The following is a 54,781-nucleotide window of genomic DNA, read 5'->3' as shown; positions in this document are numbered from 1 at the left end:
GAGAGGCGTACTCCTGCCATGCCCACCGACAAGCGCACCCACGCGCGACCCGACACACCGTCCACGACCGGCCCCGACGCCGTCACCACACCGCCCTACGACCACACCGCGGTCGAGCGCGCGGCCCGCGAACTCTGGGAAACCCACGACATCCACCGGTACGACCCCGCCGCGACCGGCCCGGTGTTCAGCGTCGACACCCCGCCGCCGTACGTGTCGGCGTCCCACCTGCACGTCGGCCACGCCATGAGCTACTCGCAGCCCGACTTCGTCGTCCGGTACCGGCGGATGCGCGGCGACCGGATCTTCTACCCGATGGGCTTCGACGACAACGGCCTGCCCACCGAGCGGTACGTGGAGAAGAAGTACGGCATCCGGGCGGCCGACCTGCCGCGGGCCGAGTTCGTCGCCATGTGCCTGGCCGAGACCCGGGAGACCGCCGGCCGGTACGCCGACCTGTGGCGCCGCCTCGGCCTGTCCGTGGACTGGGCGCTGTCGTACTCCACGATCGACGAGCGCTGCCGGCGTACCGCACAGGGAGCCTTCACCGCCCTGTACGCCGCGGGTCACGTGCGGCGCGCCACCGACCCGATCCTGTGGTGCCCGGAATGCCGCACCTCGCTGGCCCAGGCCGACATCGACGACCTCACGCGTACCGGGAAGATCTACGACATCCGGTTCGCGCCCGGCGGCACCCCGCCGCCCACTCCCGCCACCCCCGACCTCACCATCGCGACGACGCGGCCGGAACTGCTGCCCGGCTGCGTGGCGCTGTACTGCCACCCGGCCGACGACCGGTACGCGACCCTCGTCGGCGGCACCGCCCGGGTGCCGCTGTTCGACCACGAGGTGCCGATCCTGGCCGACGAGGCGGTGGATCCCGATTTCGGCACCGGACTCATGATGGCTTGCACGTTCGGCGACGGCGAGGACGTGACCCGCTGGCGGCGGGACGGGCTCGACCTGCGGATGGTGCTCGGCCCGGACGGGCGGCTCACCGACACCGCCGGCGAGCTCGCGGGGCTGCCGGTCACCGCGGCCCGGACCGCGATCACCCGGCGGCTGGCCGAGCACGACGCGCTCGGTGCCACCCGGTCGTTGCGGCAGGTCGTGGGGGTGCACGAGCGGTGCGGCACGCCGGTGGAGTTCCAGATCCGACCGCAGTGGTTCGTGGCGGTGCGCGAGCGGCGGGACGCCCTGCTGGCCCGGGCCCGCGAACTGACCTGGGTGCCGCCGTTCATGCGCCGCCGGCTGGAGGACTGGATCACCGGCCTGAAGTGGGACTGGAACATCAGCCGGCAGCGGCACTACGGCGTGCCGTTCCCGGTGTGGTACTGCGCCGACTGCGACCGGGAGATCCTGGCCGAGCCGGCCGCGCTGCCGGTCGACCCGGTCAGCGACCCGCCGCCGGTGACCGCCTGCCCCGACTGCGGGGGTGGCGAGCTGCGACCCGAGACGGACGTGCTGGACACCTGGATGACCTCGTCACTCAGCCCGCAGATCAACGACGGCTGGGCGGCCCGCGGCTTCACCGGCGACGGGCCGGTGGCGACGATGAGCCTGCGGGTGCAGGGTTTCGAGATCATCCGTACCTGGCTGTTCTACACGCTCGTGCAGTCCCACCTGCTGGCCGACCGGCTGCCGTGGACCGCCGCGATGATCTCCGGTTGGGGCCTCAACGAGCAGGGTAAGAAGATCTCCAAGCGGGACCTCGACGCCTCCACCGCCGACGGCTTCAACCGGTACGTCCCCGACCAGGTGATCGAGCGCTACGGGGCGGACGCGTTGCGGCTCTGGGCGACTCGGGCCCGGGTCGGCAACGACCTGCGATACCACGAGAAGGATGTGCGGACCGGCCGCAAGCTGGCGGTCAAACTGTGGAACGTGGGCCGGTTCGTCGAGCTGCACGCGGGCACCGCCGACCCCGCCAACCCGCCGACGCTCGCCGACCGGACCGCCGTGGACCGGTGGGTGCTGTCCCACCTGGCCGACACGGTCCGCGACACCACGGCGGCCTTCGATGAGTACGACTACACGCAGGCGTACCGGTCCGTCTCGACGTTCTTCTGGTCGATCCTCTGCGACCGGTACATCGAGCTGGTCAAGACCCGGTTCACCAACCCGGCCGAACACACCGACGCCGAACGCGCGGCGGCCCGCGCCACGCTGCGCGAGGTCTACCGAACCGTGCTGGGACTGCTCGCCCCGTTCGCGCCGTTCGTCACCGAGGACCAGTACCAGCGGCTGTTCCGGACCGACGCCGACCCGGTCAGCCTGCACCTGACCCGGTGGCCGGACCGCCGGCCGGAATGGACGGCGGCGTCCCAGACGACGGACCGGGTCGGGGTGGACCGACTGGTGACCGTGCTCGACGCGGTGCGCGCGTTGCGTACCCGGCACCGGCTCGGTGGCGGGGCACCGATCGACGCCCTGGTGCTCGACGCCCGGACCCCGGACGCCGAGGCGCTGGCCGACGCCACCGCCGAGGCGCTGCGCGCGGCGGCTCGGGCCCGGTCCGTGCGCCGGGCACCGGCGGACACCGCCAGCGGGGTGGACGACCTGTACGTCGCCATCGTGCCGTAGAGCCAGAATCCGGGGGTGTGTGCCCCCGGGGTGTGTGCCCCCGGGGTGTGTGCCGGTTGCCGGTGTGGGGGACGTACCGCTGCCGGCGTACCGGATGGGCCAGTGCCGGTGAGGGTGCGCTCCTGGGATAGTGGGAGTAACGCTGTGCGTGCCGGTCAGCCCGCCCGGCGGTCTCCCGCTGGTCGACCCGTCCGACGACCGGCCGCTGGTCGGCCCGCCAGACGACCGACCCGACTCGACTGAGGTGCCATGGCCCGACTGGAACTGGACCGGGACGCCGCCGACCGGACGTTTCCGGCGACCCGGGGCGACGAGGTGGTGCTCGCCCTGCCCGAGACGCCCACCTCCGGCTACCGGTGGTCCCTTGACGCGTACGACCCTCAGGTGCTCAGCCTCGCTGGCGACGACTTCCAGCCGGCGGCCGGAGGCGCCATGGGGGGCGGGGGAGTCCGCACCTTCCGGTTCGTCGCCCGCGGCGCCGGCGCCACACGGATCCGCCTGGCGCGGCGGCGGCCGTGGGAGGCCACCGGCGGTGCCGAGCGGTTCGAGACCACGATCGACGTCGGTCCACGCTGACGCGAGGCGGTCAGCCGTCCAGGAACAGGCAGAAGGGGTGGCCGGCCGGGTCCAGGTAGACCCGCACGTCATCCTGGGGCTGGAAGGTTGCGAGGGTGGCCCCGGTTGCCTCCGCGTGGGCCCCCGCCGCGTCCAGGTCGTCCACCGCGATGTCCAGATGCGCCATCATCCCCGGGTCGCCCGGACCGGCCGGCCACACCGGCCGGACGTACGCCGGCTCGGTCTGGAAGGACAGGGCGGCGCCGCCGCCGGGTGCGCGCAGGGCCACCCAGTCAGGCTCGTCCTGCCGCCGCTCCCAGCCCAGCAGTCGCTGGTAGAAGGCCGCAAGCTCGCGAGCGTCGGGTGCGTCGAGCACGGTGGCGCGCAACGCCAGGCGTGGGTCGGGCATCGTCTCCTCCTCGGTCGGATCGGCCCACCATAGGCTGGCCCACCGACATCGGAGGCGGCCCGCCATAGGCTGGCCCACCGACATCGAGGGCGGCCCGCCAGAGTTTGGCCCACCGACATCGACGGCGTCCCGTCAGAATTTGGCCCACCGACATCGAGGGTGGCCGCGATAGGTCGGCACTCCGACATCGGCGGACGTCCCGGCGAGACATCGGCTTCGATACGCTCGACGGCTCAAGATCCGCGCGGCGGGTGCGGGTGTCGAGTCGACCGGGGGGCCCGTGAGCGAGCAGGTGCCGACGCAGCGCGCAGCGGCGGATCGGGGGCACGCGGCGCGGCCGGACGCGACGCCACCGGCTCCGGACTCTGCGGAGGCGACATCACCGGACCCGGACTCTACGGACACGACGCCACCGGCCCCGGACGCTACGAACGCCACGCCACCGGACTCGGACCGGCGGGACTCGGGGGCACCGAGAGCCGCCACGGAATCCACGCCGGGCCAACCTCGGACCCGGGTGGCCTCCTGGTGCGCCCGGATCGTGGAGTCCCGCCCGTTCGAGATCCTGATCGTCATCGTGATCGGCGCCAACGCCGTGGTCCTCGGCGTCGAGACATACCCCCACCTGGTGGCGGCGAAGCCGTGGCTACACGGGCTGGAGTACGTCTTCCGGGCCGTCTTCATCGTCGAGATCGCCATCCGGGTGGTGGCGCACGGCCGGCGTCCGCAGGACTTCTTCCGGCACGGCTGGAACGTCTTCGACTTCGCCGTGATCGCCGCCGTGTTCATCCCCGGCCTGCACGGTGACACGGCGGCGTTGCGGGTGGTCCGCATCGCCCGGGTGCTGAGGCTGGTGCGCTTCTCGCCGGGGCTGCGCACCATCGTCGCGGCGCTGCTGCGCAGCCTGCCCGGAGTCGGCGGCTTCCTCGCCCTGGCCATGGTCACCCTGTACGTCTACGGCATGGCCGGCTGGCTGATCTTCGCCGACGAGTACCCGGACAAGTACGGCACCATCGGCCGCGCCGTGCTGACCCTGTTCGTGCTGCTCTCCCTGGAGACGCTGCCGGACCTCGTGGCACAGGGCCTGGACGTGTCCCCGTGGACGTTGATCTACTACGTCAGCTACGTCATCATCACCGTCAACCTGCTGCTCAACATCCTGATTGCGGTCATCGTCAACTCGATGGAGGAGGCCCGCCGGCTGGAGATGACCGAGCGGATGGCTGCCGACTACGACGTCGACGGCGACGGCGTACCGGACGAGATCGACCGGATCGCGATCAGCCAGCGGCTGGACGACCTACGGGCGGTCCTGGCCGAACTGGAACGGGAACTACGCGTCGACCGGGACGACGCGCGACGCACCCACGACGGCGGCTGACCGCCGCCGCGGCGGTGGACCGAGGGGTCCTGCGTATGGTGGCGGGATGACGGCACCCACCGATGACCAGTGGTTCGACGCGGTGCGTGAGGTCCTCAACTGGTCGCACCAGTGGCGACCGGAGGACCTCGCGGGGGGCGTCGCGCGGGCGGCCGGGCGCCTCGGCATCGACACCCGGGTCTACCTCGTCGACCACGAGCAACGGTCACTGCGGGCACTCCCGCAGCCCGGCGCCGCCGACCGGGCTGAGCTGCCGGTGGACGAAACGGACGCCGGTCGGGCGTACACCACGGTCCGATCCGTGCCGGCACCGTCGGCCGAGGGGAACCGGTGCTGGGTGCCCATGGTGAACGGCACCGACCGCCTCGGCGTGATGGAGTTCGTGCTGCCCGCCGGGCTGGACGCGGAGGCGATGCCGGTCCGGCGCCGTTGCGAGACGGTGGCCGGGCTGGTCGGCCACCTGGTCACCACCACCCTGCCGCGCGGCGACGGGCTGCACCTGGCCCGCCGCACCGGACCCATGACGGTCGGGACCGAACTGCTCGGCGCCCTGGTGCCGCCGCTCACCGTGAGCTTCGACGAGATCGTGATCAGTGCCACCCTGGAGCCTCGGTACGACGTGGGCGGCGACGGCTTCGACTACGCCCTGGACGGTCGGCGACCCCGGTTCGCGATCCTGGACGCGGCCGGCCGGGGACTGCGGGCCGGTCTCGCCTGCGCGGTGGCGCTTGCCGCGATCCGGGCCACCCGGCGGTCCGGCGGAGACCTGCGACGACAGGCCGCCGCCGCGGACGACAACCTGCGGGAGCAGTTCCCGGACGCCCGGTTCGCCACCGCCGTACTGGCCGAACTGGATCTTGATACCGGGATGCTGCGGTATGTGAACGCCGGTCACCCGCCGCCGCTGCTGCTGCGCGCCGGGCGGGTGGTGCGCCGGCTCGACGGCGGCCGGCGGGTGCCGCTGGGCATCGGCGACGGCACACCGGTCGAGTACGGGGAGGAACGCCTCGAACCGGACGATCGGCTCCTGCTCTACACCGACGGGGTGACCGAGGCGCGCACCCCGGACGGGGACCAGTTCGGCGTGGACCGGCTGGTCGGCATGGCGGAGGACGGCCACCGGGCGGGTCTCGCCCCGCCCGAGACGCTGCGCCGGCTGTCCCGTGCGATCCTGGAACACCAGCAGTCCCCGCCGGCCGACGACGCCACCTTGATGCTTGTCGAGTGGTCTTCCCGCGCGGCGCGGCGTAGCGTGCCGACAGCGGTCGTCGAGTCGAAGGGATGAGCGGGCCGAGCATGATGGAACAGATCCTCGACGTGACCGTTCGACAGGTCTCCGCGGACACCCGGATACTGGAGGCGGCCGGCGAGATCGACCACGACAGTTGCGGCGACCTGCGCCAGGCGATCAGCCGGGCTCTTGCCGACGGCTGTCACCGGCTCGTGCTGGACCTGACCCAGGTCACCTTCTGCGACTCCGGCGGCCTGAGCACCTTCGTCGACGCTCACCGGCGCACCACCGCCGAGGGCGGCTGGTTCCGGCTCGCCGCTCCTCGCCGGCTGGTCCGCGACGTCCTGACCGCCACCAACCTCGACGGCTACCTGGTGGTGCGCGACACCGTCGACGACGCTCTCACCGCCGGGAGCTGACGACCGCCGAGACGACGCTCTCACCGCCGGGAGCTGGCGACCGCCGAGACGACGCTGGCGCCCGCGGGAGCTGACGACCGCCGAGACGACGCTGGCGAGCCCCCGGGCGGCGGGAGGCGGTTCCCCCGTCACGGGGAGGCCCGGCCGGCCAGGCCCGGCCTACGGTGCCGGCATGGACCACCGTGAGCGCCCGCCCGCCGGATCCCCGCCCCGCCTCGTCGCCGCCGCATCCGCGCTGCTCGCGCTGCTGGTCGCAGCCGTCGGCGGGTGGTGGCTGGCACGCCCGGCGAGCTATCCGTTCGGTCCCGCGGACCCGGTCACGGTGTCGGTCACCCACCTGATCGGTCCTCGGAGCGGCGGCGTGCTGCTGCTGGTCGCCGCGGCCGCCGGGTTGGCCGCCGCCGGGTTGGCCGCCACCGGACGGCGCCCCGGCGCGGCGACCACCTGGATCGCCGGGGCGCTCGTCGCGGCCGAAGCGGTGTTCTTCGGCGGGGTGATGGCCGACGTCACGATGCTTGTCGGCCTGGCCTACGGCCTTGCCCTGACCAGCCCGCTCACCGTCCTGGCGACGGTGGCGGTGGCCTGCGTCCGCCGCGAGCGCGCCGGCTACCTGGCCGCCGCGACACTTGTCGCGCTGGCCGCCGCCGGAATCGGCACCGGTTTCCTCACCGCAGGTTCGATGACCCGGTTCGCCCGTAACGTGCTGCGCGGCTTCGCCGCCTACGACGAACGGATGGCCTGGGGGCTGGCGATGGCTGCCGTCGCCGCGGGCTGGGCACTACTGACGTACCAACTGCTTCGCCGAGCCGTGCCGTGGCACGGTGCGGGACGACTCCCGCGCGGCCTCACCCCGGCCGGTGCCCGTGGGTGGGGCCGGATCGTCACGGTCGCCGCGGCCCTGTGCCCGCTGCCGTACGGGTTGGTCCGGTTGACCTGGCTCACGCCCTGGCCGGTCGGCCTGCTCGCCAGCGAGGACAACCCGGCGGTACGGATGCAGGGGGCGGGCCTGGGACTGGCCGCGGTCGGCGGTTCGCTGCTCACCCTCGGGCTGATCATGCGCTGGGGCGAGGTGTTCCCGAGCTGGGTGCCGATGGTGGGGGGCCGTGCCGTACCGGTCAAGCTGGCCGTCATTCCGGGAGGGTTGGTCGCCGCCGCCGTCTGCGTCGCGGCGCCCGGCTTCGTGGTGGCCAGCGTGCAGAGTGACGGCATGGGCGTCGGTCTCGCCCTCGCTCTGCTGCTCTTCCCGTTTCCGGTGTGGGGGCCGCTGCTGGCCGCCGCCGTGTTCGCGTACCGCCTGCGGCGCGGCACAGCCAGCCGTGCCGGCCACGCCGCCACCGCCCCTCGCCCGGCCTGGTCGACCCGTCGGTCGAAACTCACGTAGCGGCTGGACCGGTGCTGGGTGACCTGGTGGGGCGGCTGAGCAACAGGTCGGCGGCGCGGGCGATGACCTGCGCCCGGCTGCGGCCGCCGTGGTCGGCGGCGAGGAAGTGTTCACCGATCGCGACGCAGAAGGCGAGCAGGCTGCGGGCCTCGACCTCGTCGGCGTCGGAGCAGAAGGTGCCGATCATCTCGCGCAGCAGAGCCATGCGCCGGTTGTCCACCCGCCGCAGGCGCGCGGCGACGGCCTCGTCGCGCCGGGCCCAGTCGCGGATCGCGAGATCGATCGGCAGCAGGCGGTCACCGGAGAAGGTGAGCACGCCGGCGCGGTGGATCTTGGTTTTCGGATCGCCGCCCTCGCTCTCGACACGGTCGATCACCTCGTCGACACTTTCCCGCTCCCAGGCGTCCAGCATCGCCTCCAGTAGCGCGTCGCGGTCGGCGAAGAATCCGTAGAACCCACCCTTGGTGACGTTCAGTTTCCTCGCCAACGCCTCGACGCGAACCCCATCGGGGCCACCGGCGGCCAGCGCCCGCAGCCCTTCCTCGATCCACGTGTCCCGTGGAGTGCGGGTCGCGCCCACGACGTGCTCCACCTCACTCTCATGTATACGCCACCGTATAAGTTCGCTAGGGTGGTTCTATACGGCATCGTATACATGATCGGAGACGCGGGATGACCATCGGCCTTGTCGAGCGTGTCGTGGGACCGCACAACATCCCCGAGTCCGTCCGCGCACTCTGCTCGCTGGCTGACGTCCACTACGCCGACCAGTTCACCCTGGCCACCGATGTCGACGTGACACCGGAACAGTGGGCTCGGGCGATGTTCGGCGACGTCCCCAGCGCCGCTGAGTTGCTGATCTGGCGCGTTCTGCTCGGCTTGCGACTCAGCCGGGGACCGTCGCCGTCCACGGTCGCCGGATGGCGGATCGGCGACCGCGGCGACGGCTGGATCCGGATCGAGGCCTCGTCCTGGTTCCTGACCGCACAACTCCTCGTGGCGACCGCCGGTGGACGGGTGACGCTGGGGACCTTCCTGCGCTACGACCGGCGCCTGGCCCACGGCGTGTGGCCCCCGTTGTCCGCCATCCATCGCCGACTGGCACCCGGGCTGCTCCGCGACACCGCAGCCCGAGCAGCGGGCCGCCCTCGCGCGTGACCGTCAGCGGCCCTTGCGCGTGACCGTCAGCCGACCTCGCGCGTGACCGTCAGCGGCCGCCGGTCGGAAAGAGACGGCCGACCCATTGAACCTTTCCGCCCGCCGATCCGAACCCTTAACTGGACAGCCGTGTCGGGGGACCGGTGGGTGACTCGTGGGAGGAGATCTGGTGGTGCTTCCCGTGCTGATCCGGGCGCTGGGGGCGCTCGGCGTCGCGCTGCTCGGTGTGCTGATGTGGGCCGGGCCCGCACTGGCGGACGTGTCGGTGAGCCCGGACCGGGGCAGCCGTGGCGACGCGGCCGCGCTGACCCTGCGGGTCACCGAGGATCGGCCGGGCGCGCATACCACCCGGATCGAGGTACGCATCCCGGAGCAGACCCCGGTCGGCGAGGTCTTTCCGATGTCGGTGGACGGGTGGGGGCCCACCATCACCTCCCGCAAGGCCAACCAGCCGGTGCCGGGTCTGCACCGGCCGTCGGTCACCGACATCGTCTCGTCCATCACCTGGGTCCGTACCGAACCGCCGACAGGGCCGAACCGGGTCACCGACCTGCGGATCTCGCTGGGACCGCTGCCGGACGCGGACCGGCTGGTGCTCCCGGTGGTCCAGACGTACTCCGACGGCACGGTAGTCACCTGGGCGGACCCGCCGGGCGGCGCGCACCCCGCCCCGGTGATCACGCTGACGCCGGGCCAGCCCGGCGGCGGACACGGCGCGCACGGGTCGGCGGGAGGTCCGATGGACCATCGGGCCGTGGCCGGCCAGCAGGTGCCCGAGGAGGACCTCCCGACGGACGGACTCGGCCTGGCTGGCCAGATCGGCGTGGCGCTGGGCGGTGGCCTGGTGGCCGGCGCCGCGGTCGGCGGCGGATACCTGCTGCTCCGACGGCGCCGCCCCGATGGAACGGACGATGAGGCCGCGGAAGGCAGCACGGCCGAGGATGCCGCGACGAACGACGGCGATGCTGCTCCGGCGGCGGCTGTCGACGCCGGCACCGACCCGGACGACCCGGCGGGCGACGACGGGTCGACCGGGCGCGAACCAGCCGGTGAGCGCCCGACCGGCGCGCTCACCGGCGGCGGCAGCACCTGGCGACTGCGGGAGTGACGCCACCGGCGAGCCGCTGGCCCTGACCGCACCTTCGCCGGTGCGGCGGGGGGTCAGCGGGGCAGCGCGCTCGGGAAGCGGGCGACGTACCGACGCTGCCAGGGGGTCTCCACGGCGCGCGGATGGTAGTGCCGCCGGACGAAGGCCACCGCCTCGCCGGGCGGCACGCCGTCGAGGACCGCCAGGCAGGCAAGCGCGGTGCCGGTACGCCCCCGACCGCCGCCGCACGCGATCTCGGCGCGGTCGGTGGCGGCGCGTTCCCAGGTGTCGCTCAACACGCGGTACGCGGCGTCCCGGTCGCTGGGCAGCCGGAAGTCCGGCCAGCGTAGCCACTCGCTGTGCCACGGCACCGACGGAGGCGCCGAACCGAGCAGGTACAGACCGAAGGTTGGCATAGGCCCGTCCGGCAACCCGTCGCGCAGCCCCCGGCCGCGTACCAACCGGCCTGACGGTAACCGCAACACGCCCGGGGCGGCAGGCTCCCATGACTCCGTCACCCTCCGAGCCTAGCGGTGCCCTGTTCGGTGGTGTCATCGGTGCTCGACCCGGACGACGCCGTCAGGCGCTGACCCGGGCACTCAGAGTGGCGAGTCCGGCGCCTGTGAGATCCGCCAGCGCATCGGGCCGCCCCGCCGTGGCCATCAACAAGCCTTCCAGCGGGCCGGCGACCTCGGGGCCTTCGCCGGCGGTCCACTCCGCGTCGGTGGCGATGAGCTTCAGTCCGGCGGCGTTCCGTTTCGCGGGCAGGGCGGGGGCCCGGAGGGCGAAGCGGAGGGCAGGGAGAAGCCGGTCCGCGGGGATGCTCCGGGGCCGTCCCAAGGCGCGGCGGATGTCCTGCTGATGGATGGTGCAGTCGGTGAGGGCGATGCCGCCCCCGAGCATCGACGTCACCCCGCGGGGTCGAAGGTTGCGCGCCACGAGGTCGACGACCCGATCGGTGTCGAGCCCGTCGTATGTCCGCAGGACGATGTCGTTGATCCTGGGCAGCCGCAGCCGCCCGCGTAGGAAGCACGCCACGAGAGCGGGTGGTGGCAGTTCGTCATAGCTGACGACGTGGACCGCGACATCCCGGACCGACCAGCCGACGCACAGCGACTCGGTTGACCACTGCGGCGGATCGAGACTCCGCAGCAGATCGGCGAGCTCGGCCCGCTCCTGTTCGGCGAGGGCGATCAGGTCAGGCCTCGTCATGTGGCGTCCTCCTTCGGTCGAGGTTCGTGCCCGTCGGCATGGTTTCTGGCTCGCCGGACCGTTCGTGGGGTCTGTCCCTGGCGCGGGTGCTACGACCATCGGCGGCGATCAGCCCAGGGGTTCGAGCGCGAACCGGCCCCAGGCGACGAACCCGAGCAGTCCGATGAACGTCAGGTCACCGAGCAGGTAGTGCCACTCGCTTCTGCGGAACCGGGTTGTTCCCGCACCGGCCATCACCAGCATCAGGCCGCAGGCGGCCAGCGGTACGAGGACGACGGCTATGTCCAGGAGAGCCGGCAGAACCAGGCCGGCCGAGCCGATGACCTTGATCATGCCGATCGCCTTGATGTGCCCACGGCCGAAGTCATCGACCCAGTGCTGACTGGGACCGTACGACCGGTACCTCTCCTTGGTCATCGTCAGTTGACTGATTCCGCCGATCGTGAATCCGGTCGCCAGAATGGCGGTCACGATCCACAGCGCAGTGTTCACGGCACGTCCTCACGTCTGGTTACCTCGGCTGTCCGAGGTGCGTCGTAGACGTGTCGGATCCCAGCCACGAAAGGTGACAGCCATGACGCCGGACTCGACTCTGGCTGCCGCGTTCGATGACGAGCGGGAGCGGTTGGTCGCCCTGGCCCACCGCATGCTCGGTTCCCGAGCGGACGCCGAGGACGCCGTGCAGGAGGTGTGGCTACGCCTGTCGGTCCAGGAACCGAATTCGATCAACCATCTGCCGGGTTGGCTGACCACCGTGACAGGCCGGGTCTGCATAGACATGCTCCGGTCCCGGAGGTCCCGACCGGTCACGGCCATCGAGGCCGACCTGCCGGAGTTCACCGTCAGCGAGGACGCCGAATCCCCCGAGGAGGCGGCGGCCACCCACGACGCCGTGGGGCTCGCGCTGCTGGTGGTGCTGGACTCCCTGGGGCCGGACGAACGGCTGGCGTTCGTGCTGCACGACATCTTCGCGGTGCCGTTCGCGGAGATCGCCCAGATCCTCGGGGCCTCGACCGACGCGACCAAGATGATGGCCAGCCGCGCCCGCCGGAAGGTGCGGGGCGCCGCCCTTCCCAGCGATGGTCGCCAGGGCCAACGCCGAGTGGTCGACGCGTTCCTGAAGGCTGCCCGGGAGGGGGACTTCGACGCCCTCCTCCAGGTGCTCGACCCGGACATCACCTGGCGTGCCTACACCGCACGCGGGGTCACCGTGAAGCTCGGGGTCACCGAGGTGGTCGCGGCGGCCGAGCGTGGGGTCAGGGCGTCGGTGGTGTCCCGGCGTGTCCTGGTCAACGGGATGCCCGGAGTCATGACCTGGAGCCGCAGCGGCGCTCCGCTCAGCGTGATGGCCTGCACCGTCCGTGATGGACGGATCGTCGACGTGGTGGCGCTTGTCGACCCGCGCCGGCTCGCCACCATGGACCTGCCACCGTGCCCACCGCCGGGGCCGACGGACGGCGAGACCAGCCCTGGTTGACGGATCACCCCCAGGGCCGCGTCACATCTTCTCCCCGGGCAACCGGCTGGCCTGCGCGATCCAGGACCGGAGAAGCTCCTCGTCGAGGCCGTCGTTCTCACGGATGTCGAGGTAGCGCACCTCGCCGTGCTTGGAGGGTTTCGGCGGTACGGGGTCCAACGACGCCCCCTTGAGAAACTGCACCTGGACATAGGCGGTGTAGCAGCGGAACGACAGGAACCAGCCGTCGCCCTGGTGGCCATAGAACGGCTGGTTCCACTTCACCGCCTTGTGCACCCCGGGGACGGTGGCGACGATCAGATCATCGAGGCGTCGCCCGAGCGCCCGCTTCCAACCAGGCATGGCCGCGATGTAGTCACGGACCGGGCCGTTTCCCTCGCCCTTGGGGATCTGGGGATTGCCTCCCGAGAGCAGCTTTCCGTCTGGCTTGCGCTGAGCACCCACGAGATCTCTCCTCCTCGGGCTCTTCAGGTCACGACAACCCGACCGGTGCGCACCGACCAGCACGTGATCGCAGTGGCCCGCTCACCTGACGCCGCACACCCGGGTTCCGTTGACGCGGACTCCCTCATGAAATCACCGGGGCCATGGCGGGGCCAGTGCCGGCGCGCCCGTTCCGGCGCGCCGAGCGGCCTCGCCAGCGCCTGGCCGGCCTCGTACAGTGCGGGAACGGGCTCTCGAGGAGATCACATGGACCACCGCAGCATGACCGCGGACGTGCCGGCGCTGCTCACCGACGCGGCTGTCGGCGCCGCCGACCAGCCGCTACTCACCTACTACGACGACGCCACCGGCGAACGCACCGTGCTGTCCGCGACCCAGTTGGCCGGCTGGGCCGCGCGTACCGCCGGGCTTCTGCACGCCGGCTGCGGGTTGGACATCGGCGCCCGGGCGGCGGTGCTGCTGCCGCCGCACTGGCAGACCGCTGGCGTGATCCTGGGCGCCTGGTCGGCGGGCGTGTCGGTGTACGGGCGAGCGTCGTTCCTGGCCGGTCTGCCGGACGTCGGTCCGGGCACCGACGAACCGTTCGACGTGGCCTTCGTGTCGCGGCGGCGGCTCGATGACTGGTTGGAGGACGTACCGGCCGCCGAGCATCGTTTCGTGCTGGACCTGGCTGCGCCGGGCACGCCGCCCGGCGTCCCGCCGGCCGGCTACCGCGACTACCTGACCGAGGCCCGCCGCCATCCGGACAGCCTGCCGGCGTACGCGCCGATCCGGCGCGACGACTCGGCCACCGTGGACGGTACGAGCTACCGGGATTGGGGGAACCTGGCGCGGGAGTTGGCCGACGCCAAGGGACTGCGCGGCGGTGACCGGGTGCTTGTCGACGCGGCCGAGCACGAGAACCCCGTGTACTGGCTGTTGGCACCACTGTCCGTCGGAGCGTCGGTGGTGCTCTGCGCCAATCTGGACACCGACGCGGTGGCCACCCGGGTGGCCCGCGAACAGATCACCCGGGTTCTCTGAGGCTCGGCGGCGTCCCCACCGGCATGCCGGGGTACGCCGGGTGGCGTGGGCAGGAGCCCCGCGTCACCCGACGACTCCAGCCGACTCAGCAGCCGGGCATCCGGAACAAGCGCAGCTTTGTTGCCGATCACCCGGGCCGGACGTTCCCACCGGCATGCCGCCAACGGCGCCGGGTGGCGGAAACCGCCATGCCCGGCGCTGGAAACCTGGGGCCGGCCACCATCAGGCCGGTCCGGCGGGCCTGCCTAGACTGCCCCCACTCGTGGAAAGGGGCGACGGTGGAGGAACTCGACGTACCGGTGCCCGGTGGCACCCTCCGCGTCCGGCGTTGGCCGGGCGACGGTCCGGTGGTGCTCGCCGCACACGGCATCACGGCCAACGGCGCGGCCTGGGCACCCGTCGCCCGCGCCCTCGCCGGCTCCGTCACCCTGGTCGCCCCGGACCTGCGCGGCCGGGCCGGCAGCGCCGCCGCGCCCGGACCGTACGGCCTGGCCCGGCACGCCGACGACCTGATCGCGCTGCTCGACCACCTGGACGTGGACCGGGCGGTGCTGGCCGGCCACTCGATGGGCGCCTTCGTCACCGCGCTGGCGGCCACCCGGCACCCCGAGCGGGTGGCCGCCACGGTGCTCGTCGACGGCGGCCTGGCACTGCGGGTCCCGATTGGCGTCGACATCGACGAGATCCTGACGGCGGTGATCGGGCCAGCCATGCAACGGCTCAGCATGACCTTCCCCGACGAGTGGGCGTACCTGGACTTCTGGAAGGCCCACCCGGCGCTCGGACCGTGGTGGAGCGCCGACCTGGAGCGCTACGTGCTGGCTGACCTGGTCGGTACGCCACCGGAGCTGCGGTCCTCGTGCCTGCTGGCCGCCATCCGGCAGGACGCCCGCGACACCTTGCTGGACGAGGGCACCACCACGGCGATCCACCGGCTACGCTGCCCGGCCGTGCTGGTGTACGCCGAGCGGGGTCTCATGAACGAGCCGCAGGGTTTCTACGACCCGGACCGGATCGCCGCCACCGGGCTCGACACCGCGCGGGTGCCGACGCTGCCGGTGACCGGCGCCAACCACTACACGGTGCTGCTCACCGAGCCGGGCGTCACCGCGGTTGCCGACCAGATCCGGACGCTGGCGGCGTACCCGGCCGGCCGGCCCTGACGAACGGACCGCGGTGCGGGGCTGGCGAGGGCCCGCCCGGCCGGTGGCCCGGCTCGCCCGCCCCGCGCCGCCCGGCCGGAGCCGGACCTCAGTGCGTTGCCGGCGCCGCGTGCGCTGCCGGCACCTGCTCCGCCGGTGGCGGCGGTGGCGGCGGAGTGCCATCGCCGAACGGCCGCCCACCGAGGGATTCCCGTCCGTGCGACGTCCACCAGCCGGACAGTTCGGGACCCAGCGGGACGATGCCGGTCGGGTTGATGTCCTTGTGTACCTCGTAGTAGTGCCGCTTGATGTGGTCGAAGTCGATGGTGTCGCCGAAGCCGGGAGTCTGGAACAGGTCCCGCGCGTACGCCCACAGCACCGGCATCTCGGCCAGCTTGCTCCGGTTGCACTTGAAATGGCCGTGGTAGACCGGGTCGAACCGGACGAGGGTGGTGAACAGCCGGACGTCGGCCTCGGTGATGGTGTCACCGACCAGGTAGCGCTGCTCGCGTAGCCGGTCGCTGAGCCAGTCGAGGCGGTCGAACAGCTGGTGGTACGCCTTCTCGTACGCCTCCTGGGAGCCGGCGAAGCCGCACCGGTACACGCCGTTGTTGACGTCGTGGAACACCAGCTTGTTCACCTGGTCGATCTCGTGGCGCAACGGCTCCGGATACAGCGCGGGCGCCCCGGCCCGGTGGTGCGCGGTCCACTCGGTGGACAGGTCGAGGCTCATCTGGGCGTAGTCGTTGGTGACCACCTGCCCGGTCGGTACGTCGACGATGGCCGGCACGGTGATGCCACGGTCGTAGCCGGGGAACCGGGCGAAGTAGGCGTCCTGCAACCGCTCGATGCCCAGCACCGGGTCGCGACCGCCCTCGTCCAGGTCGAACGTCCAGCTCCGCGCGTCATGGGTGGGCCCGGCCACGGCCATGGAGATCACGTCCTCGAGCCCGAGGAGCCGCCGGACGATGATCAGCCGGTTCGCCCAGGGGCAGGCCCGGCTGACCGCCAGCCGGTAGCGGCCGGGTTCGACGGGGTAACCGTCGCGCCCGTCGGCGGTGATCCGGGTGGCGATGTAACGCTGGTCGCGGGTGAACTCGCCACCGGACTCGACGTACTTGCCGCCCGTCTTCCAGGACTCCCGTTCGGTGTCACTGGTGTCATTGGCCATGCCCAACCTCCGTATCTCCGGCCCGCTCCATCATCGCCGATCGGCCGACCGGCGGCACGACGTGGTCGATCAGGCGACCTTGTGGAAGGTCATGTCCATCCAGTGCCGCCAGGGTCCGCCGGCGTCCCGTCGCTGCCATCGGGCCGCCATCGCGCTCCGGTCCGCCTTGATCGTCAGGGTGGCCCGGGTGCTGTCGTCGGCGAATGTCCAGACGCCGTCGTCGGTCACGGTCGCCCGCATCCGGCCCACGGCGCCCTGGCTGTCGAACGCGTACATCGGGTAGCCGCCGGAGGCGGGGTCGTGGTCCCCGATCAGCTCGATGACCTCTATCTTCGCGTCTCCCATCCGGACGTCCACCCGATGCATGAGGAAGCCGTCCCCGAACCACTCGTAGGCATCCGTGCCGTCGATCTCGGTGCCGGGGTCGTCCGGGCCCGGCATGGTGCGCCCTCGGGACCGCCAGGTGCCGACCAGCGGTTCGAGGCGGGCCAGGGTCGTGCTTCGTGCCATCGTTCCTCCTGTGTAAGATTGCGCTTACACACTTACACGTCGAGGCCATGGGGGCAAGGCGCGGATCATGGATGCCACGTTGCGCGCGGTGGCGGACCCCACCCGCCGCGCCATCCTGCTGCTGGTACGCGAGCAGGAGGCATCGGCGGGGGAGATCGCCGCCCGGTTCCCGGAACTCAGTCGGCCGGCGGTGTCCCAACATCTGCGGGTGCTCGGTGCGGCGGGGCTGATCACCGTCCGCCGGGTCGGCAACCGGCGGCTCTACCGGCTGCGCCCCGAAGGGCTGGCCGACGCCGCCCGGTTCCTGGACGGGATGTGGTCGGCTCGGCTCGGCCGCCTCAAGCGGGCCGCGGAGGACGCGGTCGGACGGACGGAGACCATGACGATCGAACAGACCGTGTGGATCGACGCGCCACCGGGTACGGTCTGGCGCTACCTCACCGATCCCGAACACCTGCGCGACTGGTGGGGGGAGGCCGAGTTCGATCCACGGCCGGGCGGCCTCGTGCGGGTGGCGATGGACGAGGGGCCGCGACCGGTCATGCGCGGCGAGGTGGTCGACCTCGTGCCCGACCGGCTGGTCGCGTTCACCTTCGGGTGGGAGCCGACCCCTGGAGCGCCCGATCTGCCCGTCGGATCGTCCCTGGTCGAGGTGGTCCTGGCCGAACAGAACGGGGGCACCCGGCTCACCCTGCGGCACAGCGGGTTACCGAGCCGGCTCGGCGGTGAAACCGCTGGTGGTTGGCTGCACATGCTGCGCCGGCTCGGCGACGCGACACGGTCGGTGGGCTGATCTGGACTGAGGGGTTGCCGGCCTTCTGCAACGTGTAACTGCCAGAGCTACCTTGTCCGGGACCATCTGCGCTGCCCGGTGGTCGACAGGCTGACCCCGATCGCACAGAAGCACACCATCGAGGGTCTCGTGATGGGCGCGTCGTGACGTAAGGTTCGGTCGTGGGAACGATCCTTTCGGCCAACCTTGCCGCCGCGCCCCAGCCCAACCCGGCCAAGGGAGTCGGCATCACCGGCATCCACAAGCGACCGGTCGACGGCCCGATCGCCGTCCGCCCACCCGGCCCCAAGCACGGCGGACTGGGCAGCGGCGTGGTCGGCGACGAGATCTCCGACCGCACGCATCACGGCGGCGACGACCAGGCCGTGTACGCGTACGCCCGGGAGGACTACGACTGGTGGGAGGCCGAACTGGGCCGCGAACTACCGGGCGGCTTGTTCGGCGAGAACCTCACCACCGTCGGCGTCGATGTCAACGGCGCGGCCCTCGGCGAACGCTGGCGAATCGGCAATGACGTGGTGCTCCAGGTGACCTTCGGTCGCATCCCGTGCGCCACGTTCCAGCACAAGATGGCCGAACCGCGGTGGATCAAACGATTCACCCGGGAGGCCCGGCCCGGTGCGTACCTGCGGATCGTCGAATCGGGCGAGATCCGGGCCGGCGACGAGGTGACCGTCGTCCACCGGCCCCGGGTGCGGGTCACCGTGGCCGAGGCATTCCGGGCCTGGACCCTCGAACCGGAGCTGCTGCCCCGGCTGCTGGAGGCCGACGAGGCGCCGGAGGACATCAGGGCCGGTGCCCGTAGGCGGCTGCGCCAGCCGCCCGGCTGAGGCACGGACGCCGCCCGGTCACCCGCCCTCCGGGTGGCGCCTGGCCCGTCAGCGCTCGGCGAAGGTGGTCCCGCACAGGTCGGCCGCCTCGGCCAGCCACGCCGCCCGGTCCCGTTCCGTGCTGCTGGCCAGCGGACCGAACAGGCGCCGGTGCACCGACGACGGGGGCACCCCGCAGAAGTCCAGCACGCACCGGCGCCAGATGGCGTCCAGCGGATCCCCGAAGACGTCCCGTTCCCGGCCGAGCGGGGTGTCGCCGGTGTTCAGCACCACGGCACCGCGTAACCGCAGCAGGCCGGTCGGCTCGCCCGCGGCGTCGGGAAGCTCGTAGGCGACGCCGGGCACGATCACCCGGTCCAGCCAACCGGCCACGATCGCGGGTGGCTTACCCCACCAGTTCGGGTGGACGACCACGAGCCCGTCGGCGTGTGCCAGTTCGTCGCGGTGCCGCTCGACGAGGGCGTCGCCGCCGCGTACCGGCTCGAAGCCCTCCGCGTAAAGGTCGTACACGGTCACCGGGAGACTGGCCGCCGCCAGCGTCGTCCGCACCTGGTCGCTGAGCGCGTGACAGAAGCTGCCGGCCCGGGGATGACCCAGAACGATCATGATCGACACCGGCCGAGAATAGCCCGCGGACACCGATCCCGGCTGACCCCGATCCTTGATCACCCAACATCGGGCATGAAGGGCCCTCCCGGTCGTCCGGAGACCCCTCCATCCCCGATGTTGGGTGATCTTTGAGGGCTTTGGGTATGTCGCCCCGCATGCCAGGTGATCAACGGAACGACAACGCGGCATGGGCCTGGCCCGTCGGCTTGCTACTCGGCCTGGTGATGGGCTTGGTCATCTTCCGCAATGTCATCGGTGTGGCCTTCGGGATCGCGATCGGCACGGCGTTCGCCCTGGCATTTCTCGAGGCTGGTAAGAGGTCCGCCGCCGGCGAGAAGGACGCCGCCGGCGAGGACGACACTCCCGGCGGAGAGCGGGACGCCCGGCGGCGTTAGGCCGCGATTCATGCACCGGCCGCCGGTATGCTTGCCCCATGACCCAGCCAGGTCCTGAGGTGCGGGACGAAACGGAACGGATGCTGGCCAGCGCCGGCATCGTCGTCACCGACGAGGGGAAGGCCCGTGCCCGGGCCAAGCTGGCCGCGGCGGAACAGCGGATGACTCCCGACGCGTGGGCGCGGCTCGACGATCGCTACGGCCGATCCGCCGCGTGAGCGACCTGCCCATCCGGGCGGTGCTGGACGCGAGCGCTGTCGCCGCCTACGGGCGTGGGGTCCTGTCGGTCGGTGAGATCATCGCCGAGATCACCGACGAGCATGCCGGCTTCGCCGTCCCGGAACTGTGTCTGATCGAGGCCGCCACGAGACTTGATCTCGACGAGTGGCCCGCGCTGAGCATGCTGACCCAGCACTCGCACGGCGTCTGGTTGGAGACGCCGACCGACTGGCGGGACGTCGCCCGCGCCGCCCGGTTGCTCGGCGGAATGTCCCGGGCCGTGGCGATGCTCGCGGCCGTGGACCATCGGGCCTACCTGCTCACCGCGGAACCGGACGGGTACGGCGACGACTCGTCCCTGGTAATCGAGATCTGACTCGTCCGTCGTCGCCCGCAGAACCGCTCGGATCGCCCGTACCGGTCACGACGACCAGGGGCTGTCGGCGCCGTCGAACTCCTCGAAGACCAGCCAGGTGCGGGTCGAGATCACCCCGGGGATGCCCTGGACCTCGTTGAGGACCAGGTGCCGCAGCGCCGCGTTGTCCGGCGCCCGGACCAGGGCCAGCACGTCGTGGTCACCGCCGAGTAGCGCGGCGTGTTCGATGTAGCGCACCTGTCGCAGCCGTGCCGACACCTCGCGCCAGGTGTTCTGCTCGATGGTGAGGCTGACGTACGCGGAGGTCATCAGGCCGGCGGGTTCCGGCGCCACCTGGGCCCGGAAGCCGGTGATCACTCCGTCGGCCAGCAGGCGCTCCACCCGGGCGTAGGCGTTGGAGCGGGAGATGTGGATGCGTTCGGCAAGGGTCCGGATGGACGTCCGGCCGTCCCTGGTGAGCTCGTTGAGGATCCGCCGGTCCACCTCGTCGAGCCGCCTGGCCGTTCGTCCGGCGTCGTCGGGGAAATCCGCCGCCTGATCGGACTGCTGGTCCACGCTGCGCGCTCCCGAGGCTCGTTCGTCCAGGTTTCGTCGCGGATCTTGAACATAAGTCCGCCAGCCATGAGCATAGGCTAATTACCGTCCAGGAGGTGCCCGCCGTGACCGCCACCCCACAGGTCAGCCGGCCGGCCGTACCGGGGGTCACCCCCGACCCGGTCAACCCGCTGCTGCCCAGCCCCGAGCCGATCCGGATGCTCGACGAGACCGGTCACCGGGTGGCCGCCGACTATGCCGAGCCGCCGGTCGAGACGCTTCGCGAGATGTACCGCCGGATGGTCGTCGGCCGCCGGTTCGACGCCCAGTCCACGGCGCTTACCAAGCAGGGCCGGCTCGCCGTGTATCCGTCCGCCCGGGGCCAGGAGGCCTGCCAGGTCGGCGGGGTGATGGCGGTCCGGGACAGCGACTGGGTGTTCCCGACCTACCGCGAGTCGATGGCGCTGGTCTCCCGCGGCATCGACCCGGTCGAGGTGCTCACCCTGCTTCGTGGGGACTGGCACTGCGGCTACGACCCGGCCGCGCTGCGGACCGCCCCGCAGTGCACCCCCCTCGCGACCCAGACGGTGCACGCCGCCGGCGTCGCCTACGGCGAGGCCCATCAGGGCCGCGACACCGTCGCCATGGTCTACATCGGCGACGGCGCCACCAGCGAGGGCGACTTCCACGAGGGGGTCAACTTCGCCGCCGTGTTCAAGGCGCCCGTCGTCTTCCTCGTGCAGAACAACCGGTACGCGATAAGCGTCCCGCTGTCCCGGCAGACCGCCGCGCCGTCGCTGGCGTACAAGGGCATCGGCTACGGCATCGCCAGCGAACAGGTCGACGGCAACGACCCGGTCGCCGTGCTGGCGGTGCTGAACCGGGCCGTCGAGCACGCCCGCGCCGGCAACGGCCCGTTCCTCGTCGAGGCGCACACCTACCGGGTGGAGCCGCACACCAACGCCGACGACGCCAGCCGCTACCGCGACGGTGCCGAGGTGCAGGCGTGGCTGAGCCGGGACCCGATCGCCCGGCTGGAGGCGTACCTGCGTGCCGAGGGCGCCATCGACGACGCCGCCGTCGCCGCGATCAACGAGGAGGCCGAGACGTACGCCGCCGGCCTGCGGGAGCGGATGAACGCCGAGCCCGAGGTCGATCCGATGTCGCTGTTCTCCCACGTGTACGCCACGCCGACGCCGCAGCTCGCCGAGCAGCGGGACCAGGTCCGGGCCGAGCTGGCCGCGGCCGAGGACGAGGGGGACTCCTGATGGCGCCGGTCACCATGGCCAAGGCCCTGAACGCCGCGCTGCGCGACGCGATGGCCGACGACGAGCGGGTGGTGATGTTCGGCGAGGACGTCGGCCAGCTCGGCGGCGTCTTCCGGATCACCGACGGGCTGCTCAAGCAGTTCGGGGACAAGCGGTGCTTCGACACGCCGCTCGCCGAGGCCGGCATCGTGGGCTTCGCGGTCGGCATGGCGATGTCCGGCATGCGGCCGGTGGTGGAGATGCAGTTCGACGCGTTCGCCTACCCGGCATTCGAGCAGATCACCTCGCACGTGGCCAAGCTGCGCAACCGGACCCGGGGCAAGCTGGCCGCGCCGATCGTGATCCGGGTGCCGTACGCCGGCGGGATCGGCGGTGTGGAGCACCACTGCGACTCCAGCGAGGCGTACTACGCGCACACCCCCGGCCTCAAGGTGGTCACCCCGGCGACCGTGGCCGACGCGTACTCGCTGCTGCGGGAGGCCATCGCGGACGACGACCCGGTGGTCTTCATGGAGCCGAAGAAGCTGTACTTCGCCAGCGCCGAAGCGGAGCTGCCGGCGCGCACCGAGCCGTTCGGCCGGGCCGCCGTCCGGCGCCCAGGCACCGACGCGACCCTCGTCGCGTACGGCCCGGCGGTGCCGGTGGCGCTGGAGGCCGCCGAGGCCGCCCGTGACGAGGGCTGGGATCTGGAGGTCGTGGACCTGCGGACCATCGTGCCGTTCGACGACGAGACGGTGGTCGCCTCGGTGCGGCGCACCGGCCGGTGCGTGGTGGTCCAGGAGGCCCAGGGCTTCGCCGGGGTGGGCGCCGAGGTGGCCGCCCGGATCCAGGAGCGCTGCTTCCACTCGCTGCACGCCCCGGTGCTGCGGGTCAGCGGGCTGGACATCCCGTACCCGGCGCCGAAGCTGGAGCACCTGCATCTGCCCGGTGTCGATCGGGTGCTGGACGCGGTGGCCCGGTTGCAGTGGGACGACCAACCGGACACCCGCTGGCTGGCTGGTGCCGCATGAGCGCCGCCGGGTTGGTTGCGACGCGGGTGTTCAACCTTCCCGATCTGGGGGAGGGGCTCACCGAGGCGGAGATCGTCGAGTGGCGGGTCGCGGTCGGCGACGTCGTCGAGGTGGACCAGGCGGTGGTCGAGGTCGAGACCGCCAAGGCTGTCGTGGACGTGCCGTGCCCGTACGCGGGACGGGTGGTGGCCCTGCACGGCGCGCCCGGTGAGGCGCGGCCGGTTGGCCAACCACTGATCACCATCGCGCCGCTGGACGCGGAGCCGACCGCCCCCGTGGCGCCGGCGGCGGACGGCGCCAGCGAGTCGGACGGCGCGGAGCCGGCCGGGCACGCGGTCTACCGCGAGGAGGAGCGCGCCGGCTCCGGCAACGTGCTGGTCGGGTACGGCACCGGGCACGGCTCCGGTGCCCGGCGGCGTCGCCGGGCCGGAGCGACCGACCCCGGCCGGCATGTCGGGCCGCCGGAGGCATCCACCGTCGCGACCGATGTACCGCAGAGTCATCACCATACCGCCGAGGTACCTGCGTCTCTCGGGACCCAACCGTCCGGCGGCGACGCGCCACTGGTGATCTCACCGCTGGTCCGCCGGTTGGCCCGGGACCGCGGCGTCGACCTGGCGGCGGTACGGGGCACCGGCCCCGGCGGGATGATCCGCCGCGCCGACCTCGACGCGCTCGCCGGCACCGGCCGGCCGCTGGCCGCGGTGCCGGTCGACGGCGCCCCGCCGCTGGCGATCGTGCCAGACCCCGCCGACCAGGCCAGCGACGCCGACGTTTACCGCGCGCCGGACGAGATCGTCATCCCGCTGCGCGGGGTGCGCAAGGCGATCGCGGACAAGTTGTCCCGCAGCCGGCGGGAGATCCCCGAGGTCACCATCTGGGTCGACGTGGACGCCACCGGGCTGCTGGAGACCCGCGCGGCGATCAACGCCGCCCGGCCGGACCGACCGGTAAGCGTGCTCGCCCTGCTGGCCCGCATCTGCGTCAACGGACTCCGGCACTACCCGCAGCTCAATGCCCGGGTGGACAGCGAGCGCGGGGAGATCGTCCAGTCTTCTCGGGTGCACCTGGGCATCGCCGCGCAGACCGACCGGGGTCTGCTGGTGCCGGTGGTGGCTGACGCTCACCTGCTGGACACCGGCCAGCTCAGCGAGATTCTGCGGAAGACCACCGGGCAGGCCCGCGCGGGCACACTGCCGCCGGCCCAGCTCACCGGCGGGACCTTCACCCTCAACAATTACGGCGTGTTCGGGGTGGACGGTTCCACGCCGATCATCAACCATCCCGAGGCGGCGCTGCTCGGGATCGGCCGGATCGTCGACAAGCCGTGGGTGGTGGACGGGGCGCTCGCGGTGCGCAAGGTCGCCGAGATCAGCCTCACGTTCGATCACCGGGTCTGCGACGGCGGGGTGGCCGGCGGCTTCCTGCGCCACGTGGCCGACTGCATCGAGTCGCCGGCGATCATGATCGCGAACCTCTGAGCACCCCGTCCGTTCTGCCCCACACCCCCTGCGGGACAGCACGGACGGGGCCGCCGGTGGGTGGCCGTTCATCGCCGCCCGTGCTCCCTCGCTAGTCGCCGGCCGTGGACCCAGGCCCGGTCGGCAGGGTGGAGTCCCGTCTCCGCGCCAGCCCTCGCGACCGCCACGGAGGCGTCGCCGGCGCGGCGATGACGTGGCGGACCAGTTCCGCCATGATGTACAGCGCCCCGATCACCTCGGCGAACTCGGTTAGCGGCATCAGGTGCAGCGCGGGCACCGCGACGAAGGCGGCGACCAGGGCGGCGGCGGCCATCAGCCGAATCCCGCCGATGCGCCTCGGGGTGGCGACTTGCTTGCCCGTGGTAGTCTCCATGTGGCAATTGCCTTCCGGTTGGTGCCTGGCAGTGCGATCCGGTGGTATTTGCTCCGCTGGATCGGTGCTGCAACACCGGTCCAGCTTTGCGTTGAAGCGCTATCGTCCGGGCTAGATCTCGCGCTGGCCCCAGCGTACGGGTCCCCTAATTCGGTAACAAGCGAGGCCGAGCCGCTTCACCGAATTGACAACTCCCCGATGGAAACCTCCGCCGGGATCGGTTTCCCCTGGCAATCGCTCCGTGCGTCTTGCTGTCAGACAACCGACACGGGGCCCTTGCCCAGCGCTCGTCCACCGGCCATCCCGCCGTGTGCGGGTGGTCGTCCGTCCTGTTCAGGGCCGCTTCAAGGGGCGCGGACGAGGCGTTCCTGATCGACTTGGCTCGTGGTAAAGCGCCCCCGGTCGGGTTCCGATGGAAGCTGCCCTGGGCAACGCGCCTCTGGCCAGGGTCCGCCGGCAAATGCCATTATGGATTCCTCAGTCCATGGCAAGTGCCAAAAGGTAACGGCAAATGGCCATTGTTCCATGGGCCTTGAACATGCGACGCCGTGTCGCCGCGGGAGGCGTGATATGCCGGACGATGGGAATCCCCTGCTCAAGCGACGCCGGCTCGCCGCCGTATTGCGGGAGTACCGCCAGCGGGCGGGTCTGAACCTCGACGAGGTGGCCGAGAACCTGTACTGCTCGACCACAAAGATCAGTCGACTCGAGAACGCCCAGCGGCCCGCGAACCCGCGCGACGTGCGCGATCTCTGCAATCTGTACGGCGTCCCCGAGGACCGACGCGAGGAGCTGATGGCGCTCGCCAAGGCGAGCCGGGAGCCCGGGTGGTGGGAGGCGTACGACCTGTCCGACTCCTACGTCCGGTACATCGGTCACGAGGCGGCGGCCAGCGCCATCCGCGACTACAAGTCCCAGGTCGTCAACGGGCTCCTGCAGACCGAGGAGTACGCCTACGCGCTGACCGCCGGGTACTTCTCGCCGGTGGATCCGCTGGTGGTCGGCCGGCTGACGGACGCCCGGATGCGGCGACAGCAGCTGTTCTTCGCCAGGGAGCCGCTGCCGACGATGCATTTCCTGCTGGACGAGGTGGCGCTGCACCGCCCCATCGGTGGCGCCAGGACGATGGCCGACCAGCTACGCCGGATGATCGAGCTGGGCAGAACGCCCGAGATAACGATCCAGATCGTGCCATTGGCGGCTGGGGCGCACGCGGGTCTGGAGACCACCTTCACGATCCTCGACTTCCCGGACGACAGCATGCCCAGCGTGGTCAACGCCTACGACATCTTCGGTGAGGTGCACCTCGAACGGCCACACGAGGTGGAGCAGTCGAACCAGGTGTTCGACCGGGTGGCCGCGATGGCGCTCGATCCGCCCGGCTCGGAGCGCCTCCTCGCCGAGGTGAGCGAGCAGTACGAAGCCAAGGCGGCGTCCATCGATGAGCCTAGCGGGGACGGCGCTGACCACGTTGACGAAGCCGGAGCCGGGGAGGGTCGATGACACAAGGCAGAGCAGGCGACGGACCGTTCGCGCGTACGTGGGTCAAGAGTTCCCGCTGCGGTCCCGGCGCCAACTGCGTCGAAGTGCGTCAGCACCACAGCGGTGTGCTGATCCGGGATTCCAAGGATCCGGCCGGTCCACGCATCACCGTGGGCGCCGACGCGTGGCGGCGGTTCCTGGACGGGGTCCAGGCGGGGGATTCGCACGTCCCCGCTGGTCATCATGAGGTTGGCAGGCGGTTCGATCCAGTACGCCTGCCAACCTCATGATCAACGGGATGGCGGAATCAGTCGTGTCCAGCGGCGGTGCGCGTCATCGGCCGCGGTGCACCCGGAAGTAGTCGAACGCGGCCGTGACCGGCGGCTCGGCGCCGCCGTGCGCGACCAGTCCGATCCGGGGGGTGGTGTCGGCCGGGAAGGTCCACACCCCGCCCCAGGTCCAGGTGCGGCCGTCCGGGCTGGAACCCGCGCGGAACTCGTGCTCGCCGGTAGCCGGGTCCACCCGGTGCGCCAACCGCAGCCAGGTCGTGGTGTCCGGCGGGCCGACGATGTTGCCCCCGTACGCCAGGCCGTCGGCGAACGGGACCTCGTAGCCGTACTCCACCTGCCGGGTGTTCCAGATCGCCACGTGACTCAGCCGGGCGAACCGGTCGTCGTCGACGTACGCGACAAGCCCGGCCTGCTGGTAGTTGCGCACCGTGTCGGTGCCCAGGTCCAGCCGCACCTTGGTCTCCACCACGTAGTCGCCCGTCGGCGCGTCCCGCAGCAGCACACTGGCGGTGTTGCCGGTGCCGACCAGGTCGGTGCCCTGCACCGGCCAGTTCAGCGCCCCGTCGCGGACCGTCACCGCCGGGTCCGGGCGGACCCAGGTCCAGCCGGCCGCCGGCGCCGTCCCGACGAACTCGTCGGAGTACGCCCGCAGGCGTGCCCCGACGGTCGGCGTGGGCACCGCCCGGGTAACCGGTCGGTACAGCGCCGCCGCGGTCACGTTGTCCACCTCGGCCGGCGCACCGGCGGCGGTGACCAGCACCGGACCACCGGCCGGCACCGGCAGCGGGAGCGCGAGGGCGGCCACCTGGTCGCCCAGGCCGGCCGGGGTCAGTTCGGCGGTGAGCCGCTTGCCCCGGATCTCGACCGCCAGCCGGTGCCATTCGGTCGGGTCGACGGTCGCGGGCAACGGCGCCGACTCGGTGACCCGGTTGGGCCCGCGACCGGCCGTGGCGGTGAGGGTGCGAGCCGTCGCGTCGACGGAGACGCTGATCGGCCGGCCTGATCGGTCGGCGATGCCGACACCGGCCGTACCGGCGCCGGTGAGCCGCACGTCGGCGGTGAGCCGCACGTCCTTCGGGGCCTTGGCCCGGCTGGCCAGGGTGCCGGTGCCGGCGAGCCGCCCGCCGTCGCCGGTGCCCACCACCCGCCAGCCGCCGTCGCGTACCCGCCAACCGGCCAGGCCCGGGTCGGCGAACCCGTCGGCGACCGCACCGGTGGTCACCGGCGCGGCGGTCGGTCCCTCGGACGGACCGGCACCGGCGCGGACGGTGGGCCAGCCGTCGATCCAGTCCAGCCGGTCGAGCAGCATCGGCCGCTCGTTGATGCCGAACGGCTCGTCGAGGTACGGGTCGGAGCGGTCGATCCCGTGGTACACCAGCCAGTCCTGGCCGGACAGGTCGGTGAGCCAGCCGTTGTGGCCGACTCCGATCCACCTGTTGCCGTTCTGCGCCACCACCGGCGTGCCGCCGGCCCGGGACACGTCGAGGCGTACGCCGTCGCGGTCGACGAACGGCCCGCGCGGGTCGCGGGACCGGCCGACGGAGACGGAGTAGCCGGTGGCCGGTCCGGCGCAGCAGTTCGCCGACGAGGCGAACAGGTAGTACCAGCCGTCCCGGCGGATCACGTGGGCGCCCTCGAACTTGTTGTCGATGGCCACGAGCGTGGCGTCACCGGTGGCGCGCAGCCCGTCGTCGGACAGTTCGGTCACCGAGATGCCGCCGTTGTAGCTGCCGAAGTAGAGGTGGTCGCGCCCGTCCGCGGCGGTGATGTGGGCGGGGTCGATCGTCCACAGGTAGCCGCCGCCGGGGCTGGGCCGGGGGGCGACCACCGGTTCGTCGGCGAACGTCCACGGGCCGGCGGGGGAGGGGGCGGTCGCCACGCCGATCGCGGTGTCGAAGGTGTCGTCGGAGACGGTGGTGTCGGTGACGGTCATGTACATGACCCAGCGACCGCCCACATAACGCACGTCGGGAGCCCAGAAGCCGGCGGTGGCGGTCGCGTACGAGGGACGCTGGTCGGGCGCGAAGGCGTCCCCGACGTACGTCCAGTCGGTGAGGTCGGCGGAGCGGGCGATGGGTATCCGGTGCATCGTCCGCTCGCCCTCGCGGAGCGGGTCGGTGGTGCCGTAGGCGTACCACCAGCCGTCCTGGCCGCGGACGATGACGGGGTCGGCGAAGGTGTCCGCGACGTCCGCGGAGATCGGGTTCTGGTAGGCGGTTCGGGCGGTGGCTGTCGCGGTGTCGGCGGTGGCTGTCGCGGTGTCGGCGGTGGCCGTCACGGTGTCGGCGGTGGCTGTCGCGGTGTCGGCGGTGGCCGTCGCGGCGTCGTCGGGGGCCGCCACGGCCGGCGTACCGGCCGAGAGGACCAACCCGGTCAGACCGGCGACGATGGCGGCGCTGCGTCGTGTACCCATGAGACTCCGTCCGGAGGGGCCATGCGTTGGAGTCGTTCTTACATCGTTGTACACAACGTTGTAAAGAGCCTCCGAGAGCCCTTCCGCGTTGATCAAGAGCGGTGCGTCAGCGGAAGCCGCTTCCGGTGACGCACAGCTCTTGATCAACACCGAGGGGCTAGGAGGGGGTGGGGACGGCGGCCGGGTCGGTGCGCGCGGGCAGGGTGTCCATGAAGGAACTGACCGAGAACACCGCGTTGCCGGGGCCGGGCGGGCCGTATCCGGGCGGGCTGCTCAGCCCGTGCCGCTCCATCGTCGCCCGGTAGATCTCCAGCAGCCGGATGTGGTACTCCAGCGGCGCGCCATGCGGGTTCGTCCGGCCCAACGGGGTGGTCGGCTCCGGGCACCAGGTGGTGAACCGCGGGGTGATCCCGCGCGACATGAAGTACTCCAGTCCCTCCCCGGTCGAGGCGATCGCCTCGTCCACGGTCCGGAAGCCGAACGGCTCGGCCATTTCGACCCCGGCCACGAAGTTCGGGATCACGTTGCGCGGACCGAACACCTCCGCCGAGTCGAGGATCCGGCGATGCCACTCCTCGCGGCCGACGTAGCGTTCCTTGCCGGGGCAGTACAGCTCGAACAGCCGCTTGTCCCACACCTCGTAGTTGGGGTGGTAGATCCGGATGCCGTAGTCGTGGAACCGCTGCACGTCGGCCCGGGGCAGCGCCTGGGCCACCACCTTGCCGATCCACCGGCCCGGGAAGCGCTCCTCGATCGCCTTGGCGTACCGGCCGTAGAAGTCGGCCTCCGCCAGCCCGTCGACCTTCGACGTGACGCTGCCACCGGTCAGCGTGTACGCCCGCGAGGCGCCCGACGTGTCGTACCGGTTGATGATCTCCATGGCCTCCAGCACCTCGTCCACCGGCTTCACCCCGGTGTACGGGCGGCCGGCGGCCTTGTGCTGGCGCCAGTTGTGGTTGATGTCGCAGTACTGGCACTCTTCCTTGGCGCCGAAGTACTGGCAGACCCGGAACACGGTCAGGTAGATCAGGTAACCCCACTGGATGGTGGGCGCCACCTCCATCACCGACTTGCCGTTGCTCAGCGTGTGCCGGTAGTACTCCGGCATCGGCGGCAGTCCCACGTCACCGATGGGCCGGCCGTCCAGGAACAGCCGCAGCATCCCGTCGCCGCCGTCGGTCACCCGGTACGGCGAGTCCGGGTTGACCCGGACCGACACGACCGTACGGCGCAGGTCGTACGGCCCGCCGGTGAGCACGATCTCCTCCGGTGGGCGGCGCAGCGCCGCGCTGCCCAACTCCGGCAGCGTGCGGTGATCGAACGAGAAGATGAAGTACGACTTCGGCTTGACCTCGCCGTTCTCGTTGTCGGTGAGCGCGGAGTCGTCGAACGCCACGCCGCCGCGCAGCAGATCCTCCTTGATGACGGCCTCCCGCGGGATGTGCGGGAACCGTGCCATGAGGTCCTCGATGAGATCGGTGCGGGTCTGCATCCGTACTCCTGCCTCCGCCGTGCGTGCCTGGACCGGTTCCTATGATCCTCCACCCTCCACCGGCCGCCAGCGCGGCGGCCGCCGTCCGGTGTGACGGACGACGCGCGCACAGCGGACGTCGGCACCGGTGACCCGAGCAGCAGGGACGACCCGCGTCCGATAGGCCGGGCCCTGCCGTCCTGGTTCGGCTCGTCCTGACTCAGCGTGATCGTGCGACTTGTGGTCGCCCGTTCTGGTGTGACGGGTCCTGCACCAATTCCACGGCACGGAAAGGGAATCCGCCCGGATGGGCTCGCCGAAATTGGGCACTCGCGCTGGCGTCACCATTACAGAATGTGACTACTCGTTGACAAGTTTGGGGGGGGCGATGAAGCCGAGACATCGGGTGGGGCTGGCCCTGGCGGGCGTTGCCTGCGGCCCACTGACGCTGGCCGGCTGCACCGGTGACGATGGCGCCGGGAAGGCCGGCGCGGCGCCGCCGTCGCCGGCCGCCGTCGCCATCGCGCCGGCGGCCAACGCCGCGAACGTGCCGATCAGCGCCGAGGTGGTGCCGACGGTGAGCAACGGCAAAGTGACCGAGGTCGTGGTCACCGACGACAAGGGCACCCGGCTCGACGGGGCGATGCGGCCCGACGGTTCGTCCTGGTTGCCGAACCGGCCGCTCGACTACAAGCGGGCCTACACCGCGCAGGTGACCGCGGTCAACGACGCGGGGCAGCAGACCACCCAGACCGCCCGGTTCACCACCATGTCCAAGCCGGACAACTTTACCCAGACGGTCATGTATGTCAAGAGCGGCCAGACGTACGGGGTGAACATGCCGGTCACCGTCGCGTTCGACCCGGGCGTGCCGAAGGAACACCGGGCCGCCGTACAGAAACGGCTGTTCGTCACCACCGACCCGCCGCAGCCGGGCACCTGGTCCTGGCTCGACGACGGCACGCAGGTCTACTACCGGGCCCCCGACCCGTGGAAACCGGGCACCAAGCTGACCGTGCGGGCCGCCACCGCCGGGCTGCCGATGGGCAAGGGCGGCTTCGGCGACACGGAACACACCGCCACCGCGAGCGTCGCGCCGCACGCGGTCCGGCTGGACATCGACAACAAGACCAAGCAGATCTTCGTGTTCCGGGACGACCAGTTGATCAGGAAGATCCCGGTCAGCCTCGGCAAGCCGAGCACCCCGTCCTCCAGCGGCGACATGGTGATCATGGAGAAGCACGAGCGGACCACGTTCGACACCCGGGGCGAGCCGAACGGCGGGTACGTCGTCGACGTCGACGACGCCCAGCGCTACACGTGGGGCGGCGAGTTCCTGCACGCCGCACCCTGGTCGGAGGGGGACCAGGGCTACACAAACGTCTCGCACGGCTGCGCCAACGTCTCCAACTCGGCGGCCAACTGGCTGATGCGAACCACCCACGTCGGCGATCTCGTCCGGGTGCGCGGTACCGAGGTGCAACTCGACGAGGGCAACGGCTGGACCGCGTGGAACGAAAGCTGGGAGGAGTTCGCCAAGGGCAGCGCGCTGCCCGTACCGGCCGACCTGAAACCGCAGGCCATGTCGCCGCCGCCGGTCGGCGGCGCGCCGACCGGCTCCGCCTCGCCCGGCGCCACCGGCTCGCCCGGTCCCGCCGACTCCGCGAACCCCGGAGAGTCGCCGGGCGCCGGTGAATCACCCGCCCCGCCCGAACCGTCCGCCGCACCCGGCGGCTGACCCGCTACGCTGGCACGCTGACCGCTACGCCGGCACGGCGGCCAGCGCCGGCTCCACCAGGCTGCCCAGCCACAGCCGGTCTCCGTGCTGCCGGACGCTGGTGATCATCTGGTACGACCCGGTGGGCCCGTGCAGCGTCCGGCGGACGGTCCCGTCGGCGTCGACCAGAGCGGCCAGCCCGTACCGCCGCGGGTGCGGTTGCAGCGCCGCCGGCAGCAGGTCCGCCGCCTGGCGCAACCGGGGATGCGGCAGCAGGCGTTCCGCCACCGGCAGGCGCGGGCTGGGCAACCCCACCCAGAAGGTCCCGTCCCCGAGCGCGGTCACGTTGTCCGGGTACGCCGGCAGGTCGGCGACCACGGTCGGCTCGGCGGTCGACAGCGGGATCCGCAGCAGCCGGTGCGTGCTGGTCTCGGCGACCAGCAGGGCCGACTCGTCCGGCGTGAGCGCGACGCCGTTGGGAAAGTAGAGCCGATCCACGACCACCTCGGTCCGCCCACCGGCGAAGCACAGCAGCCGACCGTTCGGCCGGTACTCCAGCATGTCCCGCTTCCAGGCCGGCAGCCGGAACCGGGCGGAGCTGTCGGTGAAGAATACGGCGCCGTCGCGGCTGATCGCCGCGTTGTTGCACAGATTCACCGGCCGCCCCCCGGCCACGCCGGTCAACTCCTTGACCGCGCCGTCCGGGGTGACCCGTAAGAGGCCACGCTCGGCGTCGCAGACGATCAACGCACCGTCGGGGTGCAGCTCGATCCCGAGCGGACGGCCGCCGGTGTCCGCCAGCAACTCCGGCCGGGTACGCGGCGGGGCGCCGGCCGGCCAGCGCCACAGCCGCCCGTCGTCACCCCCGCTGACCACCGCACCATCCGGCAGCACGAGGACGTCCTCGGGTCCGTTGCCGGAGGGCAGCGGGAACAGCAGCGGCGCGTCGAGCCGGGTGTCGGTGGCCGCCCACACGCCCCGCAACGGCGGCGGGACGCTGGCCGGAGCCGCCACGGGCCGGATGAGCCGGGGCGCCCGGGTTCGAGTCATCCGCCCATTGTCACCCCGGCCCGCCGAATCGGCTCTCCTTCGCGCCACGACCAGCCGCGCTCCCGAGGGGTCGGACGGGCCGGTCCAGGGGCCTTCCGGCCCTGGTCGTGCGGGCCTCGGCGCCTCGATGCTGAGGGCGGGAGGGCGACCAGGTGGCGGGCCGGAACGATCACGGCGGTCCCGCGGGAACGGAGGTCCACCATGCCAACTGTCGATCCGCGGGCATCCCGGCCCGGACCGGCCCCGACGCCAGCCGCGGACCGCCGGGCGCCGGTCGCGGACCAGCCGGTGATCGAGGTGATGAGTGCCCCGGTGCGCACCATCCCCGCCGATCTGGCGCTGGGGGAGGCGCTGCGCCGGATGCTCCAGGCCGGTTGCCGCCACCTCGTGGTGGTCGATCGGGCGGGTCGCTGCCTCGGCGTGCTGGCCGACCGGACAATCGCCGCCGCCTGGGCGTACGACCCGACGGTGCTGTCCCGGCGGGCCGCCGGCACCGTGCTCGACCTGGAACCGGCGACACTGGACCGGTACGCGCGGGTGTTGGACGCCGCCCGGTTGATGCGTACGGCCGGGGTGGACGCGGTGGCCATGGTGGACGACGACGGACGACCGGTCGGCATCCTGACCGGCGGTGACCTCATCGCCCTGCTGGCGGGGTAGCCGGACCGGCGTATCCGGTTCCGGCGCCTCGGCGCCGGAACCGGATTCGCGGATCAGCAGACTCAGCCGAAGCAGTTCGGCACCGACGTCGGGCTGCCGAGGCAGTTGGTCGGATCGTTGTTCTTGATCTCGGTCTGGCCGTCGACCGTGGCCCGGGCGTACTTGACGAAGACGCCGCCCGGCTTCCGCTCCGACCTGTTGTCGACCACCTCGCTCTTGAACAGGGCTAGTTGTCCCTGTCCCACCGCGATGCCGCCACCCTGCGACCGGGTCACCACGGCCTGGTTCCCGCTCACCGAGGTGTCCCGAACCAGCAGGTTCGTCTTCACGGCGTAGACGCCACCGCCGTCACCGTGTGCCCTGTTGTCCTCGACGGCACTGTCGTCGAGGGTGAGCAGCCCCTGGGAGGCCGAGACGCCGCCACCGTCGACGGACGCGGTGTTGTGCTGGATCGTCATGCCGCGCATGGTCAACGTCGCGTCCCCGTTCGCGGCACCGCCACCGATTGTCGCGCTGTTGCCGACGATCTTGGTGTCCCAGACCTTGGTCCGCGCGGCGAAGCTGGCCAGCCCGCCACCCTGCCGGGCGCGGTTGTTGGCGAACGTGCTGTTGCTGACGTCGGCCGCGCCCTGGTAGTTGGCCAGCCCGCCGCCGTACCCGCGGGCCCGGTTGTCCATGAACCGGCCCTGGTCCAGCGTGAACACCCCACCGTTGAGGATGCCGCCACCCCGGCCGTTGTGGCCGGTCGCCTGGTTCTCGACGAACTTGCTGTCCTTGACCACCATGTGGCCGTCGTTGAAGATGGCCCCGCCGCCTAGATCGGGGTCCCGCGCGGTGCTGTGCGTGACCGTCACCCGCTCGACGACCGCGTTGGCGCCGTGTTCGGTGTGGATGGCTCCGCCGACGCCGGCCGTCCCGTTCTCCAGGGTGACGTCCTTCAGCACCAGTTCACCGCCGTTGCGGACGGTGAAGAACCGGAACTCCTCCTTGGCGCGCTTGTCCCGGGCGATCGTCGCGCCCTCACCGTGGATGGTGACCGGCTGGTAGATGACCGGAAGACCCGTCCGGTCGCTGAGCTTGCCGACCACGATCGGATCGCGCTTCTCGCCGCTGGTCTCCGACCGCTTGAGCGTGTACGTGCACTTCGGCGCGAGCCGCAGGTGCGCACCACCCTCGGCGTTGGCCTTGACGAGCGCGGCGACCAGGTCGGCCGCGTCGCACGGCACCGGGATCGCCCGGTCCGGGTCGCCGTCGTGTCCCGGCCCCTTCCCACCGTCGGGCCGCTCGCCGTGCGGGCCTTTGTCGCCGGGCCGCTCGCCGTGCGGAGCCTTCCCGTCCGGTGCCGGGCTCCCGCCGTCGCTGCTCATGAGCGCGGACAGCCGGCCCAGGTCCGGTGCGGACAACCCGGCGGCCGAGGCCACCCCGGCGAGTCCGGCGGCACCCACCACCAGGCTTCCGGCCACGATTCCTCCCGTGACCACCCACCGAGGTCGTCGCCTCGTCGGCCGTACCGCACGTTGACCGGGTTCGCCTTCGCTTCCTCGGAACGTGGACATCTAACCTCCCTGCCCTTCACTTTCTGACCCGGCCGCACCGAACGGTGCGGAGGGGCTGCCGGATGTCGCAGCCACCGAAGGCTCACGTTACGGTGATCATTCGGACATGAAGGTGAAAGATGAACGAAGTCCACGAAGTGATGAATTAACCCGAGAACGCGCAGCGTTGCAGTTTCCGCCCCTTGGTTGCCATTCCGGTCGGATTCAGCTCAATCTCGTCGAACGTGGCGCGGGGGTCCCGGTGTTTCGGCGCTGCCGGACCGGCAGATTGCGGCAGTTGGGGCACCAACCGCTGGTCCGGTCGCCTGTCCCGGCCGCACGCTCGTCGTCGTGCCGGTTTCCGGCGCTCACTAATCAGAGAGGAACTTCGATGGATTCGATCACAAAGGGCTCCCTGGTGCGGCGCATGATCGCCGCGACGGCCCTGGCCGGCGCGCTGCTGCTGGCCCTCGCCGGCCCGGCCACCGCCGAGCCGGCCGCCGAGTCGACGCCCCCGACCCGGGTCGCGGCCGGCACCAGCGCCTTCGAGACCACCCCGTTCACCATCTTCTTCGGCTCCCTGTCCAGCAACTATTCGCCGACGACCTGGTTGAACATCATCGAACCCGGCGGCTTGTTCGAGGGCCTGCCATACGTCGACGGCACCCCGGCGACCGCGGCGGCCTCGAACCAGTGGGTCCGCTCGACGGACAGCTACATCGGTCCGGGTGGTCACCGGTACTACCAGTACAAGAATGTCCGCAACAACTACTGCCTGAAGCACAGCAGCGGCCTCGTGATCACCACGCCGTGCGTGTGGGGAGACAACAGCCAGTGGTGGGGGCTCGCCGTCCAATGGGTCATCCCGCACGTCGCGGAGCCCGGTTCGGCGATCCAGTCGCCGGTGAACCTCTACCGGTGGGTGCCCTGGGACGACACCCGGTCACCCACCGAACAGGACACCGCCCTGGTGATGACCGACTCACTTCCGGTGTGGGCCGGCAACGTGAGGATGCACAGGCTGCCGTGAGCCGAAGTCGAGCGGCCGGCCGGTCAGCCCCCAGTGGGCCGACCGGCCGGTCGCCGAGGCTCAGGCCCGGCGTACGGCGAGACGGGTGGTTACTGGACGCCGAGCAGGTCCACCACGAAGATCAGCGTCTCGCCGGGCTTGATCGCGCCACCGGCGCCCCGGTCGCCGTACCCCAGGTGTGGCGGGATGACCAGCCGGCGGCGCCCGCCGACCCTCATCCCGACGACGCCCCGGTCCCACCCCGAGATCACCTGACCGCCGCCGAGCGGGAAGGTGAACGGCGAGCCGCGGTTCCAGGAGGCGTCGAACTCCGCGCCGTCCGAGTGCGCGACGCCGACGTAGTGCACGGTGGCGAGCTGACCCGGCTCGGCGGTCGGGCCGTCGCCGACGGTGATGTCCTCGACCAACAGGTCGGCCGGCGGGTCGCCCGCGATCGGTTCCACCATGGGCTTGGTCATCGGTTGTCCTCTCGATCGGCTTCCCGCAGACCCTACCGGTGCACGTCAGGCCCGTTGTACGTACCGCCGCCACTGCGCCGCGAAGGCCGTGGCCGCGGGGTCGTCGATCAGGCCGGCCGCCGTCAGCGCGGCGGTCAGCGCCGCCGCCGGTGGCTGTGGATCGGGGGTACGCCGGGTGATGGCGGCCAGGTGCAACGCCACCGCCCGGTCGTGGCCGTGCCGCTCGGCGACGAACTCGTACACGCTGCACCCGAGGGCGGCGTTGGCCTCGCGGGCACCGTCGGCGTAGAAGCCGGTGTTCGCGGGCAGCGCCGGTTCCTGGTCCGTGGCCCGGCGGGCGGCCCGCAGATCGGTACGGAGCCGTTGCCGCGCGCTGGCCGAGTCGCGCGCGACGAGGTACGCCGCGAATCCCTCCACAGCCCACAGTGGAGCGTTAAGCGTCTCGCCCGCCGGTCCGGGCAGGGCCCGTAGCTCGGGATCGGCGGACAGCATCGCCACCGAGAGGGCGTACCCGAGCTGCCGCTTGATCGCGTTGTAGGCCGAGCCCCCGGCGGGTTCGGCCCGGACGGCGACCCGAACGCCGGCGAACCGACCGTCCGGCGTGTCGCCGTCGGCCCGCGGGGCGGGCACCGTGATCCCGTCGGACCAGGACGGCGCGAGCCCGCCGTACCAGGACCGATAGGCGGCGCGGTCGGCGGCGACGAAGATGGCGAACGCCTCCGAGGCCGGATTCCCGACCCAGGCCCGGCGTACCTCCCGGGCGGCCCGGGTGGCGGCGGTCAGCAACGCGTCCACGCCGGTGACGCCGGACTGGGCGGCGAGCAGCACGCCGGCCCGTCGGTGGATCCGCAGCGGTACGGAGTCCCACGGCTGGTCCTCCGTGGGGTCGGCGCCGACCGGCCGGGCGACGTCGACCAGGGTGACCGTGTCGTCGACCCGGCCGAAGACGTACCGGAGCCGGACCGCGGCGGGTGCGCTGTCCACCTCGGGCAGTTGGATGGCCAGCTCCACCTCGTACGTCGCCGAGGTTCTCGGCAACGAACTCGCGTACCGGCCAGGGGAGGCGGCGGTGGGTGGAGTCGCGAGCCGCCGGTATCGCGCGATCGCCGGTTTCAACTGTCGCAGGTTGGCGAAGGTGATCCGGTCGCGCGCCACAAGCGCCGGATTGCTGGCGTCCACGGCGGACAGCCAGGCATCCTCGTCGCCGTCGACCAGGGCCCGGGTACGCCGGTCGAGGATGATGTCGACCTGGGGTTCCATGGCGTTGGACGTCGGGCTCGGGCCGGCGGAGTCGGCTACGGCGGCGCACCCGCCGAGGGTCGCCAGCGAGCCGCCCAGGGTGATCAGTGCCTGCCGTCGACGCATGCCCATTCCGCCCGCTCCCGGTCCGTCGTGTGCGACCGTTTGTCACCGCGCACCGTGCGACCCGTGCCACGGCCGTCGCGGCGCGATGATCGTATCGGGTCCGCGATCGGCTCGCGGCGCGCACCGCCGCCGGGATCCGCGATGGCTCGTGGCACCATCGACCGCCGTCGTGGCGTTGCTGGCGGTGCTGCGCACTGGTACGCCGGCTCCGCGAAGCGGCGACGGCGGCGACGGCCTCCGGGTCACGGCCTACGGACGAGCGTCGACCAGGGAACAGTCCGACAAGTCGGAATTAGCGGCGTTGCCCGTTGTCATCCCCGATCGAGCCGTCGCCGCCCACCACCGCGAAGCGTAGCGTCCGGTCGAATGCCGCAATATGGCGCAATATGGGGAATAGAATTCAGGAAAGGAGTCCCCGATGCGTGGACAACGAGCGATCGGGGTTGTGCTGGCCGCCGTTCTCACGACGACCCTGCCCGCCGGCGCCGCGTACGCGGACCCGACGGACGACAGCGGGCGGGGCCGACCGCCGGCCGAGGTCGATCCGTCCACCCGCGAGAACGCCCTCGCGGCGATGCACGGTGAGGCCTACGCGTACGCGGCCTACCGCGCGTACGCCGACGAGGCGGAACGCGCGGGGGAGGAGCGGGTGGCCTGGCTCTTCCGGCGCACCGCCCGGCAGGAACGGGGCGAGCACTTCGCCGAAATCGCCCGACTCATCCGCTTCGTCGGGAGCAACGTGGACAACCTGACCGACGCCATCGAGGGCGAGCAGTACGAGGCGACCGTGATGTACCCGGAGTACGCCCGGCAGGCGGAGCAGGACGGCTGCGACGCGGCAGCCGATCTGTTCACCGAGATCGCCGAGGACGAGACCCGGCACGCCGCCTGGTACGAGGCCGCCCGGACCGCACTGACGGACCCGGACGCCGACCAGAACTTCCCGGTCGGCGAGCGGGTGCCGACCACGCCGATCCCGGCCGGACCAGCGCAATGCACGGGACAGACCCTGGCCAACCTGTACGACGCGATGCACGGCGAGGCGCTCGCCTCGGCGAAGTACCGCCTGTACGCCGCACACGCCTGGCGCACCGGCGAGCATCGGGTGGCGGAACTCTTCGCCAACGCGGCGAGCCAGGAACTCAACGAGCACTTCGCCGAGGAGGCGGCCCTGGCCGGACTGGTCCAGTCCACGGACGAGAACCTGCGTACCGCCATAGCGGGCGAGCGGGAAGAGGCGACGGTGACCTACCCGGGCTACCGCGACCAGGCCGAGGAGGTCGGCGACCGGTGGGCCGCCCGGCTCTTCGACGAACTCGCCAGCGACGAGGCCCGGCACGCCTACCGGTTCACCCGCGCCCTGGACGATCTCGGGTGACACCGGCCGGGCCGGGGCTCGCACCCCGGCCCGGCGCCGGCATCAGGCACGGAGCACCGGCTCGGCCGGCTCGGCCGGCTCGGGCGCGGGCACCGGGATCACCACGACCGGGCAACTGGCCTTGCGTACGCACTCCTCGCTTACCGATCCGAGCACGGTGTGCCGGATCCGGCTGTGTCCGTGGCTGCCGAGCACCAGCAGGTCCGCGCCGCGGCCGGCCGCGGACAGCACGTCCGCGGGGCGACCCTCGACGACCTCGGCCGCCACCGGCACCGGCGGGTTGCCGCGGGTCACCTGGCTGATCTCCTGCGCGAGCATCGCGGTGGTGCGCCGCTTCTCCTCGGCCGCATTGGGCACCGCCACGAAATCGGTCTCGATGCCGTCCCAGCGCCAGGCGGCCACGGCCTGCACGGTGCCGCCCCGGCTGGCCGCCTCGCGGACCGCCCAGGCCAGCGCCCGCCGGCCGCCCTCGGAACCGTCGACGCCCGCGACGATCAGATACGTCATGGTCCTCACTCCTTCCACCTTCCACCTCCAGTGCAGCGCGGGCGGAGGAGCCGCGACAGATGCCGTCGCCCCGTCCCGTCCGGGCCCAACGTCCCGGCTGGCTCGGGGCGTTGGGCCCATCCCGGCGCCGCCCGTCCCGGTGACGGCCGGGTGCCCGGCACGGCGGCCCGCGGCGCTGCCGCTGGCCGCCGATCGATGTGGGACGGTGCCTCCCTGTGCGGGATGCGACAAGAAGGGGCCCTTCCTCCGCAGCTCAACGGGGAGCGTCTACCCTCGGGGCGTCGGCGTACGGGAGGGGACGGAATGCGGTTGCTGCTCATCGGGGCTCCGGGTGCGGGCAAGGGCACCCAGGCCGTCCGGATCGCGGAGCACTTCGGCATCCCGCACATCTCCAGCGGTGACCTGCTGCGCCGGCACATCGCCGAGGAGACCTCGATCGGTCGGTCGGTGCGCGACACGATGCGCCGTGGTGACCTGGTCTCCGACGGCATCGTGATGGACGTGCTGCGCAAGCCGGTGGAGGCGGCGGCCCGCAACGGCGGCTACGTGCTGGACGGCTTCCCGCGCACCGTCGAGCAGGCCGAGGTGGCCTACCTGGTGGCTCGGGACATCGGCGCGTCGGTGCAGGTCGCCCTCTTTCTCGACGTGCCCCGCGAGGAGCTGATCCGTCGGCTGGTGGCCCGTGGGCAGGAGTCCGGACGCACCGACGACACCGAGGACGTCATCAAACACCGGCTCGAGGTGTACGAGGAGCACACCATGCCGCTGCTCGACTACTACCAGCGGCGCGAGCGCCTCGTGACGGTGAACGGCAGCCGGCCGATGGACGAGGTCACCTGGTCGGTGATCGTGCAGCTGCAGAAGGTCCGCCGAGAATTCGCAGGCTGACCCCCCACCCCGCCCCGACCCGCCCTACCGCGCCGATCTAGGGCAGATGGTCGTGAATCGATCTCTATTCACGACCATCTGCCCTAGATCGACGCGGACGTGGGGGAGGGAGGGGGACGGGTACTGTCAGGTGAGGGTGACCCGTATGAGGTCGCCGGGGGCCCGGACGGTCACGGTGGTCCGGCCGTTCGCGACGGCCACCTCACCCCGGTCCGCGCGCACCGCCCGGTCGGTGGCGAACACCGCGACGTCCTCGTCCTGCGTGGGACGCAGCACCACCTCCGATCCGGTCCGCGAGACCACCTCGCAACTGCTCTCCACCAGGGTGGCCGGCCCGACCCGAACGCCGACCGGCAACATCAGCCCGGTGCGGGCGCCGACCCGCAGCCGCCGCCCGGCCAGCACCGGCTCGTCGCGGTGGCGCAGGGTGAACTCGACCGGCGACGGGGCGACGTTCACCAGGTGCAGCAGCCGCTGCCCGGACCGGTCCACGGTCGAGGTGAGCACCAGACCGGGATGGTCGGCGTCGTGCCGCAGCCGGGGCCGGATCCCCAGCCGGTCCAGGGCGGCCCGCCAGAAGTCGAGGTGGCACGGGTAGTCGGCGGCGATGACCACCGCCCGTCCGGCGCCGACGCTGACCTCGGCGCCGCAGACCCGACCGGAGCCGACCTCGGTGAGCAGCCGGTCGCCGGAGCCGGCGAACAGTTGGGCGTAGCCGACCCGGACCTCGGCCGGTCCGGCCGCCCAGTCCCGGCCGACCACCGACGGGAAGTAGTGCGGCCCGCCCTCCAACCAGCCGTCGGGTCGCAGCCCGAGCGCGTCGGCCAGCAGCGTGCACGGCGTGCCGTCGTGCTCGCGCACCGGCAGCGGGCCGTGCAGCAGCAGCCGGCCGCCGCCTCGCAGGTGCTCGACCAACCGGCCCTGCGCGTCCCGGCCGAGGGTGGGGGCGCTGGCCAGCACGAGCGTCTCCGGCCATCCGGACGGGCCCGACGTGTGCAGGTCGACCGCGGGGAACGAGCAGCCGGCGAGCAGCAACGCCCGGGCCAGCACGTCCCGCGACCCCATGCCGCGGAACCGCTCGAGCTCGGCGATCTGCGCGGCGCGGGCGGTGGAGGCCGGGTGGTGGTACTCGGTCAGGTAGTGGTCCGGGACGAAGCCGAGGGCGAACCCGTCGTGTTCCTCGTCGCCGTCCGCGAGCAGGTCGGCGACCCCGCGTACGGCGTGCAGCGCGCGGGTGGCCGCGGCGTAGGTGGGGTTGAGCTGCCCTTCGGGGCCGACCGGGGCGGCGAAGCCGTGCCGCTCGCCGGTGAAGGCGATCCGGTCGTTGCCGTCGCCAACCGGTTCGGCCAGCGGCGGGTTGTGCCCGCCGGCGAACAGGTAGAGGTTGAGCAGCCGGTTGCCCTGCGCCACGCAGAGCCGGGTCTTCAGGTCGATCGCCTCCGGCGGGTACAGCGTCGACAGGTCCTCGCCGTAGTCGCCGTTGCCGGCCTCGAACTCCAGGCAGGTCAACGGCTGGTCGGCGCCGTGCGTCGCGGCCAGGAAGGCGTTGGAGACGTACAGGTCGGCGACGTTGGCGACGGTCAGGTCACCGAGGTAGTAGTCCGAGCCCGAGGTGAGCTGCGGTTGTCCTCGGTAGGACTCGGCGAGCTGGCTGATCCCGATGGGGAAGGTGCGTCCCCGACCGCCCTCGGTGCCGTGCACGTTCACCAGGAACGGAACCCCGGTGATCCCGTGCCGTTCGGCCGACGCGCGCAGGGCCGCGACGTACCGGCGGTAGCGGTCGCGCATGTACCGGCCGAGGTCGTCGTGCACCGCCAGGGTGTGGTCCTCGGCCGGGGTGCGCAGGGCGCCGGCCCAGGCGGCGGCGTCGGCCGGGTCGGCGCCGGCGCGGCCGGCGGCCTCGTCCTTGCCGTACCGGTCGACGGCCCACCGGGCCAGGTCGGCGCAGAGACCGTCGGTGAGGTCGGGTGAGTTGGTCACCCAGGAGAGCATCCCGATCTCGTTGTCCAGCTGGACGGCCACCACCGGCCCGCCGCGCGGCGCGAGCCGCTCGGCGATCGCCGGCATGACCTCGGCGTACCAGTGGTCGGCCGCGGCCAGGAACTCGGGGGCGAGGTAGTCGATGGTGCGGGTGGGGATCGGCGCGCCGTCCCAGGTGGTGGGCAGCAGGTGCGGGTGGTCGTCGTACACCCGGTAGGGGATGCCCTCGTTCTTGACCTCGGCCATGATGAACGGCCCGGGCCGCACCACGACCCGCAGCCCGCGCCGGTGCGCGAGGTCCAGGAAACCGGCCAGGTCGCGCTGCTCGTGGGTACGCCCGGTGAGGTCCACGGTGCGGTCCGGCAGCTCGTGCCACAGCCACGGCACGTACGTCGCCACGGTGTCGCAGCCGCACTCGGCGAGCCGGTCGAGCCGGTCCGCCCAGTCGGCGCGAGCCAGCCGGAAGTAGTGCACCTCGCCAGCGAGCAGCAACGCGGGCCGTCCGTCGACGATGATCCTGCGCTGTCGGAGGATTACCGTGGGCATGGTCGTAGTCCCCTCGGGCCGGAGCGGCCGGAGCGGCCGGAGCTGGCGGGCCCCGGACTTGTCGGCGTCGTCCCGGCTGCCTATCGTCATCTGAAACCGGTTTCTGGGCCATCCGACGGTACGGATCGAGGAGACGATGGGCAACAGCCGCATGACAGTCCGGGAAATCGCCCGGCTCGCCGGCGTCTCCGTGGCCACCGTTTCCCGGGTGTCCAACGGCACCGGGCAGGTCTCCGAGGAGATGCGGCGCCGGGTGCTGGACGCCATCGAGAAGCACGGCTACCGGCCAGATCACCTGGGCCGGGCCCTGGCGGCCGGTCGGCACGGCGCCCTCGGCCTCGTCTTCCCCGGCCTGTCCGGCCCCTACTTCACCGAGCTGATCCAGGGCTTCGAATCCGAGGCGGTGCCGTCCCGGTCCAGCGTCCACATTCTCTGCACGCACCTACGCTCCGATTCCGACGCGCAGGTGCTCGAAATGGGTCGTCGCGTCGACGGCGTCGCCGTCATCGGCGGCACAATTTCCGACCCCGCGCTGATCCGACTCGCCGAGATGATCCCGGTGGTCGTCGTCGCCGGCCAGGGACCGGGCTCCGTCGCCTCGGTGCGCGCCGAGAACATGGCCGCGATGACCGCCCTCACCCGGCACCTGCTGGCCGACCACGAGCTGCGACGCCTGGTCTTCGTCGGCAACCCGGAGGGATCGCCCGACGTCAGCCAGCGGTGGGCCGGCTTCCAGCGGGCCCACCACGAACTCGGCCTCGAACCGCCGGCCGCGCCCATCGCCGTCGCCCTGCAGCAGGCCGACGGCGTGCTGGCCGCCGAGCAGGTCCTGCGCGCCGAGGCGCGGCCCGAGGGGGTCGTCTGCGCCAACGACGAGACCGCCCTCGGGGTGCTGGTCGGCGCGCTCGGCCGGGGACTGCGGGTGCCGCAGGACCTGGTGATCACCGGATTCGACGACGCGCCTGTCGCCGCGCTCGTCACCCCCGCCCTGACCACGGTGCGGCAGCCGGTGCGGGAGTTGGCCGCCGAGGCGGCCCGGCTGATCCTGCGGGCTGCCGGTCAACGCGGCACGCCCGCGGGGAGTCTCGTCCTGCCCACCGAACTTGTGCTCCGCCGCAGTTGCGGTTGCCCGGACGATCCCGCGACCGGAGGCTCGTGAGGCGAGCGCCCGCCCGGTCAGGCCTCGGCCACCTCGATCAGCACCGCGCCGGGCTGCGGCAGGTCCAGCTCGATCACCGCGGTTCCGTTCTCGACGGTCGGCTGCACCTTCTCCACCGGCAACTGGTCGGCCGCGCGCAGCGCCTCCCACTGCGACCCGGTCGGCCACTCGGTGACGCCCAGCCGGTCGGCCAGCGCGGTGATGTCGCCGTGCTCCCGGTCCAGCCGGGTGAGCAGGGCCGGCCGGCCGGCGGCACCGTCGACGACGAGCCGGATCCGGCGGGCCAGTGCCGGGTCGCCGTCCCGCTTGGACTGGTCGAGGGTGGCTGCCCAGACCAGCACGGCGAGGCTGCCGTCGTCCCGCCGGCTGGCCCAGGTCTGCACCAGACCGTCGGCGCCGTCGCCGCTGGCCCGCACCGGCAGCTCGGTATCGCCGAGCTGGGCGAGCATCCGCAGCGCGTGGTACCGGGGCTTGGCAATGCCACCGACTGTGAGCAGGCCGAACCCGCCGTGCAGCAGCCGGGGCGGTCGGCCGAGTTCCTCGAAGTGGTCGCTGGCCACCCAGTAGGAGAGCGCGTCGACGCGGCCGGCGGCCGAGCGCATCCCGGTGAGCAGGAACGCGCCGGCCGAGGTGCCGTCGTTGACCGGATGGAAGTGGGTGGGGGTGACGCCCCACTCGGTCCACAGGATGCGGGCGTCCGGGAAACCGAGCCGGGTCAACGTGGGGCGCAGGTCCAGGGGCGGGCTGCCGTATGTGTGGGTGGAGACGAAGTCGACAGGCGCTCCGGAGCGGGCGGCGTGCTCCAGCAGCGCGTCGACCCAGCCAGCGGCGGCCGAGGACGGCCCGCCGACCGGAATCCGCGGGTCCACGTCCTTGACGGCCCGGGCGGTGACGTCGTAGAGCCGCATCCACTCGGCTCGGCTGCCGGACCAGAAGACCTCCAGGTTGGCCTCGTTCCACACCTCGAAGTCCCAGCCGAGCACCTGCTCGCCGTACCGCTCCAGCAGGTGCGCGACGAGTGCCCGGACCAGGTCGCCCCACCGGTCCCAGTCCTTCGGCGGGGAGATGACGCCGCCGTACTCGAAGACGGTGCGCCCCGGATCGCTGGCCAGCTCGCGGGGCATGAAACCGATCTCCACGACCGGCCGCAGGCCGATCCCCAGCACCAGGTCGTACACCTCGTCGACCCGGCTGAAGTCGTGGACCGGTTCGCCGTCGACCTCCCGGTAGACGCCGAGGTCGTCGTGCAGGATCGCGTGGGCCCGCACGGTCTCCACGCCGATCTCCTCGCGTACCCGGCGCAGCGCCGCCAGTAGCTCGGCGCCGATCTCCCGGCCGCCGGAGGTGTCGCGGCAGAGCAGCTGGGACAGCCGTTCGCTGCCGATCATCGGCTGCCAGGGCCGGTGCAGCACGGTCCCGTCGGCCGCCGCGTCCATGCGTACCGTGACGGTCGGTGGCCGGCTGGCCGCCGGCAGCGCCGCCGCCGGCACCGGGTCGCTCAACGCTCCGGTCGCCGTCACCTCGGGTACGGCGGCCACCGCGTACGCGTACCGCTCGCCCGGCGCTCCGGTGGTGTCGACATACCAGGTGTCGGGCACCGACAGCACGTCGCCACCGAGGTGGTCCACCGGGGCGTACGGCCCGGACACCTCGTCGCCGCGCAGCGGGGCACGGTGCACCAGGTAACCGACGGCGCCCTCGACGGGTCGCCAGGTCAGCCGGACGTGGCCCGCGCCGGGGGTGGCGGTGAGCCCGTCCGGGGCCGGCAGGTCCGGCAGCGGCGCCATCGCGGACTGGTCGCTGCGCCGGGAGATGCGCGTCTCCCAGTCGGTCCGCGCGTCGACCGGTCGGGATCCGCTGGCGTTCGTCACGGGCACCTCCTGGCTCGTGGCTGGTCCGTCCGAGCACTGTAACCGGTTACCGTCGGGTGTGCGACGGCCGTGCCGGCCCGGCGTGGCCCCGCACAATGGGCGTCATGACCGCATCCGTGCCTGCCCCGCGCTACGGCGTACCGGCCGAGACCGCCGCCGAGCGGACCCGCCGGTTCGCCGACGACCTGACCCGGCGGCGCACCATCCGCGACTTCTCCGACCGGCCACTGCCCGACGGAGTGCTGGCCGCCGCCCTGGCCGCCGCCGCCAGCGCGCCCAGCGGCGCGAACGTCCAGCCGTGGCGGTTCGTGGTGGTGACCGACCCGGTGCTCAAGCGACGGTTGCGCGAGGCCGCCGAGGCCGAGGAGCGCGAGTTCTACGCCCGCCGCGCCTCCGACGAGTGGCTGACCGCGCTGGCCCCACTGGGCACCGACTGGCGCAAGCCGTTCCTGGAGACCGCTCCCGCGGTCATCGTCGTCTTCGAGGTGCACAAGGGTCCGGCGTCACCGCGGCCGTACTACGTCAAGGAATCGGTCGGCATCGCGGTCGGCTTCCTGCTCGCCGCGCTGCACCGGGCCGGGCTCGCCACCCTGACGCACACCCCGAGCCCGATGCGCTTCCTCAACGAGATCCTGGACCGGCCGGCCGAGGAACGGCCGTACCTGGTGATCCCGACCGGCTACCCGGCTCCCGACGCCACCGTGCCGGACGTGCGCCGCAAGCCACTGGAGGAGGTGGTGGTCTGGCGTTGAGCGCGTCGCCGACCGGTACGCTCCGCTGCGCGGGCCGGCGACCTGACCTATTGTCGGGTCATCGGTGGTGGCGGTGGACGAGCGGAGGTGCGGATGGGCGTCCGGACCTGGATCGAAGGCTGGCCGGTGTACCGGCAGCTCACCGGCACCGACCCGCTGGGTCGGGGAGCCGCCGCGAAGTCCGCGCGCTCGGCGGCGCTGACCCCGCGCACGGAGACCGCCGACACCATGGCCCGGTCGGTCTGCCCGTACTGCGCCGTCGGTTGCGGCCAGCGGGTGTTCGCCCGCGACGGCCAGATCATCCAGATCGAGGGCGACCCGGACAGCCCGATCTCCCGGGGCCGGCTCTGTCCCAAGGGCTCGGCCAGCAAGAACCTGGTCACCAGCGAACTGCGCCAGCAGAAGGTGCGCTACCGGCGGCCGTACGGCACCGAGTGGGAGGACCTCGACCTGGACACGGCGCTCGACATGATCGCCGACCGGGTCCTCGCCGCCCGCGAGCAGACCTGGGAGAACGTCGACGACGAGGGTCGGCCGCTGAACCGCACCCTCGGCATCTCCAGCCTCGGCGGCGCCACGCTGGACAACGAGGAGAACTACCTCATCAAGAAGTTGTTCACCGCGATGGGGGCGCTCCAGATCGAGAACCAGGCGCGTATTTGACACTCCGCCACCGTCCCCGGTCTGGGGACCAGCTTCGGTCGCGGCGGCGCCACGGACTTCCAGCAGAACCTCGCCAACGCTGACGTCATCGTCATCCAGGGCTCGAACATGGCCGAGGCCCACCCGGTGGGCTTCCAGTGGGTGATGGAGGCCAAGCGGCGCGGCGCCAAGGTCTTCCACGTCGACCCGCGGTTCACCCGCACCAGCGCGCTCGCCGACACGTACCTGCCGATCCGGGCCGGCACGGACATCGCCCTGCTCGGTGGCGTGGTCAACCACATCCTGACCAACGAGCTGGACTTCCGGGAGTACGTGCTGGCGTACACCAACGCGGCGTCGATCGTCGAGGAGGACTTCCGGGACACCGAGGACCTGGACGGGTTGTTCTCCGGTTTCGACCCGGACACCCGCACGTACGACGAGACGAGCTGGCGGTACGCCGGGCAGGGCGGCGACACCCGGTCCGAGGAGAGCGAGACGCGGCGGGAGACGGCGGCCGGGCTGCGGCACGAGTCGCACGGCATGCCGGTCGAGGGTGCGGCGCCACGCGACGACACGCTCCAGGATCCGCGCTGCGTCTACCAGATCCTCAAGCGGCACTTCGCCCGCTACACCCCGGAAATGGTGGAACGGGTCTGCGGCATCCCCCGGGACAAGTTCCTCGAACTGGCCCGCGCCTGGACCGAGAACTCCGGCCGGGAACGCACCGGCGCCCTGGTCTACTCGGTGGGCTGGACCCAGCACACCGTCGGCGTGCAGTACATCCGCACCGGCGCGATCATCCAACTGCTGCTCGGCAACATGGGGCGCCCGGGCGGCGGCATCCTGGCGCTGCGCGGGCACGCCAGCATCCAGGGCTCGACCGACATCCCGACGCTGTTCAACCTGTTGCCCGGCTACCTGCCGATGCCGCACCACGCCGACCACGTCACCTTCGACGACTGGGTGGACAGCATCCGGCAGCCCGGCCAGAAGGGCTTCTGGGGCAACGCCCGGGCGTACGCCGCCAGCCTGCTCAAGGCGTACTGGGGTGACGCGGCCACCCCGGACAACGACTTCGGCTACGGGTACCTGCCCCGGATGACCGGCGACCACGGCACGTACCAGCAGGTGCTCAACATGATCGACGGGAAGGTCAAGGGCTACTTCCTGCTCGGTCAGAACCCAGCCGTCGGCTCCGCCCACGGGCGGGCCCAGCGGCTCGGCATGGCCAACCTGGACTGGCTGGTGGTCCGCGACCTCTTCATGATCGAAAGCGCCACCTTCTGGCAGAACGGGCCCGAGGTGGCCACCGGCGAGATCACGCCCGAGCAGTGCCGCACCGAGGTGTTCTTCCTGCCGGCCGCCTCGCACGTGGAGAAGGAGGGCACCTTCACCCAGACCCAGCGGCTGCTGCAATGGCGGGAGAAGGCCGTCGACCCGCCCGGCGACTGCCGCTCCGAGTTGTGGTTCTTCTACCACCTCGGCCGCCGGCTCCGGGAGAAGCTGGCCGGCTCCACCGCGCCGCGCGACCGCGCGCTGCTCGACCTCACCTGGAACTATCCCACCCACGGCCCGCACGACGAGCCGAGCGCCGAGGCGGTGCTGGCCGAGATCAACGGGTACGAGGTGGCCACCCGCCGCCCGCTGTCGGCGTTCACCGAGGCCCGCGACGACGGATCCACCGCCGTCGGCTGCTGGATCTACACCGGGGTGTACGCCGACGGCGTCAACCAGGCGGCCCGCCGCAAGCCCGGTCACGAGCAGGACTGGGTGGCCGCCGAGTGGGGCTGGGCCTGGCCGGCGAACCGGCGCACCCTGTACAACCGCGCCTCCGCCGACCCGCAGGGCCGGCCGTGGAGCGAGCGGAAGCGCTACGTCTGGTGGGACCCGGACGCCGGCGAGTGGACCGGGTACGACGTACCGGACTTCGAGAAGACCAAGCCGCCGACGTACCGGCCGGCCGAGGACGCGTCCGGCCCGGCGGGGCTGGCCGGTGACGACCCGTTCATCATGCAGGGCGACGGGAAGGGCTGGCTGTACGTCCCGGCCGGGCTGATCGACGGGCCGCTGCCGACCCACTACGAGCCGGCCGAGTCACCGGTGCGCAACCCGCTCTACGGGCAGCAGTCCAACCCGACCCGCAAGTACTACGACCGGGCCGACAACCCGATCAACCCGAGCCCGCCGGCCGAGCACAGCGACGTCTTCCCGTACGTGTTCATGGTCAGCCGGCTCACCGAGCACCACACCGCGGGCGCGATGAGCCGGAACCTCAGATACCTCGCCGAGTTGCAGCCGGAGATGTTCGTCGAGGTGTCGCCGGAACTGGCCGCCGAGCGCGGCGTCAGCCACCTCGGCTGGGCGCACCTGGTGAGCGCGCGGGCGGTGATCGAGGCCCGGGTGCTGGTGACCGACCGGCTGACGCCGCTGCGGGTGGCGGGGCGGAAGATCCACCAGGTGTGGCTGCCGTACCACTTCGGCTACGAGGGCCTGGTCCGCGGCGACTCGGCGAACGACCTGTTCGGCATCACCCTCGACCCCAACGTGCTGATCCAGGAGAGCAAGGTCGGCACCTGCGACCTGCGGCCCGGCCGCCGGCCCACCGGTCCCGCGCTGCTCGACCTGGTGGCGGCCTACCGGCGGCGGGCCGGCGTGGCCGGGGCGCACACTCACCGGGTGCTCACCACGGGCGCGCCGTCGGACCCGGCCGGCCACGAGGGGGACGCCGACACCCCGGGCGGGCCCGACGGGAACGACCACGCGCCGGGCGGCGACGAGGGGAAGCGATGAACGGCAACAGCCTGTACGGCCCGCTGGACCCCGCGCCGGACGCCGGCTATCCGGACGCATCCGCGGGGCGACAGCGAGTGAGCATCGCAGCGAGCGACAGCGAGCGAGGAGCGGAGCGAGCGCGGAGCCTCGCCCAGGACGAACTGCCGCGGATGGGGTTCTTCACCGACACCAGCGTCTGCATCGGCTGCAAGGCGTGCGAGGTGGCGTGCAAGGAGTGGAACCTGGTGCCGGAGCACGGCATGGACCTGCTCGGCATGTCGTACGACAACACCGGTGCGCTGACCGCCAACTCGTGGCGGCACGTGGCGTTCGTCGAGCAGCCCCGACCGCCGGTCGACGCGCTCGCCGCCGCCGGGGCCACCGGCGCGCCGCCGGCAACCGGCGCCGGGGTCCCGACCGCCGCTGGGCCGGAGTTCCTCGGCATGCCCGGGTCCGCGCCACCGGGCCGGAGCACCGGGCTGGCCGAGCGGACCGACTTCCGCTGGCTGATGATGTCCGACGTCTGCAAGCACTGCACCCACGCCGCCTGCCTGGACGTCTGCCCGACGGGGTCGCTGTTCCGCACGGAGTTCGGCACCGTGGTGGTGCAGGAGGACATCTGCAACGGCTGCGGCTACTGCATCTCGGCCTGCCCGTATGGCGTGATTGACAAGCGCAAGGGCGACGGCCGGGCGTGGAAGTGCACGCTCTGCTACGACCGGATCGGCGCCGACATGACCCCGGCCTGTGCGCAGGCCTGCCCGACCGAGTCGATCCAGTACGGCCCGCTGGACGAGCTGCGGACCCGGGCCGCCGAGCGGGTCGCCACCCTGCGCGAGCGCGGGGTGCCGCAGGCCCGCCTGTACGGGCACGACCCGGACGACGGGGTCGGCGGCGACGGCGCGTTCTTCCTGCTGCTCGACGAGCCGGAGGTGTACGGCCTGCCGCCGGACCCCGTGGTCACCACCCGGGACCTGCCGAAGATGTGGCGCCGGGCCGGCCTGGCCGCGCTGGCCATGGCCGCCTCCGCCGTCGTCGCGTTCGCCGGACGGTCCCGGTGACGGCGGGGGAGGAGCGGCCCGTGGGGGAGCGGTTCCGCCAGTTCGTCGACCGGGAGGCCGAGCGGGACAGCACCGCCGTACGGGACACGGCCGGTCACCCGCCGGGCGACGTCACCCGGCGCGGCCGGGCCGGGGACGGGGATCGGGGGCGGCGCGGCGGCGGACGGCGCGGCGGTGGTCGCGGCGGCGAGCAGCTCACCGTCCCGCCGGCCGAGTTCACCTCGTACTACGGCCGGCCGGTTCTCAAGCCGCCGGTGTGGAAGTGGGACATCGCGGCGTACCTGTTCACCGGCGGCCTGGCCGCCGGCTCGGCGTTGCTGGCCGCCGGCGCCCAGCTCACCGGCCGACCGGAGCTGCGGCGTGCCGGCCGGGTGGGCGCGCTCGGGGCGATCGGCGCCAGCACCTTCTTCCTCATCCACGACCTGGGCCGACCGGCGCGCTTCCACCACATGCTGCGAGTGGCCAAGCCGACCTCACCGATGTCGGTGGGCACCTGGATCCTCGCCGCGTTCGGCCCGGCGGCCGGCGCGGCGGCGGTCGCCGAACTCGCCCCGGCGCTGCCCCGGCACGGCGTCCTCGGACTGGTCGGGCGGCTGCTGCCGCCGGTGGGCGCCGCGGCCGGGCTGGTGGCCGCCGCCACCGCGCCCGCGCTGGCCACGTACACCGGGGTGCTGCTCGCCGACACCGCCGTGCCGAGCTGGCACGAGGCGTACCCGGAGCTGCCGTTCGTGTTCGCGGGCAGCGCGCTGGCCAGCGGCGCCGGTCTGGGTCTGCTCGCCGCGCCGCCGGATCAGACGGGGCCGGCGGTCCGGATGGCGACGGCCGGCGCCGCGCTGGAGCTGTACGGATCGCACCGCGTCGAGCACCGGTTGGGGCTGCTCAGCGAGCCGTACCGGACCGGAACGCCGGGGCGGCTGCTGCGGTCCGGCCGGGTGCTGACCGCGGCCGGGGTGGCCGGCGCGTTGCTCGGCCGGCGCAGCCGCGTCGTGTCCGCGCTGTCCGGTGTCGCTCTGCTGGCCGCGTCGGTGGCGACCCGGTTCGGCATATTCCACGGCGGCGTCGCCTCCGCCCGCGATCCGAAGTACACCGTCGTGCCTCAACGGGCCCGCCTCGACCAGCGTGAAAGGGACGCTTCTTGACGCGTCCGGCGTGACGGGGTCCCCGGTCAACACCAGAGTGTCGGTGGTCACTGGCATCATCGCGGCCACCTTCCAGTTTGGACCAGCAGGGGAGACCGCGTGGACGATGGCCGCACCGACTTCGACTTCATCTTCGGCCGGTGGCGGGTACGCAACCGCAAGCTGCGCGACAACACCGACCCGGACTGCACCGAGTGGATCGAGTTCGACGCGACGACGCACGCCGAACCGATCCTCGGCGGCCTCGGCCACGTCGACCGCATCTGGGCCGAGGCGCCGCCCGGCGAGGAGCCGTTCGAGGGCTACACGCTGCGCCAGTTCGACCCGCGGGCGCGGGTGTGGCGGATCTGGTGGGCCTCCAGCCGGCGGCCCGGTCACCTCGACCCGCCCGTCGAGGGTGCCTGGCGGGACGGCCGAGGCACCTTCGAGTGTGACGACGTGATCGGCGGGCGGCCGGTGCGGGTGCGGTTCGAGTGGACCAACGACGGCCCGGACACCGCCCGCTGGCAGCAGTCGTTCTCCTACGACGGCGGGCAGACCTGGCGGGTCAACTGGGTGATGGACCACTTCCGCCTGGCCGGTTGACGATCCGGTGGGCCTCCCGCCGATCCTGACGGATGCCCACCGGCGCCGCGAGGAGTGCCCGAGCGGCCGATGCGCCAGCACGCCCATCTGCAGGAGGGTGACGACACGAGCACCGTCGGTTCAACCACCGCGACGAAGGAGCCCGATGGACGCCCTGAGAAGGACCTCGCTGGCCGCCGGCGGGTGCTACGTGCTCACCTTCGTCTCGATCCCGACCGTCGGCCTGTACGGCCCGGTGCACGACGCGGACTACATCGTCGGCACCACCTCGGAAACCCCGGTCGTCGTCGGCGGCGTTCTTGAGATGATCGTCGCCCTCGCCTGCATCGGCACCGCCGTCGTGCTGTACCCGGTGCTCAAACGGCAGGGCGAAACCCGGGCGCTGGGCTTCGTCAGCGCCCGGGTTCTCGAAGCCGCCGGCATCCTCGTCGGCGTCGCCAGCCTGCTGACGGTGGTGGCCCTGCGGCCGGCCGAATCCGGGGCGGACGCCCTGGTCACCGGGCGGGCGCTGGTCGCCTTCTACGACTCGGTCTTCCTGCTCAGCCAGGGCTTCCTGCCGGCGGTGAACGCCCTGCTGCTGGGGTCCCTGCTCTACCAGTCGCGCCTGGTGCCGCGGGTGCTTCCCGCGCTCGGGCTCGTCGGGGCGCCCCTGCTCGTGTTCTCCGACGTCGGCGTGCTGTTCGGCCTATGGGACCGGCTGTCCCCGGGGACGGCGATCGCGGCTCTCCCCATCGCGGCCTGGGAGTTCTCGCTGGGCGTCTACCTCATCGTCAAAGGCTTCCGACCCCTGCCCGAGGACGGGCAGAGGTCGGACCTCACCGTCGTTCAGCAGGGGCAGACGGCGTAGTGGAGCCAGGGACTGTCGATGGACAGGATAACTCTGGGGGTGGAGCTGGTGTCCCAGACCTTGACCCTGGCCTTGGCGACACCGTTGGGAAAGTCCTCCCAGATCATGC

54 protein-coding genes (1 of these 54 only partly in view) are annotated in these 54,781 nt (G+C 72.1%); 33 read left to right on the top strand and 21 right to left on the bottom strand.

Annotated elements, in window-relative coordinates; all coding sequences use genetic code 11:
- Positions 1-18: 18 nt before the first annotated feature.
- Together ACFQUZ_RS10290 and ACFQUZ_RS10285 are read left to right on the top strand one after the other, a co-directional pair.
- Positions 19-2,583: a valine--tRNA ligase gene (locus ACFQUZ_RS10290; protein ID WP_377440592.1), complete on the top strand. Its 2,565-nt coding sequence runs from the start codon at positions 19-21 to the stop codon at positions 2,581-2,583.
- A gap of 249 nt (positions 2,584-2,832) precedes the next feature.
- Entirely contained in the window at positions 2,833-3,159 is a 327-nt protein-coding gene (locus ACFQUZ_RS10285; RefSeq protein WP_377440591.1) for a protease inhibitor I42 family protein, read from the top strand.
- Positions 3,160-3,169: 10 nt separating this feature from the next.
- On the opposite strand, the gene ACFQUZ_RS10280 is transcribed toward ACFQUZ_RS10285, so the two are convergent.
- Entirely contained in the window at positions 3,170-3,547 is a 378-nt protein-coding gene (locus tag ACFQUZ_RS10280) for a VOC family protein (RefSeq protein WP_377440589.1), read from the bottom strand.
- A gap of 517 nt (positions 3,548-4,064) precedes the next feature.
- Here ACFQUZ_RS10280 and ACFQUZ_RS10275 point away from each other — a divergent pair.
- The 4 genes from ACFQUZ_RS10275 to ACFQUZ_RS10260 all read left to right on the top strand — a co-directional run bounded on the left by ACFQUZ_RS10275 (position 4,065) and on the right by ACFQUZ_RS10260 (position 7,959).
- Positions 4,065-4,928, top strand: coding sequence for an ion transporter (locus tag ACFQUZ_RS10275; protein ID WP_377440586.1), 864 nt, complete (start codon positions 4,065-4,067; stop codon positions 4,926-4,928).
- Positions 4,929-4,974: 46 nt separating this feature from the next.
- Positions 4,975-6,213, top strand: coding sequence for a PP2C family protein-serine/threonine phosphatase (locus tag ACFQUZ_RS10270; RefSeq protein WP_377440584.1), 1,239 nt, complete (start codon positions 4,975-4,977; stop codon positions 6,211-6,213).
- A complete protein-coding gene (locus ACFQUZ_RS10265) occupies positions 6,210-6,578 on the top strand; it encodes an STAS domain-containing protein (RefSeq protein WP_377440582.1) in 369 nt (122 codons plus the stop codon). Before ACFQUZ_RS10270 ends, ACFQUZ_RS10265 begins: the two co-directional genes overlap by 4 nt.
- Positions 6,579-6,750: 172 nt before the next feature.
- Positions 6,751-7,959, top strand: coding sequence for a hypothetical protein (locus ACFQUZ_RS10260; protein ID WP_377440581.1), 1,209 nt, complete (start codon positions 6,751-6,753; stop codon positions 7,957-7,959).
- Here the strand turns inward: ACFQUZ_RS10260 and ACFQUZ_RS10255 are convergent.
- On the bottom strand, positions 7,952-8,551 hold the full coding sequence (locus ACFQUZ_RS10255) for a TetR/AcrR family transcriptional regulator (protein ID WP_377440579.1): 600 nt from the start codon (positions 8,549-8,551) through the stop codon (positions 7,952-7,954). The genes ACFQUZ_RS10260 and ACFQUZ_RS10255 overlap by 8 nt on opposite strands.
- 80 nt (positions 8,552-8,631) lie before the next feature.
- Here ACFQUZ_RS10255 and ACFQUZ_RS10250 point away from each other — a divergent pair, with 80 nt between their 5' ends.
- Both ACFQUZ_RS10250 and ACFQUZ_RS10245 read left to right on the top strand, forming a co-directional pair.
- The gene (locus ACFQUZ_RS10250) at positions 8,632-9,117 is read left to right on the top strand and encodes a hypothetical protein (RefSeq protein ID WP_377440577.1); all 486 of its coding nucleotides are present in this window, start codon (positions 8,632-8,634) and stop codon (positions 9,115-9,117) included.
- A 169-nt stretch (positions 9,118-9,286) separates the two neighbouring features.
- On the top strand, positions 9,287-10,225 hold the full coding sequence (locus ACFQUZ_RS10245; RefSeq protein WP_377440575.1) for a YcnI family protein: 939 nt from the start codon (positions 9,287-9,289) through the stop codon (positions 10,223-10,225).
- Between the two features lie 53 nt (positions 10,226-10,278).
- Here ACFQUZ_RS10245 and ACFQUZ_RS10240 read toward each other — a convergent pair whose 3' ends face one another.
- The 3 genes from ACFQUZ_RS10240 to ACFQUZ_RS10230 form a co-directional block, all read right to left on the bottom strand.
- Positions 10,279-10,722, bottom strand: coding sequence for a protein-tyrosine phosphatase family protein (locus ACFQUZ_RS10240; RefSeq protein ID WP_377440573.1), 444 nt, complete (start codon positions 10,720-10,722; stop codon positions 10,279-10,281).
- Between the two features lie 61 nt (positions 10,723-10,783).
- Positions 10,784-11,416, bottom strand: a complete 633-nt coding sequence (locus tag ACFQUZ_RS10235) for a maleylpyruvate isomerase family mycothiol-dependent enzyme (RefSeq protein WP_377440571.1) — start codon at positions 11,414-11,416, stop codon at positions 10,784-10,786.
- Between the two features lie 108 nt (positions 11,417-11,524).
- Positions 11,525-11,908, bottom strand: a complete 384-nt coding sequence (locus ACFQUZ_RS10230) for a DoxX family protein (RefSeq protein ID WP_377440569.1) — start codon at positions 11,906-11,908, stop codon at positions 11,525-11,527.
- 82 nt (positions 11,909-11,990) lie between these two features.
- On the opposite strand from ACFQUZ_RS10230, the gene ACFQUZ_RS10225 reads away from it, so the two are divergent.
- A complete protein-coding gene (locus ACFQUZ_RS10225) occupies positions 11,991-12,893 on the top strand; it encodes a sigma-70 family RNA polymerase sigma factor (protein WP_377440567.1) in 903 nt (300 codons plus the stop codon).
- A 21-nt stretch (positions 12,894-12,914) separates the two neighbouring features.
- Here ACFQUZ_RS10225 and ACFQUZ_RS10220 read toward each other — a convergent pair whose 3' ends face one another.
- Positions 12,915-13,337: a DUF1801 domain-containing protein gene (locus ACFQUZ_RS10220; protein ID WP_377440565.1), complete on the bottom strand. Its 423-nt coding sequence runs from the start codon at positions 13,335-13,337 to the stop codon at positions 12,915-12,917.
- A gap of 246 nt (positions 13,338-13,583) precedes the next feature.
- On the opposite strand from ACFQUZ_RS10220, the gene ACFQUZ_RS10215 reads away from it, so the two are divergent.
- Positions 13,584-14,360, top strand: a complete 777-nt coding sequence (locus ACFQUZ_RS10215) for a TIGR03089 family protein (RefSeq protein WP_377440563.1) — start codon at positions 13,584-13,586, stop codon at positions 14,358-14,360.
- Positions 14,361-14,638: 278 nt separating this feature from the next.
- Complete coding sequence (locus ACFQUZ_RS10210) at positions 14,639-15,523, top strand: alpha/beta hydrolase (RefSeq protein ID WP_377440561.1); 885 nt, start codon at positions 14,639-14,641, stop codon at positions 15,521-15,523.
- A gap of 88 nt (positions 15,524-15,611) precedes the next feature.
- Here the strand turns inward: ACFQUZ_RS10210 and ACFQUZ_RS10205 are convergent, their stop codons facing one another.
- Both ACFQUZ_RS10205 and ACFQUZ_RS10200 read right to left on the bottom strand, forming a co-directional pair.
- Positions 15,612-16,673 carry a glutathione S-transferase family protein gene (locus ACFQUZ_RS10205; RefSeq protein ID WP_377440559.1) on the bottom strand — a complete coding sequence of 354 codons (1,062 nt, stop codon included), beginning with the start codon at positions 16,671-16,673 and terminating at the stop codon, positions 15,612-15,614.
- A gap of 69 nt (positions 16,674-16,742) precedes the next feature.
- Positions 16,743-17,183 carry a DUF1579 family protein gene (locus ACFQUZ_RS10200; protein ID WP_377440557.1) on the bottom strand — a complete coding sequence of 147 codons (441 nt, stop codon included), beginning with the start codon at positions 17,181-17,183 and terminating at the stop codon, positions 16,743-16,745.
- Between the two features lie 67 nt (positions 17,184-17,250).
- On the opposite strand from ACFQUZ_RS10200, the gene ACFQUZ_RS10195 reads away from it, so the two are divergent.
- Together ACFQUZ_RS10195 and ACFQUZ_RS10190 are read left to right on the top strand one after the other, a co-directional pair.
- Entirely contained in the window at positions 17,251-17,976 is a 726-nt protein-coding gene (locus tag ACFQUZ_RS10195; RefSeq protein WP_377440555.1) for a metalloregulator ArsR/SmtB family transcription factor, read from the top strand.
- A 161-nt stretch (positions 17,977-18,137) separates the two neighbouring features.
- The gene (locus tag ACFQUZ_RS10190) at positions 18,138-18,806 is read left to right on the top strand and encodes an MOSC domain-containing protein (RefSeq protein WP_377440553.1); all 669 of its coding nucleotides are present in this window, start codon (positions 18,138-18,140) and stop codon (positions 18,804-18,806) included.
- Positions 18,807-18,854: 48 nt separating this feature from the next.
- On the opposite strand, the gene ACFQUZ_RS10185 is transcribed toward ACFQUZ_RS10190, so the two are convergent.
- Positions 18,855-19,412, bottom strand: coding sequence for an NAD(P)H-dependent oxidoreductase (locus ACFQUZ_RS10185; protein ID WP_377440717.1), 558 nt, complete (start codon positions 19,410-19,412; stop codon positions 18,855-18,857).
- Between the two features lie 158 nt (positions 19,413-19,570).
- Between ACFQUZ_RS10185 and ACFQUZ_RS10180 the strand changes: the two genes are divergently transcribed.
- The 3 genes from ACFQUZ_RS10180 to ACFQUZ_RS10170 are packed head-to-tail and all read left to right on the top strand — an operon-like array spanning position 19,571 to position 20,405.
- A complete protein-coding gene (locus ACFQUZ_RS10180; protein ID WP_377440552.1) occupies positions 19,571-19,810 on the top strand; it encodes a hypothetical protein in 240 nt (79 codons plus the stop codon).
- A 38-nt stretch (positions 19,811-19,848) separates the two neighbouring features.
- Positions 19,849-20,028: a hypothetical protein gene (locus ACFQUZ_RS10175; protein ID WP_377440550.1), complete on the top strand. Its 180-nt coding sequence runs from the start codon at positions 19,849-19,851 to the stop codon at positions 20,026-20,028.
- Positions 20,025-20,405, top strand: coding sequence for a hypothetical protein (locus tag ACFQUZ_RS10170; protein ID WP_377440548.1), 381 nt, complete (start codon positions 20,025-20,027; stop codon positions 20,403-20,405). The genes ACFQUZ_RS10175 and ACFQUZ_RS10170 overlap by 4 nt, the downstream gene beginning before the upstream one ends.
- Positions 20,406-20,450: 45 nt before the next feature.
- Here ACFQUZ_RS10170 and ACFQUZ_RS10165 read toward each other — a convergent pair whose 3' ends face one another.
- The gene (locus ACFQUZ_RS10165) at positions 20,451-20,888 is read right to left on the bottom strand and encodes an Lrp/AsnC family transcriptional regulator (RefSeq protein ID WP_377440715.1); all 438 of its coding nucleotides are present in this window, start codon (positions 20,886-20,888) and stop codon (positions 20,451-20,453) included.
- A gap of 176 nt (positions 20,889-21,064) precedes the next feature.
- Between ACFQUZ_RS10165 and pdhA the strand changes: the two genes are divergently transcribed.
- Genes pdhA through ACFQUZ_RS10150 form a run of 3 tightly spaced genes read left to right on the top strand, consistent with a single transcriptional unit; the run spans position 21,065 to position 24,698 of the window.
- Positions 21,065-22,207 (top strand): pyruvate dehydrogenase (acetyl-transferring) E1 component subunit alpha, encoded by a 1,143-nt coding sequence (pdhA, locus tag ACFQUZ_RS10160; RefSeq protein ID WP_377440714.1) that lies wholly within the window; start codon positions 21,065-21,067, stop codon positions 22,205-22,207.
- Complete coding sequence (locus ACFQUZ_RS10155; protein WP_377440546.1) at positions 22,207-23,217, top strand: alpha-ketoacid dehydrogenase subunit beta; 1,011 nt, start codon at positions 22,207-22,209, stop codon at positions 23,215-23,217. The genes pdhA and ACFQUZ_RS10155 overlap by 1 nt, the downstream gene beginning before the upstream one ends.
- Positions 23,214-24,698 carry a dihydrolipoamide acetyltransferase family protein gene (locus ACFQUZ_RS10150; protein ID WP_377440544.1) on the top strand — a complete coding sequence of 495 codons (1,485 nt, stop codon included), beginning with the start codon at positions 23,214-23,216 and terminating at the stop codon, positions 24,696-24,698. Before ACFQUZ_RS10155 ends, ACFQUZ_RS10150 begins: the two co-directional genes overlap by 4 nt.
- A 91-nt stretch (positions 24,699-24,789) precedes the next feature.
- Here the strand turns inward: ACFQUZ_RS10150 and ACFQUZ_RS10145 are convergent, their stop codons facing one another.
- Positions 24,790-25,071 (bottom strand): hypothetical protein, encoded by a 282-nt coding sequence (locus ACFQUZ_RS10145; protein WP_377440542.1) that lies wholly within the window; start codon positions 25,069-25,071, stop codon positions 24,790-24,792.
- 570 nt (positions 25,072-25,641) lie between these two features.
- On the opposite strand from ACFQUZ_RS10145, the gene ACFQUZ_RS10140 reads away from it, so the two are divergent.
- Both ACFQUZ_RS10140 and ACFQUZ_RS10135 read left to right on the top strand, forming a co-directional pair.
- Entirely contained in the window at positions 25,642-26,574 is a 933-nt protein-coding gene (locus tag ACFQUZ_RS10140) for a helix-turn-helix domain-containing protein (protein WP_377440540.1), read from the top strand.
- Positions 26,571-26,843, top strand: coding sequence for a DUF397 domain-containing protein (locus ACFQUZ_RS10135; protein ID WP_377440538.1), 273 nt, complete (start codon positions 26,571-26,573; stop codon positions 26,841-26,843). The genes ACFQUZ_RS10140 and ACFQUZ_RS10135 overlap by 4 nt, the downstream gene beginning before the upstream one ends.
- 43 nt (positions 26,844-26,886) lie before the next feature.
- Here ACFQUZ_RS10135 and ACFQUZ_RS10130 read toward each other — a convergent pair whose 3' ends face one another.
- Together ACFQUZ_RS10130 and ACFQUZ_RS10125 are read right to left on the bottom strand one after the other, a co-directional pair.
- Complete coding sequence (locus tag ACFQUZ_RS10130; protein ID WP_377440536.1) at positions 26,887-29,256, bottom strand: family 43 glycosylhydrolase; 2,370 nt, start codon at positions 29,254-29,256, stop codon at positions 26,887-26,889.
- A 157-nt stretch (positions 29,257-29,413) separates the two neighbouring features.
- Positions 29,414-30,748, bottom strand: a complete 1,335-nt coding sequence (locus ACFQUZ_RS10125) for a radical SAM protein (protein WP_377440534.1) — start codon at positions 30,746-30,748, stop codon at positions 29,414-29,416.
- Between the two features lie 367 nt (positions 30,749-31,115).
- Here ACFQUZ_RS10125 and ACFQUZ_RS10120 point away from each other — a divergent pair, with 367 nt between their 5' ends.
- Positions 31,116-32,465, top strand: a complete 1,350-nt coding sequence (locus ACFQUZ_RS10120; protein ID WP_377440532.1) for an Ig-like domain-containing protein — start codon at positions 31,116-31,118, stop codon at positions 32,463-32,465.
- Between the two features lie 24 nt (positions 32,466-32,489).
- Here the strand turns inward: ACFQUZ_RS10120 and ACFQUZ_RS10115 are convergent, their stop codons facing one another.
- Positions 32,490-33,494 (bottom strand): SMP-30/gluconolactonase/LRE family protein, encoded by a 1,005-nt coding sequence (locus ACFQUZ_RS10115; protein WP_377440530.1) that lies wholly within the window; start codon positions 33,492-33,494, stop codon positions 32,490-32,492.
- 201 nt (positions 33,495-33,695) lie between these two features.
- On the opposite strand from ACFQUZ_RS10115, the gene ACFQUZ_RS10110 reads away from it, so the two are divergent.
- On the top strand, positions 33,696-34,154 hold the full coding sequence (locus ACFQUZ_RS10110) for an HPP family protein (RefSeq protein ID WP_377440528.1): 459 nt from the start codon (positions 33,696-33,698) through the stop codon (positions 34,152-34,154).
- 62 nt (positions 34,155-34,216) lie between these two features.
- Here ACFQUZ_RS10110 and ACFQUZ_RS10105 read toward each other — a convergent pair whose 3' ends face one another.
- Positions 34,217-35,710 (bottom strand): hypothetical protein, encoded by a 1,494-nt coding sequence (locus ACFQUZ_RS10105; protein WP_377440527.1) that lies wholly within the window; start codon positions 35,708-35,710, stop codon positions 34,217-34,219.
- 370 nt (positions 35,711-36,080) lie between these two features.
- On the opposite strand from ACFQUZ_RS10105, the gene ACFQUZ_RS10100 reads away from it, so the two are divergent.
- Positions 36,081-36,719, top strand: a complete 639-nt coding sequence (locus ACFQUZ_RS10100) for a hypothetical protein (protein WP_377440525.1) — start codon at positions 36,081-36,083, stop codon at positions 36,717-36,719.
- An 89-nt stretch (positions 36,720-36,808) separates the two neighbouring features.
- Here ACFQUZ_RS10100 and ACFQUZ_RS10095 read toward each other — a convergent pair whose 3' ends face one another.
- Together ACFQUZ_RS10095 and ACFQUZ_RS10090 are read right to left on the bottom strand one after the other, a co-directional pair.
- Positions 36,809-37,177 carry an FKBP-type peptidyl-prolyl cis-trans isomerase gene (locus tag ACFQUZ_RS10095; RefSeq protein ID WP_377440523.1) on the bottom strand — a complete coding sequence of 123 codons (369 nt, stop codon included), beginning with the start codon at positions 37,175-37,177 and terminating at the stop codon, positions 36,809-36,811.
- A gap of 45 nt (positions 37,178-37,222) precedes the next feature.
- Positions 37,223-38,542, bottom strand: coding sequence for a hypothetical protein (locus tag ACFQUZ_RS10090; RefSeq protein ID WP_377440521.1), 1,320 nt, complete (start codon positions 38,540-38,542; stop codon positions 37,223-37,225).
- A 418-nt stretch (positions 38,543-38,960) separates the two neighbouring features.
- On the opposite strand from ACFQUZ_RS10090, the gene ACFQUZ_RS10085 reads away from it, so the two are divergent.
- A complete protein-coding gene (locus ACFQUZ_RS10085) occupies positions 38,961-39,920 on the top strand; it encodes a ferritin family protein (RefSeq protein ID WP_377440519.1) in 960 nt (319 codons plus the stop codon).
- A 42-nt stretch (positions 39,921-39,962) separates the two neighbouring features.
- Here ACFQUZ_RS10085 and ACFQUZ_RS10080 read toward each other — a convergent pair whose 3' ends face one another.
- Complete coding sequence (locus ACFQUZ_RS10080; RefSeq protein WP_377440517.1) at positions 39,963-40,427, bottom strand: universal stress protein; 465 nt, start codon at positions 40,425-40,427, stop codon at positions 39,963-39,965.
- Positions 40,428-40,730: 303 nt separating this feature from the next.
- On the opposite strand from ACFQUZ_RS10080, the gene ACFQUZ_RS10075 reads away from it, so the two are divergent.
- Complete coding sequence (locus ACFQUZ_RS10075) at positions 40,731-41,315, top strand: adenylate kinase (protein ID WP_377440515.1); 585 nt, start codon at positions 40,731-40,733, stop codon at positions 41,313-41,315.
- A 126-nt stretch (positions 41,316-41,441) separates the two neighbouring features.
- Here ACFQUZ_RS10075 and ACFQUZ_RS10070 read toward each other — a convergent pair whose 3' ends face one another.
- Positions 41,442-43,841 carry a beta-galactosidase gene (locus ACFQUZ_RS10070; RefSeq protein ID WP_377440513.1) on the bottom strand — a complete coding sequence of 800 codons (2,400 nt, stop codon included), beginning with the start codon at positions 43,839-43,841 and terminating at the stop codon, positions 41,442-41,444.
- Between the two features lie 151 nt (positions 43,842-43,992).
- Here ACFQUZ_RS10070 and ACFQUZ_RS10065 point away from each other — a divergent pair, with 151 nt between their 5' ends.
- The gene (locus tag ACFQUZ_RS10065) at positions 43,993-45,000 is read left to right on the top strand and encodes a LacI family DNA-binding transcriptional regulator (RefSeq protein ID WP_377440511.1); all 1,008 of its coding nucleotides are present in this window, start codon (positions 43,993-43,995) and stop codon (positions 44,998-45,000) included.
- Positions 45,001-45,017: 17 nt separating this feature from the next.
- Here the strand turns inward: ACFQUZ_RS10065 and ACFQUZ_RS10060 are convergent, their stop codons facing one another.
- A complete protein-coding gene (locus ACFQUZ_RS10060) occupies positions 45,018-46,871 on the bottom strand; it encodes a xylan 1,4-beta-xylosidase (RefSeq protein ID WP_377440509.1) in 1,854 nt (617 codons plus the stop codon).
- 104 nt (positions 46,872-46,975) lie between these two features.
- Here ACFQUZ_RS10060 and ACFQUZ_RS10055 point away from each other — a divergent pair, with 104 nt between their 5' ends.
- From ACFQUZ_RS10055 to ACFQUZ_RS10030, 6 genes are all read left to right on the top strand, one after another.
- Positions 46,976-47,623, top strand: a complete 648-nt coding sequence (locus tag ACFQUZ_RS10055; protein ID WP_377440507.1) for a nitroreductase family protein — start codon at positions 46,976-46,978, stop codon at positions 47,621-47,623.
- Positions 47,624-47,716: 93 nt separating this feature from the next.
- Positions 47,717-51,058: a formate dehydrogenase gene (gene fdh, locus ACFQUZ_RS10050; protein ID WP_377440505.1), complete on the top strand. Its 3,342-nt coding sequence runs from the start codon at positions 47,717-47,719 to the stop codon at positions 51,056-51,058.
- A complete protein-coding gene (locus ACFQUZ_RS10045; RefSeq protein ID WP_377440504.1) occupies positions 51,055-52,101 on the top strand; it encodes a 4Fe-4S dicluster domain-containing protein in 1,047 nt (348 codons plus the stop codon). Before fdh ends, ACFQUZ_RS10045 begins: the two co-directional genes overlap by 4 nt.
- Before the next feature lie 20 nt (positions 52,102-52,121).
- On the top strand, positions 52,122-53,240 hold the full coding sequence (nrfD, locus tag ACFQUZ_RS10040) for an NrfD/PsrC family molybdoenzyme membrane anchor subunit (RefSeq protein ID WP_377440502.1): 1,119 nt from the start codon (positions 52,122-52,124) through the stop codon (positions 53,238-53,240).
- Positions 53,241-53,339: 99 nt separating this feature from the next.
- Positions 53,340-53,825: a hypothetical protein gene (locus ACFQUZ_RS10035; protein ID WP_377440500.1), complete on the top strand. Its 486-nt coding sequence runs from the start codon at positions 53,340-53,342 to the stop codon at positions 53,823-53,825.
- 145 nt (positions 53,826-53,970) lie between these two features.
- On the top strand, positions 53,971-54,672 hold the full coding sequence (locus ACFQUZ_RS10030) for a DUF4386 domain-containing protein (protein WP_377440498.1): 702 nt from the start codon (positions 53,971-53,973) through the stop codon (positions 54,670-54,672).
- Here the strand turns inward: ACFQUZ_RS10030 and ACFQUZ_RS10025 are convergent.
- On the bottom strand, positions 54,651-54,781 hold the 3' portion of the coding sequence (locus ACFQUZ_RS10025) for a hypothetical protein (protein WP_377440496.1). The gene runs 313 nt beyond the window's last position; the window shows 131 of its 444 coding nt (coding positions 314-444); its start codon lies beyond the right edge, outside the window; the stop codon is at positions 54,651-54,653. The genes ACFQUZ_RS10030 and ACFQUZ_RS10025 overlap by 22 nt on opposite strands.

The sequence above is a fragment of the Plantactinospora sp. GCM10030261 genome (assembly GCF_042666615.1).
Lineage (GTDB): Bacteria > Actinomycetota > Actinomycetes > Mycobacteriales > Micromonosporaceae > KBS50.
The sequence above is the reverse complement of the archived record's forward strand: the minus strand, read 5'-3'. Positions and strand labels throughout refer to the sequence as shown.

What these genes read in the sequence shown, in the direction of transcription:
- ACFQUZ_RS10185 (WP_377440717.1), bottom strand. Translation starts at nt 19,412, where the DNA reads ATGATCGTTCTGGGTCATCCCCGGGCCGGCAGCTTCTGTCACGCGCTC.
- ACFQUZ_RS10265 (WP_377440582.1), top strand. Translation starts at nt 6,210, where the DNA reads ATGAGCGGGCCGAGCATGATGGAACAGATCCTCGACGTGACCGTTCGA.
- ACFQUZ_RS10250 (WP_377440577.1), top strand. Translation starts at nt 8,632, where the DNA reads ATGACCATCGGCCTTGTCGAGCGTGTCGTGGGACCGCACAACATCCCC.
- ACFQUZ_RS10125 (WP_377440534.1), bottom strand. Translation starts at nt 30,748, where the DNA reads ATGCAGACCCGCACCGATCTCATCGAGGACCTCATGGCACGGTTCCCG.
- ACFQUZ_RS10080 (WP_377440517.1), bottom strand. Translation starts at nt 40,427, where the DNA reads ATGACGTATCTGATCGTCGCGGGCGTCGACGGTTCCGAGGGCGGCCGG.
- ACFQUZ_RS10205 (WP_377440559.1), bottom strand. Translation starts at nt 16,673, where the DNA reads ATGGCCAATGACACCAGTGACACCGAACGGGAGTCCTGGAAGACGGGC.
- ACFQUZ_RS10135 (WP_377440538.1), top strand. Translation starts at nt 26,571, where the DNA reads ATGACACAAGGCAGAGCAGGCGACGGACCGTTCGCGCGTACGTGGGTC.
- ACFQUZ_RS10235 (WP_377440571.1), bottom strand. Translation starts at nt 11,416, where the DNA reads ATGACGAGGCCTGACCTGATCGCCCTCGCCGAACAGGAGCGGGCCGAG.
- ACFQUZ_RS10070 (WP_377440513.1), bottom strand. Translation starts at nt 43,841, where the DNA reads ATGCCCACGGTAATCCTCCGACAGCGCAGGATCATCGTCGACGGACGG.
- ACFQUZ_RS10150 (WP_377440544.1), top strand. Translation starts at nt 23,214, where the DNA reads ATGAGCGCCGCCGGGTTGGTTGCGACGCGGGTGTTCAACCTTCCCGAT.
- ACFQUZ_RS10030 (WP_377440498.1), top strand. Translation starts at nt 53,971, where the DNA reads ATGGACGCCCTGAGAAGGACCTCGCTGGCCGCCGGCGGGTGCTACGTG.
- ACFQUZ_RS10110 (WP_377440528.1), top strand. Translation starts at nt 33,696, where the DNA reads ATGCCAACTGTCGATCCGCGGGCATCCCGGCCCGGACCGGCCCCGACG.
- ACFQUZ_RS10215 (WP_377440563.1), top strand. Translation starts at nt 13,584, where the DNA reads ATGGACCACCGCAGCATGACCGCGGACGTGCCGGCGCTGCTCACCGAC.
- ACFQUZ_RS10105 (WP_377440527.1), bottom strand. Translation starts at nt 35,710, where the DNA reads ATGTCCACGTTCCGAGGAAGCGAAGGCGAACCCGGTCAACGTGCGGTA.
- ACFQUZ_RS10260 (WP_377440581.1), top strand. Translation starts at nt 6,751, where the DNA reads ATGGACCACCGTGAGCGCCCGCCCGCCGGATCCCCGCCCCGCCTCGTC.
- ACFQUZ_RS10100 (WP_377440525.1), top strand. Translation starts at nt 36,081, where the DNA reads ATGGATTCGATCACAAAGGGCTCCCTGGTGCGGCGCATGATCGCCGCG.
- ACFQUZ_RS10085 (WP_377440519.1), top strand. Translation starts at nt 38,961, where the DNA reads ATGCGTGGACAACGAGCGATCGGGGTTGTGCTGGCCGCCGTTCTCACG.
- ACFQUZ_RS10195 (WP_377440555.1), top strand. Translation starts at nt 17,251, where the DNA reads ATGGATGCCACGTTGCGCGCGGTGGCGGACCCCACCCGCCGCGCCATC.
- ACFQUZ_RS10200 (WP_377440557.1), bottom strand. Translation starts at nt 17,183, where the DNA reads ATGGCACGAAGCACGACCCTGGCCCGCCTCGAACCGCTGGTCGGCACC.
- ACFQUZ_RS10280 (WP_377440589.1), bottom strand. Translation starts at nt 3,547, where the DNA reads ATGCCCGACCCACGCCTGGCGTTGCGCGCCACCGTGCTCGACGCACCC.
- ACFQUZ_RS10075 (WP_377440515.1), top strand. Translation starts at nt 40,731, where the DNA reads ATGCGGTTGCTGCTCATCGGGGCTCCGGGTGCGGGCAAGGGCACCCAG.
- ACFQUZ_RS10090 (WP_377440521.1), bottom strand. Translation starts at nt 38,542, where the DNA reads ATGCGTCGACGGCAGGCACTGATCACCCTGGGCGGCTCGCTGGCGACC.
- ACFQUZ_RS10120 (WP_377440532.1), top strand. Translation starts at nt 31,116, where the DNA reads ATGAAGCCGAGACATCGGGTGGGGCTGGCCCTGGCGGGCGTTGCCTGC.
- ACFQUZ_RS10130 (WP_377440536.1), bottom strand. Translation starts at nt 29,256, where the DNA reads ATGGGTACACGACGCAGCGCCGCCATCGTCGCCGGTCTGACCGGGTTG.
- ACFQUZ_RS10055 (WP_377440507.1), top strand. Translation starts at nt 46,976, where the DNA reads ATGACCGCATCCGTGCCTGCCCCGCGCTACGGCGTACCGGCCGAGACC.
- ACFQUZ_RS10285 (WP_377440591.1), top strand. Translation starts at nt 2,833, where the DNA reads ATGGCCCGACTGGAACTGGACCGGGACGCCGCCGACCGGACGTTTCCG.
- ACFQUZ_RS10225 (WP_377440567.1), top strand. Translation starts at nt 11,991, where the DNA reads ATGACGCCGGACTCGACTCTGGCTGCCGCGTTCGATGACGAGCGGGAG.
- ACFQUZ_RS10155 (WP_377440546.1), top strand. Translation starts at nt 22,207, where the DNA reads ATGGCGCCGGTCACCATGGCCAAGGCCCTGAACGCCGCGCTGCGCGAC.
- ACFQUZ_RS10270 (WP_377440584.1), top strand. Translation starts at nt 4,975, where the DNA reads ATGACGGCACCCACCGATGACCAGTGGTTCGACGCGGTGCGTGAGGTC.
- ACFQUZ_RS10045 (WP_377440504.1), top strand. Translation starts at nt 51,055, where the DNA reads ATGAACGGCAACAGCCTGTACGGCCCGCTGGACCCCGCGCCGGACGCC.
- ACFQUZ_RS10175 (WP_377440550.1), top strand. Translation starts at nt 19,849, where the DNA reads ATGACCCAGCCAGGTCCTGAGGTGCGGGACGAAACGGAACGGATGCTG.
- ACFQUZ_RS10115 (WP_377440530.1), bottom strand. Translation starts at nt 33,494, where the DNA reads ATGACTCGAACCCGGGCGCCCCGGCTCATCCGGCCCGTGGCGGCTCCG.
- ACFQUZ_RS10145 (WP_377440542.1), bottom strand. Translation starts at nt 25,071, where the DNA reads ATGGAGACTACCACGGGCAAGCAAGTCGCCACCCCGAGGCGCATCGGC.
- ACFQUZ_RS10290 (WP_377440592.1), top strand. Translation starts at nt 19, where the DNA reads ATGCCCACCGACAAGCGCACCCACGCGCGACCCGACACACCGTCCACG.
- ACFQUZ_RS10095 (WP_377440523.1), bottom strand. Translation starts at nt 37,177, where the DNA reads ATGACCAAGCCCATGGTGGAACCGATCGCGGGCGACCCGCCGGCCGAC.
- ACFQUZ_RS10065 (WP_377440511.1), top strand. Translation starts at nt 43,993, where the DNA reads ATGACAGTCCGGGAAATCGCCCGGCTCGCCGGCGTCTCCGTGGCCACC.
- ACFQUZ_RS10180 (WP_377440552.1), top strand. Translation starts at nt 19,571, where the DNA reads ATGCCAGGTGATCAACGGAACGACAACGCGGCATGGGCCTGGCCCGTC.
- ACFQUZ_RS10140 (WP_377440540.1), top strand. Translation starts at nt 25,642, where the DNA reads ATGCCGGACGATGGGAATCCCCTGCTCAAGCGACGCCGGCTCGCCGCC.